We start from the raw sequence: 56,538 nt of genomic DNA on the forward strand, positions 1-56,538 counted from the left end.
CGCCGAACGCGCCGCCGGCCGCGCCGGCCCGCGTCCTGGCGGCCGCCTCCTGGTCGGACGGCGCCTGGACCAGGGCGCGCAGCGCCGCCTCCTGCTCCCCCGCGAGCCTGCCGAGCTCGGCCGCCTCCCCACCGATCTCCGCGCCCCGGCGCTGCACGAGTGCGAGCACCTGGAGAACGGAGTCGTGGATCCCCCGGGCCAGCCGCTCCCGCTCGCGCCCCGCGGCCTCCAGCTCGACGGCCCGCTGCACGCGCTCCTCGGCCTCCCGCGCGAGCTGGGCGACGTGCCCCACCACGACGCCCGCCATGAACATGAGGACGGCGCCGTTCACCGGGAGCGAGGCGAGGTCGAGCCCGCCCCTGCCGCGCAGCCACAGGTCGGCCACGGACACCAGCGCGGCGGCGACGGCGCCCGCGCGGCGGCCCCGGGCCACGCCCCAGGCCAGCACCGGGCCCGCGACCCAGGTCGCCGTCAGCGGCATCGCGCCCGACCGCGCGGCGGCGTCCGTCTGCGCGTACGGCGTGGCCAGCAGGCACGCGGACGTGACCGCGAGGTCGGCGGCGAGCAGGACCCACCCGCGGGGCCCGGGCCGGGCCGGGTAGAGGACGGCGGCGGCCGCCGTCCACGCCGCCATCACGCCCAGCACGGCCCACGACACGACGGGCACGGCGTAGCCCCCGGCCCTGACCAGAAGGACGGCCGCGTAGGCGAGCGAGGCGGCGCGGAAGACGGCGACCGCCCGCCAGAACGGCCCCTCGATCCCCATCGCGCGCCCCCGCCTCTCTCCCGCGCCGGCGCCGACCGCGCGCACGCACGGCTCCCGCACGCGCATCAGGCCCGGACGTGCTCACGGCTGTGGGCCGCGTCCGCCCCCGGACACGCGTACGGCTCCCGCGCACATGATCGCGGGAGCCGTACGGCGGGTAAAGGCCTTTAGCCGAAGAAGACCTCGGCCTCCTCGTAGCGGGAGACCGGCACGGTCTTCAGCCGCGCCGTGGCCTCGTCGAGACCGGCGCGGACGATGTCGGTGCCGCGCAGCGCCACCATCTTGCCGTAGTCGCCCTCGTGCACGGCGTCGATCGCGCCGAGGCCGAACCGGGTGGCCAGCACGCGGTCGTAGGCGGTCGGCGTGCCGCCGCGCTGGATGTGGCCGAGGACCGTCGTGCGGGCCTCCTTGCCGGTCCGCTTCTCGATCTCCTGGGCCAGCACCTCGCCGATGCCGCCGAGGCGGACGTGGCCGAAGGCGTCCAGCTCGCCGGCCTGCAGCGCCATCTGCCCCTCCATCGGGTGGGCGCCCTCCGCGACGACGATGATCGGCGCGTAGCGGGTCTTGAACCGCGACTCCACGTAGGAGCAGACGCGGTCGATGTCGAACGGCTTCTCCGGGATGAGGATGACGTTCGCCCCGGCGGCCATGCCGGCGTGCAGGGCGATCCAGCCGGCGTGGCGGCCCATGACCTCGCAGATCAGGGCGCGGTGGTGCGACTCGGCCGTGGTGTGCAGCCGGTCGATCGCCTCCATGGCGATGTTGACGGCGGTGTCGAAGCCGAAGGTGTAGTCGGTCGCGTTGAGGTCGTTGTCGATCGTCTTGGGGACGCCGACGACCTTGACGCCGCGGTCGTACAGCTGCTTGGCGACGCCGAGGGTGTCCTCGCCGCCGATGGCGATGAGGGCGTCGACGCCGTAGGAGACGAGGTTCTCCTTGATGCGCTCGACACCGTTCTCGATCTTGATCGGGTTGGTGCGCGAGGAGCCGAGGACCGTGCCGCCGCGCGGCAGGATCCCCCGGACGGCCTCGATGTCAAGCGGCATGGTGTCGCCCTCGAGCGGACCGCGCCAGCCGTCGCGGAATCCGACGAACTCGTGCCCGTACACGCCGACGCCCTTGCGGACGACGGCGCGGATCACCGCGTTGAGGCCGGGGCAGTCGCCGCCTCCGGTAAGGACTCCAATACGCATGACGGGTTCCTCCATAGGGATGCGTGCATGTGGGACGCGCGGCCGGACCGAGCGCACGCGGGCGCCTCACCGAACGGCAATTGTGCCCCAGCCGAGGGCAATGGTCTAGACCAACAGCTGAGGCTACGCGACCGAGCCGACCACGGACAACACAGTCTCCCACGCCGAGATCCCGGTGGCGCTCACGACGGTCCCGGTCGAAGTCCTTTCGCGCCGATCACCGCGAGAGTATGGTTGACGCAGTCAAACGATTCTTTGAGGTGAGCAACCGATGGACATGGTGACCGAGGTCCGGGCGTTCAACCGCTTCTACACGGAGGTGATCGGGGTCCTGGGGGCCGGGATGCACGACTCGCCCTACTCCCTCACGGAGGCCAGGGTGCTGTTCGAGCTGGGCAGCCGTCCCTCGGCCGAGGTGGCCGGCGTACGCGAGCTGCTCGGCCTCGACCCCGGCTACCTCAGCAGGATCCTGTCCAGGTTCGAGGCGGACGGGCTGGCCGCCCGCGAGCGGTCGCCCGAGGACGGCCGCCGCCAGGTCGTCACCCTCACCGACCGGGGGCGGGAGACGTACCGGATGCTCGACGAGCGCGCGGCCGAGTCGGTGGGGGCGATGCTCTCCGCGCTCTCCGCCGAGGACCGGCGCCGCCTCGTCGGCGCCATGGCCGCGATCAGGGACCTGCTCGACCCCGGCGAGCGGCGGGAGGCGTACGTCATCCGCCCGCCGCGGCCCGGCGAGCTCGGCTGGGTGGTGCACCGGCACGGCGTGCTCTACGCCGAGGAGTACGGCTGGGGCGAGGGTTTCGAGGCGCTGGTCGCCCGGATCGCCGCCGACTACGCGAGCGACCACGACCCCAAGCGGGAGGCGCTCTGGATCGCCGAGGCCGGGGGCGTCCCGGCCGGGTGCGTGTTCTGCGTGCGCAAGGACGACGAGACGGCCCAGCTCCGCCTGCTCCTCGTGGAGCCGTCCGCGCGCGGGATGGGCATCGGACGGCACCTGGTCGACGAGTGCCTGAACTTCGCGCGGCAGGCCGGCTACCGGAGGATCATCCTGTGGACCCGGGACCCGCTGACGGCCGCCCGGCGGATCTACCTGGCGGCCGGGTTCGAGCTGGTGGAGGAGCAGCCCGGGGAGGAGTCGGGCATCCCGCTCACCGACCAGGTGTACGCCCGCGACCTCTGACCGCCGGATTCCCACGCGACGACCACCAAGGTCGCGGCCGGGCGGGCGGCGTCCCGGGCTCCCTCGCTCGCGTACCTCACCCAGGTCGCCTCGGCCGCCGAGGCGGCCGGGTTCGACGCGGCGCTCACGCCGGTCGGCGCCGGCTGCCCCGACCCCCTCGTGCTCTGCGCCGCCGTGGCGGCCCGGACCGAGCGGCTGCGGCTCCTCGTCGCGTTCCGGCCCGGCTTCACGATGCCGACCCTGCTGGCGCAGCAGGCGCAGGCGTTCCAGGAGATCAGCGGCGGCCGGATGCTGCTCAACGTCGTCACCGGCGGCGACCCGCAGGAGCAGCGGGCGTACGGCGACTTCCTCGGCCACGACGAGCGGTACGCGCGGACGGCCGAGTACCTCCACGTGCTGCGGCGCGCCTGGGAGGGCGTGCCGTTCGACTTCGCGGGCGACCACTACCGGGTGGAGGGCGGCGGCCTCGCGACGCCGCCGGCCGATCCTCCCGAGATCTACTTCGGCGGCGCCTCCCCCGCCGCCGAGCGCGTCGCGGCCGGGCACGCCGACGTCCACCTGATGTGGGGAGAGCCGCCGGCCATGGTCGCCGAGCGGCTCGGCCGGATGCGCGCCCTCGCCGCGGAGACGGGCCGCACACTCAGGTACGGCATCCGGCTGCACATCATCGCCCGCGACACCTCCGAGGAGGCGTGGGCGCACGCCCGGCGGCTGCTCGACGGGATGGACCCCGAGCGGATCGCCGCCGCGCAGGCCCGGTTCGCCCGGATGGACTCGGTCGGCCAGCGGCGGATGACCGGCCTGCACGGCGGGTCGGCCGACCGGCTGGAGATCTCCCCCAACCTGTGGGCCGGCGCCGGGCTCGTCCGCGAAGGCGCGGGCACCGCGCTGGTCGGCAGCTACGACGAGGTGGCCGAGCGGATCAGGGAGTACGCCGCGCTCGGGCTGGAGGAGTTCATCGTCTCCGGGTGGCCGCACCTGGAGGAGGCACTGCGGGTCGGCGACTTCGTCCTGCCACGCCTCACGGCGTCGCCGTCCGGGACCGGCGCGTCCACGACCGCCCCGCCCGGTGGCCCCTCCCGCGCCGGCGCGGCGCCCGCGGACGAGACCACGGCGGCGGGAGCCGGGACCGGCGCCTCGGTCACCTCGGCGGCATGAGCGCCGTCTCCCCGGGCCGCGCCCCGTCACCGGGCCGCTCCCTGTCCCCGGACGGCCCCGGCGTCTCCCCGGACCGCCGCGTCGCCTCCCCCGGCGGCCGTACGCGGACGGTGCGGCCTGCCCTGCTCACGCTGGTCGGTGGCCGTGCTCGTCGGGGTCTGGCAGGTCGTCGCCATGGCCCGGATCTGGCCGCCGGTGTTCGTGCCCGAGCCGGCCGACGTGTGGCGGCAGCTCATCCGGACCTCCACGCAGGGCTACAGCGGCTACACCCTCGCCGAGCACCTGCTGGCCAGCCTGCGGCGCTCAGCGGCGCGCCCGGCCGGGTGATCTTCGACGAGCGCTCGGATCTGCCGGGCCGCCCGCACCCCAGGGCCGACCCGGGGTTCGGACGGCTCAGGGAGCGGCTCTCCGAGGTGGTGCGGGCCGCCGCGTCAGGCCGGGGCGAGGCTCCCGGAACGCCCGCGGAGGCGCTCGCCGAACGGCCCGGTGACCTCGTAGGTGACGCCGGCCTCGGCCGGACCGGCGCCGCGCTGGAACGAGAAGCGCTCGGAGGGCAGCCGCCGCGTTGAGAAGTACAGGCGGTCGCCGCCGGGCGCGAACGCCGGCCCGCTGATCAGCACGTCGTCCTGGCCCACCAGGCGCAGGAACGGCCAGACGCCGCCGGACGGCCCGATCACGCTGATCATCGGCGGGCCGGCGTCCTCCGCCAGGAAGAGGTGGGGCGCCTCGCCGCTCTCTCCCGTCCCGTACGGGTGGCCCTCGGCCGTGGTGCCGCCGTGCCTGGCTGGGCCGTCCGTCGCGGCGAGCCCGCCCTCGCGCACCACCCGGATCCGCTCGGACGCCGGATCGTACGCCCAGACGCGGCCGTCCCCTCGGGTGACGAGGTGGCAGACGCCGCCGGAGTAGTGGCAGCCGTCGCCGACGTCGAACCGCCGGGCGCCCTTCACCTGCTCGCGCGTCGGCTCCTCGAACGCCGCGGGCGTCGGCACCCGGGCCCAGGTCACGTCCTCACGGCCGGGCTCGCCGACCATGACCTCCAGGACGCCCGTGGTGAGGTCGCCCCAGTCGTCGGGGCGGAAGCGGTAGAAGCACCCGTCGGGCTCCCCCTCCGTCAGGTAGACGACCCGCCCGACCGGGTCGCAGGCGATGCCGTGGTGCCGGAACAGGCCCATGACCAGCCGGGGCATGGGGGCCCGCTCGCCGTACGGGTCGCATTCGAACACCTGGCCCTGCGGGGTCTGCTCGCACGACAGCCAGGTGTTCCAGGGGGTCGCCATACCGGCGCGGTTGAGGTCGGTGCCGGACAGGATGCGGTAGCCGCTGCGGACGCCGCCGTCGGGGGCGAAGCGCAGGGCCGTGACGCCGCCGAGCAGCGGGATGCCCGCGTTCGACGCGTAGATCCAGCCGTCGCCGTCGGCGAAGCAGGCCCCGCCGTCGGGGGCGGCGTGCCAGGCGACGCCTCCCACCCGTTCGCCGGACCTGGCCACCACCCTGCTCGCGAACCCCTCCGGCAGCGCGACGCCGTTCTCGTCGGGCAGTCCCACGTCGCCGTACGGGCCGGGTCCCTCCGGCGGCGGCCCGCCACCGGGCGCCGCGAACAGCGAGCGCCACAGCGAGCCCGAGAGCGTCGACAGAGCCCCCGACCGGACGAACGTACCGCGCACCGCGACCGCCTCCTCGACCTGCCCCTGATCAGCCTGTTCTCGCCACGCCCCCGGCCGTGCGCCGTCCGCTGTCCCCGGCGACCGGTTGCCACCGGTTCCAGCCGGATTGGGGCCGGGCCGCGCCTGGTGATCCGGACGGCTCGCCGGCGCGCCGTCCCTCGTGCCGCACTCTTACTTTGGTACGCGCTCGTTCCCGGGAGCGTTCCGCGGGGGTGCTCCCCAGGCGACCGGCGCCGCGCGTGGTCCACGTTCCGCCGCCCGCTCTCCTTACCCCGTTCCGCCGCATATGACCGGGCTTTCGAGGTTCGCGACCGGCTCCTCGTCAAGGAGAACCCGTCCGCCGCCCGCCAAGTCGACCCGAGACGCGTGAACGGCGAGGGAATCGACACGGCTCATGGGGGCGAACTTTTCGAGAACCGGGCGAGGAGCGGGATTGACACTGTCACGATGACAGTGTCATCGTGACGGTATGAGCGAGACGTGGACGATCGGCGAGCTGGCGGAGCGGGCGGCGGCCCTGCTCGGCGCCGAGCCGCCCGTCAACGGCCGCGTGCGTGAGGTGCCGAACGAGCGGCTCATCCGGTGGTACGCGACGATCGGGCTGCTCGACCCGCCCCTCGCGCGCAGGGGCCGGATCGCGCTGTACGGGCGGCGGCACCTGCTCCAGCTCGTGGCCGTGAAACGGCGCCAGGCGGAGGGACTGCCGCTCGCCGCGATCCAGGCCGAGCTGGCGGGTGCCACCGACGCCATGCTGCAACGCGTCGCCCGGCTTCCCGAGCCGCTGTCGTCCGCCGGAAGCCACCGGCCTCCCGCGGCCGATCCGCCCTCCCCCGGCACCCCAGACTTCGGCGGCGCCCCAGCTTTTCCGGGCAGCCCGGCCCCCCTGGACAGCCCGATGCCCACCGGCAGCCCGACCCCCCTGGGCGGCGCAGTTCCCGCGGCCGATCCGCCCTCCCCCGGCAGCCCAGCCGCCATGGGCACACCAGACGTCGGCGGCGACCCAGGCCCTCATGGCAGCTCTCCCGATGACAACACGGTCGCCGCGGACGGCTTCCCCAGCGGGCCGGACGCCCCCTCACCCGGCGCGGGCACGCCCGACGTCTCCTCCCGGGGACGCTTCTGGACCCGCCCGACCGGGCCCGCGCCGTCGGCCTTCGCCCGGCCGGCGAATCCGGCCCGGTTCGACGGGATCCCACCGGCCCCGGCGGCCACCGCGCCGCCGGACGTCGTGCACGGGGTGCGGCTGGCTCCCGGAGTGACCGTCCTGCTCGATCTCCCCGGCCGCGTGCCGACGGCCGGCGACGTGGCCGCGCTGCGGGCCGCGGGCGAGCCGCTGCTGGCGGCTCTCGCCACCCTCGGGCTGTCGGCGCCCGTTCCCGGCCGACCCGCACGTCCGGACCACTCCGACCACGCTGAAGGGATGACGCCATGACCGTTCCCATCACGCCACTGCGGCCGGAGGAGTACCGGCCCCTGCCGGACGCCGGGCTGGGGGCACTGGAGACGGAGAAGGGCAACCTGCCCCTGGAGAGCGTCGGCGTCACCGCCCGGATCACCGGGCTGGTCGCGGGCGTCGAGGTCGTGCAGGGCTTCCGCAACCCCTTCGACGTGTCGCTGGAGGCCACCTACGTCTTCCCGCTGCCGCCCCGGGCGGCCGTCACGGCCTTCCGCATGGAGGCGGACGACCGGGTGATCGACGGCGTCCTCAAGGAACGCGGCAGGGCCAGGGCCGACTACGAGCGGGCCCTCGCCGAGGGCAGGCGGGCGGCCATCGCGGAGGAGGACCGGCCCGACGTCTTCACGATCCGCGTGGGCAACATCGTCTCCGGAGAGAGGGTGACGGTACGGCTCACGCTGAGCCAGCCCCTCCCCTACGAGGACGACGCCGCCGAGTTCCGGTTCCCGCTCGTCGTCGCTCCGCGGTACGTCCCCGGCGTCCCGATCTCCGGCCCTCCGGCCGGCGGGGGAGTCTCGCCGGACACCGACGCCGTCCCCGACGCCTCGCGGATCACGCCGCCGGTCCTGCTGCCCGGGTTCCCCGATCCCATACGGCTGTCGCTGTCGGCCGTCGTCGACCCGGCCGGTCTCGACCTGCGGGAGATCCGGTCCAGCCTGCACGAGGTCGTGCGTGAGGGCGACACGATCAGCCTGCGGCCCGGAGAGCGGCTCGACCGCGACTTCATCCTGAGGCTCGCGTTCGCGGCCTCCAGCGGGCTCGCCCTCGTGCCCGACGCGCCCCCGTCCACGACCGGGCCGCAGACCTCGGCGGCGGACCAGGCGAGCGCCGCAGGCGAGGGCGCCGTCGACGCCGCGAGCACCGCTGACGCGGAGGGCACGTTCGTGCTGACCGTGGTCCCTCCGTCCGGCGTGGAGGCCCTCCCCGCTCCCCGTGACGTGGTCCTCGTGCTCGACAGGTCGGGCAGCATGACCGGCTGGAAGATGGTGGCGGCCCGCCGGGCGGCGGCGCGGATCGTCGACACGCTGACCGCCCGAGACCGCTTCGCCGTCCTCTCGTTCGACTCGGTCGTGGAGCGCGCCTTCCCCGACGGGCTGGTGGAGGCGACCGACCGCAACCGCTACCGCGCGGTCGAGCACCTGTCCAGGCTGGAGGCCCGCGGCGGCACCGAGATGCTGGCGCCCCTGGAGGAGGCGCTGCGTCTGCTGGCTGCCGACGCCTCGCCGGGCCGGGTGGACCAGCCGGTGGAACACGAGGCCCGGGCCGACCGCGTGCTCGTCCTCGTCACGGACGGCCAGGTGGGCAACGAGGACGAGATCCTCGAACGGGCGGGCTCCCGGCTCGGCGACGTCCGCGTGCACACCGTCGGCATCGACCGGGCCGTGAACGCCGGGTTCCTCGGCCGGCTGGCCCTGCTCGGCACGGGCCGCTGCGAGCTCGTCGAGTCGGAGGACCGGCTCGACGAGGCGATGGAGCACATCCACCGAAGGATCGGCTCCCCACTCGTGACCGACCTCTCCCTCGCGCCGGAGGGGCTCGATCTCGTCCCCGACACCACGACGCACGTCGGGTCGCTCTACCCCGGTGTGCCGCTCACCGTGACCGGACGCTACCGAGGACGGCCCTCCGGCGCCCTGACCGTGCGAGGGCAGACCGTCGACGGTCGGCCCTGGGAGACCCGGCTCGACGGGCACCCGGCGGCCGACACGGCCGCGCGGGCCGTCTGGGCGCGCGCCCACCTGCGCCACCTGGAGGATCGGTACGCCGTGGGCGACCGCTCGCTTGAGCAGCGCATCGTGGACACCTCGCTCAGGTTCGGAGTGCTGTGCCGGTTCACGGCCTTCGTCGCGGTCGACACCCGCATGACGGGAGACGGCGCTCCGCGGCACCACGTGATCCAGCCGGTCGAGATCCCGAGCGGCTGGGAGATGCCGGCCGCCGTGCCGATGATGGTCGCGGGCGCGCCGATGATGGCCAAGATGGCCTCGTTCAGCCGGGCCGAGACGAGCGGCGACGCCACCGCGGGCGCCGAGCCGTACGGCACGTCTCCTGACGCGCCGCTGCAGGTTCCGCCGGGCGCCGGTGGGCCCTTCGCCGCCCCTCCCCCGTCCGCGCCGGCCGCTCCGGCTCCGGGCAGGCGCGGGGTGGGCAGGGGGTTCTCGGTCGACGCGCTCCTGCCCCATCCGGGCCGGGACCGGGCTAGTGAGACCGACCTCGCCGGAGTCCGGCCGCTGCTGGCGGAGGAGCTCACCCGCCTCCGGGCTGCCGGGTCCCTTCCCGAGCGCGACAGGCGGCGATACCTGGCCGACCTGGCGAGCCGGCTGCGGGTCGTCGTCCAGATGCTCGGCGACCACGCGGACCTGGCCGCCCTCGCCGCCGACCTGGAGACGGCGGAGCGGGCCGACCGGTCACTCGACGACCTGTGGCGGCGTGCCGTGGACCTGCTCGAACGGCTCACCGGCGGCTCCGGGGGCGCCGGTCCCTCCGGCTCGGGCGAGCGCGACAAGGGCCGTCGGGCCTTCTGGAAGCGCTCCTGACCACCCCGCACCGCGTTAGGGCCGGCGCTGGATGCCGCCGGCCGGTGCCGAGGGCGAATGCCCGCGGCGGGTACCGGCCGTGAGGCCCACGCTGGTGCCGGCCCTCAGGTGCCGGCGCTCAGCTGCCGGCGCTCAGCTGCCGGCGCTGAGGCGCCACGGTGGTGCCAGGGCTGCGGTGCCAGCGGTGGATGCCGGTGACGGGTACCGGCTATGGGAGCCCATGCTGGGGTGCCCACGCTCGGGGTGTCGGTGTCGGTGCCGGTGCCGGTGCCGGTGGCGGATGCCGGGTCAGGGTGCCGGTTGTGGAGACCCAACAGGGGTGCCGGCGCTGGGCGGCCGGCGGCGGGGTGCCGGTGGCCGGTGCCGGACGTGGAGGCCCACGCTGGGGGTCCACGCTGGGGGCCGGTGGTGGAGCCCGGGCCGGGGCGAGGTGCGCCCCGGGCCGGGCGGATCAGGCCGACTGCCGTCCTGGGACAGGCCGGGCGGGCCTTACGAGGGTTCCGGTAGGCGAATGACATCGGACGGCGGGGTGGGCGTGGGACGCCGAGGCTCCCGTACCCCTCCCGTGTCAGGCCGGTCGTCGCGTCCACCTGCGGGGACGGGAGAACGGCGGCGTAGCAACCGTGTGACGAGCCTCTTAAGCCCCATAGGCCGACAACGCATAGGGTTGCGGGGTGAGTTCCATTGTCCTGGACGGCGGTCTCGCCACCCATCTCGAAACCCTCGGCTGCGACCTGAGCGACGAGCTGTGGTCGGCGAAGCTGCTGGTGGAGGATCCGGCGGTCATCCGGCAGGCCCATCTCGACTACTTCGCCGCCGGCGCCGACGTGGCCACGACCGCGAGCTACCAGGCGAGCGTCCCCGGTTTCGTCAGGCGCGGCCTCACGCCACGGGAAGCCCATGAGCTCATCCGCTCGTCGGTGACGCTCGCCCTGCAGGCGAGGGACGAGGCGGGCCACGGCATGGTGGCCGCGAGCGTCGGGCCGTACGGCGCCTACCTGGCGAACGGGGCGGAGTACACCGGCGACTACGACCTCGACGAGGACGGCCTCGTCGACTGGCACCGCGAGCGGTTCGAGACCCTCGCCGGGTCCGGGGCCGACCTGCTGGCCTGCGAGACCATCCCGTCGCTCGCCGAAGGCAGGGCCCTGGCCGCGCTCCTGAGCGAGGCGCCCGACGTGCGGGCCTGGGTGAGCTTCTCCTGCCGCGACGGCGAGCATGTCAACGACGGCACCCCGTTCGAGAAGTGCGCCGCCCTGTTCGACGACCTGCCGCAGGTGGTCGCCGTGGGCGTCAACTGCACGGCGCCCCGGCACGTCCCGAGCCTGATCGGGCGCGGCGCGACGCTCGCCTACCCCAACTCCGGGGAGAGCTGGGACGCGGCGGGCCGCAGATGGCTCGGCCTCGCCGACCCCGTCGAGTACGGTAAGGCCGCGGCCGAGTGGAACGCCCTCGGCGCCCGCTACATCGGCGGCTGCTGCCGGACCACCCCCGAGCACATCCGGCAGATCCGCGCGCACCTCGACGCGACCACTCCGCCGCCCTCCGCCGCCACCCCGGCCTGACCGCCGCCCGACCCACCGAACCACCGCCCCTGCCGGGTCCCAGGAGATCCGCCGCCCGCGGGACATCCACGCCAGCCGCCATCGCCGGCCGGGCGACCCAGGTGAACGGGTGACCCCGCCTGGCCACTTATTCCAGCCGCGGAACCGCCGTCCCCGGCGACGGCGACGGCGACGGCGACGGCGACGGCGGCAGCAAGACGCCCGGGCCTTCCCCTCAGGGAGACCCGGGCGTCCGAGGCGGGACCGGTCAGCCCATGGCGGGCTCGCTGCTCGCGCGGGTGGCGAGCGGGATCTCCTTGAGGAAGAACGCCACCACGATCGCCAGCACCACGAACGGGAGGCTGGCGAGGAACACATCGTCGATGGCGCTGGTGAACGCCACCAGCACGTGCTCCTTCACCTGCGGCGGCAGCTGCTGGATGGCCTGGACGTTGTTGGCGTCGACCCGCCCGGTGGGCGCCCGGCCGCCGAACTCCACCGACAGGTAGTGGGCGAGGCGGTTGGTGAGGACGGCGCCCATGATGGCCGTGCCGATCGCGGCGCCCATCATGCGGAAGAACGTCGCCGAGCTCGTGGCCACGCCCATGTCACGCCGGTCCACGGCGTTCTGGATGGCCGTGACGACGGTCTGCATGGTGAAGCCGAGGCCCGCGCCGAAGAGGTAGGCGTAGATCGCTACCTGCCAGTACGGCGTGTCCACCTTGATCGTCGACAGCAGCCAGAGGGCCAGCAGCAGGATGGCCGCCCCGACGATCGGGAAGATCTTGTAGCGGCCGGTGCGGCTGATGAGCTGGCCCGAGGAGATGGACGTGGAGAAGATGCCGAGGACGGCGGGCAGCAGGGCAAGGCCCGACACGGTCGGCGACATCCCCTGGACGGCCTGGAGGTACACCGGCAGGAAGATCATGCCGCCGAACATCGCGAGACCGGCCAGGAAGTTGTACGCGTTGCCCACGCTGAAGATCGTGTTGCGGAACAGCCGCATCGGCAGGATGGGCTCGGCCGCCCGCAGCTCCACCAGAACGAACAGGGCCGCCAGCGCGACGAACCCGGCCAGCAGCGCCAGCGCCCCCGGGGCGGTCCAGCCGAGCTCGTTGCCGGCCCAGTCGAGGTAGAGCAGGAAGCACGTCACGCCCGCGATGATCAGCGCGGCGCCGAGGTAGTCGACGCGGTGCTGCCGGCGGACCACCGGGATCCGCAGCGCGACCGAGGTGACGATCAGCGAGACCACCCCGATGGGCAGGTTGATCCAGAAGATCCACCGCCAGCCGGGGCCGTCGGTGAAGAAGCCGCCCAGCAGCGGGCCCGCGACGCTGGAGACGCCCCAGACGGCGCCGAAGTAGCCCTGGTAACGGCCGCGCTCACGTGGCGGGATGACGTCGCCGATGATGCTGAACGCCAGCGCCATGAGACCGCCGCCGCCGAGCCCCTGCAGAGCCCGGAACGCGATCAGCTCGCCGATGTTCTGGCTCAGCCCGGCCAGCGTCGAACCGAGCAGGAAGATCGCGATGGCGGTCTGGAAGATGAGCCGCCGGCCGTACAGGTCGGAGATCTTGCCCCACAGCGGGGTGGCGGCCGTGGAGGTGAGCAGGTAGGCCGTGACGACCCACGACAGCTTGTCGAGGCCGCCCAGCTCGCTGACGATGCGCGGCAGGGCCGTGCCGACGATGCTCTGGTCGAGGGCGGCCAGCAGCATGCCGGCCGCCACGCCCGAGAGCACGATGAGGATCTGGCGGTGGGGGAGGTATCCGGAGGTCTCGACCTCCTGCTCCTGGCTGACGCTCATCGGCGCGCCTCCGGCGCCTGCGCCCGAAGGACGCCTCGGCCCCGGACGCGGTCACCGAGGGACGCGCCCCGCCCGCGATCGCGGCCACCGGGCCGCTCGCCGGCGGCGGCCCGGCTTCGTACGCTCCGCTCGCTCATATGCCTTCCGTTCTGGGTTACGCGCGACCGACCTTCGCAACGCTACCCTTCCGGTCCGACAGTATTTGCGGCCCTCTCAGGACTTGTCGCGGGCGGCCTTGCTGAGCTCGGCCTTCGCCGCCGCGGCGTACTTGTCGACGTACTCCTGGCCGGACAGCTCCATGAGCGCGTACATGATCTCGTCGGTGACCGCACGCAGGACGAGGCGGTCGTTCTCCATGCCGTAGTAGCGGGAGAAGTCGAGCGGCTTGCCGTACCGGACGCCGGGTCGGATGCCGAGCTTCGGGAACGGCCGGCCGGGCGGCATCATCTCGAACGTGTTGACCATCGCCCACGGGATGACGGGGGCGCGGGACTCCAGCGCGAGGCGGGCGACGCCGGTCTTGCCCTTGTAGAGGCGGCCGTCCGGGGAGCGGGTGCCCTCCGGGTAGATGCCGAGCACACTGTTCTCGCGCAGGATGCGCAGGCCGGTGCGGAGCGCGGCCTCGCTCGCCTTGCCGCCGGAGCGGTCGATGGGAACGGTGCCGACGCCCGAGAAGAAGGCACGGCTGAACAGGCCCTTCAGCCCCTGGCCCGTGAAGTACTCCGCCTTGCCGAGCGAGATGACCTTGCGCGGCAGGAACAGGGCGCCGAAGAAGTGGTCGGCGAACGAGAGGTGGTTGCCCGCCAGGATGACCGGCCCCTCCTTCGGCACGTTGTCCACGCCCTCGGCCCACGGGCGGAACACGAAGTGGAGGAACGGCCAGAGGATGGCCTTGACCACCCAGTAGAACACGCAGGCACCCCCTCGATGCGGACGTGAAGTCATCTTCGCACGCGCAGCCCTCTCGCACTAACGATGACTTACGTGCGAGTATCGGGCGGAATAATCCACTGGTTCGCCCTCGTGTCGCGGAGGTTTCCCATGCCAGTGCTGCCGGGCGCGGAGCCCTTCCACCACGAGGGCGGGGAGATCGGGGTCCTGCTGTGCCACGGGTTCACCGGGTCGCCGCAGTCCCTGCGCCCGTGGGGTGAGCACCTGGCCCGGGCCGGGCTGACCGTCTCCCTCCCCCGCCTCCCCGGGCACGGCACGACCTGGCAGGAGATGAGCCGCACCCGGTGGGAGGACTGGTACGCCGAGCTCGACAAGGCCCTCGCGGACCTGCGCGCGCGGTGCTCCGAGGCGTTCGTGATGGGGCTGTCGCTGGGCGGCTGCATGGCGCTGCGGCTGGCCGAGGTGCACGGGGACGCCGTCCAGGGGGTCGTGGTCGTCAACCCCTCGGTGGTGAACGACACCCCGATCCTGACGCTGGCGCCCGCCCTCAAGTGGGTGGTGTCCTCGGCCCCCGGCCTCGCGGGCGACATCAAGAAGGAGGGGGCGAGCGAGCTGGGCTACACCCGGACCCCGGTGCGGGCGGCCGCCACCCTGCCCCGGCTGTGGAAGCTCGTCCAGTCCGACATCGGCAAGGTCACCCAGCCGGTGCTCGTCTTCCACAGCCGCGACGACCATGTCGTCAAACCCGCCAGTGTCACGTTCCTCAAGTCGCGGATGGGGGACAATCTGGAGGTCAGGGAGCTGACCGACAGCTATCACGTCGCGACCCTCGACAACGACGCACCCCGGATCTTCGAGGGGAGCCTGGAGTTCATCCGCTCGCACGCCTCGGTACCCTTGGCGAAGGACTTGTGACCTGGGATCGCCGTGACGCCGCAAAGTGACGAGGACGAGGTCTGGCGCCAGATCGTCGCCTCGTTCAATGAGACAGCCGAGGACGCCTCGGCCGAACAGCCATGGCCCGACCGCGAGAACGTCTCGGACGAGGCCACCGAGGAGGGCGACGGGGAGTCCGGGGGCGGCGCCCCCGAGCCGGCCTCCGAACAGGCGGGGACGGCGTCCGAGGACGACGACCACTACGTCCCGCCGCCTCCTCCGCCGCTGCCGAAGGGCGACGCCATCACCCGGGCCTCGTGGGTCGCGCTGTTCGGCGGCCCCGCCTACCTCTTACTGGCCGCGCTGCTGACCTGGCCGATGGAGGGGTGGATCGTCTTCACCGCCGTGGCCGCCTTCATCGCGGGCTTCGTCACGCTCGTCGTCCGGATGGGCGACGGCCCGCCGCCCGACTCCGGGTGGGACGACGGCGCCGTGATCTGAGCGGCCCCGCTCCCCGGCGAAGACCGCGCACCGACCACGCACCGACCACGCACGATCACGCACGATGCTCACGGAGCGGGCGGCGGCCCGAAGCGCTCCACGAGGTCGGTGTAGTGGTCCTTGTCGTCCAGCGCGTGCCCGACCCCGATGGTCAGGTCGCCGGCGTGAGCGACCCCTTGCAGCCGCACGGTCCGGTCCTGGGTGGACGCCTCGCCGCGCAGCGTCGTCCAGTGCGATCCGTCGTAGCGGAGGACGAAGCTCTCGGACGCGTGCGACGGGTCGTACCCGGAGATCCAGTAGGTGCCGTCCCCGTCGCCGGTCACGCCGTACAGCTCGGCCTTGCGCACCGGAGGCCGGTCCCGCTTCCAGTGCCTGCCGTCCCAGGTGAGCACGAGCGGCACGATCGAGCCATCCGCGTCGTAGACGCCGCCGATGGCGATCGCCCGCTTGCGCCCGTCGGCGTAGACGTCCCGCAGGAAGCCGTCGTCGATCTTCGGCACGCCGGGGGCCGGCTTCCATCCGCTGTCCGACAGACGCAGGACCAGGGGCTCGGTCCCGGAGTCGCCGACCGCCCAGCCGTCGGCCTTGCCCACGAGGGCCACGCCGTACAGGGCGCCGCCGGGCCCGTCGGTCGTCGTCCAGGTGGCGCCCTTGCCCGGCCCGGCGCTCGCGGCCATCAGCGCGTGACCGTCCCGGCTGCCGACCGCGACGACGCGGCCGGCGGTCGCCGCCACCCCGCCGAGCCAGTCCCCCGGACGGAACTGCGGCACGCCGATCCGGTCGAACCCGTTGCGCGACCCCTTCGCCACGTACGGCAGCCCGTCGTGGCCGTCGCCGACCGCCCAGATCTCGTCGGCGGAGGGCGCGGAAACCGAACGGAGGTGGCCGGCGCCGGTGGTGTCCCCCCGCATGGGGACCTCGGTCCAGGCGGAGCCGTCCCAGTGTGTGATGACGCCGCGGTTGCGCCACAGGTCCCAGGCGTTCTGCTGGCCGACGGCCCACACGTCCGACTCCGACAGGGCCGCCACGTCGGAGAGCGAGCCGTCCGCCGCCAGCCGTCCGGTCGGCCCGGCCGGGGCGACCTCGTCGCCCGGGTCCGCGGGGGCCGACGGCTCCGCCGCCGGAGGCCGCACGACCGCGGCGGGGGCGGAGGCTGCGTGCGCGTGCGCGACCGATGTGACGCGCAGGAAATGCCCGGCGAGCAGGCCGGCGACGAGCACACACAACGGCACCGCACGCCGTATCGGACGGCGGGTCATGAACCGATCGTACGGGGGACTGATCCACCCCCGTCGCCAAGGTGGGGATTCCGAGCCCGAAGCGATGCTCGGATGTGACCGTAAGGTCCTATACGTACCAACCGGAACCTGGCCGTGAGAATCGGCCGTCCGCGCAGGTCAGAGGGCATGCGACGGCCGCAGCTCGGCGACCACGGGGCGGTGGTCGCTCGCGGCGGCGAGGTCGGCCGGACCGGCGCCCGCGTCGCCGCAGGACAGCACCTCGAGGCCGCGGCCCGCGAAGACGGCGTCGATGCGCGCCCCGGGGCGGGCCGAGGGGAACGTCCTGCCGTCGCCGCGGGGTGCGGCGGTGAAGCAGTCGGCGTACCGGCGGGCCAGATGGCCCCACGCCGGGCCGTCCGGCCGCTCGTTGACGTCGCACCCGAGCACCGGCCAGGCGCGGGAGCCGCGGGCCGCCTCCTCCAGGAACGCCACCGCCTCGACCGCGTGCCGGAGCCGGGCCCCGGCCACCAGGTCGAGGTGGGCCGAGGCCACGGCGTACCGGTCGCCGTCCTTCTCGACCACGGCCAGGGCGACGGCGCGCCACTCCAGGCCGGCGTACCAGCGCAGCCGGAGGGAGCGCGCCCGCAGGACCCGTACGGCGGACCCGGCGAGGACCGCGACGCCGCCGACGCGGCCGCCCGCCGCCACCGTCATGCCGAGCCGTGCCGCCAGATCGCGCCGCCGGCGCCGCCAGCCGGCGAAGCGGGGGGCCTCCTGCAGGCACAGCACGTCGGGGCGCATCGCGGCGACCACCCTGACCAGCGCCTCCCGGTCGTCCCTCAGCGACCGGACGTTGTAGGTCGCGACCCTCAGCACCCGTTCAGCGGAGGCGGGCGAGGTCGGCGGCGCCGACGACCCCCGCGGCCGGGCCGAGCTCGGCGACGCGGATCTCCGCCAGCGGGCGGTGCCCCCGGCCGGTCAGCCGCGCGGCGAACTCGTCGCGCACGCCGTCGAGGAACAGGTCGGCCGCCCCGGAGACGCCGCCGCCGAGGATGAAGCAGCCGGGGTCGAGGATCGCCGCGATGTCGGCGAGGCCCTGGCCGAGCCAGCCCGCGAGGCTGGCGAACGCCGCCAGCGACGCGGCGTCGCCCCGCCGGGCCGCCTCCGTGACGTGCTCGCCCTTGATGCCCTCGACCGAGCCCGCCAGCTCCAGGAGATGGACGGCGGACGAGGGGTCGGCCTGGGCGTTCTCCTTCGCGTCGACCAGCAGCGCGCTCCCACTGGCGTACTTCTCCCAGCAGCCCTGGTTGCCGCAGCCGCAGGCCCGGCCGCCCGGCACCGCCTGCGTGTGGCCCAGTTCGGCGCCCATCCCCCACCGGCCGCGGTACAGGTCGCCGGCCAGGACGATGCCGCCGCCGATGCCGGTGCCGACCGTCACACAGACCACGTGGCTCTCGCCGCGGCCGGCGCCGAACCGGTACTCGCCCCAGGCCATGGCGTTGGCGTCGTTCTCCACCACGACGGGCAGGTCGACGAGCTCGCTCACCTTCTTGCGCAGCGGCTCCTCCCGCCAGGCCAGGTTGGGGGCGAAGCGGACGACGGACCGCGTCTCGTCGATGAACCCGGCGGCGCCGATGCCCACCGCCTCGACCTCGTGCCGCCCGGCCAGGTCGGTCACCGCCTCGGCGATCGTGAGGGCCATCTTCTCCGGGCTCCCGGCGGGGCTGTGGCGCACGCCGCTCTCGAGGATGCGCCCCTCCTCGTCGACGACACCCGACGCGATCTTGGTACCGCCCACGTCGACGCCGATGGTCAGCCCCATGCTGTCTCCCTCTCCGTCCGCCCGGCCCCGAGTCCGGAGCCCGGGCCGATTGAAGCGGATCAAAGCGGTATAGGCAACGCGACCGGGATGAGTCTCGACTTATCCCACCAGATCAGCCCAAATCAATGTGCTCCACCCCGGGTCCGTCCGGCGGCCGGTGCCCGGACGGACGCGACGGCCGCTGCAGGGCGTCCACCGCCTGGCGGAACGCCGCGAACAGCTCGCCGCCCGCCGCGATCAGGTGGTCGGCGACGTCCCCGCCGGCATCCCTCCGCGCCGCGATCACCCGGCACACCGGGCAGGCCCGGCAGATGTACTCGTCGCCGTGGCCCTCCGCGACGGCCTCACCCCAGACGTCCACGGTACGGCCGCCGCCGGTCCCGCCGAACGCCGAGCCGATCCCGCTCATGCCGCCTTTGACCAGGCCCTTGCCGAACTCGCGGCCCACCCGCTGCTGCAGCGCGTCGAGCAGCTTCATCGCCTCTTCGGCCGCCGACCCGAGCGGGTCGGGACGCCGCTGGCCGGAGCCCTGACGGTCCGCGCCGGCAGGGCCGCTTCCGTTGGTTTCCATAGGTTCGGTCATTTCGCCCCTCCTGCCTCGAACCGTACCCGGAGGCGGCCGTCGCGGAGCGCCGCCGCCGAGATCGTCCTGCGGGCGAGGGCGGCGGGCAGGGCGATCACCCGGCGGTACGGCCCGGCGGTGACGATCAGTTCGTCGCCCTTGCGGGCCAGGTCGACGTCGTCGCGGTCGGCGAGCGGCAGGGCGAGGGTGAGCTCGTCGGCGGTGATCCGCATCGGCGGCTCGACGGTGGGAGAGGCGAAGGGGTCGACGCCGGCGTAGACGCGCTCGGCGACCTCGGCGAGCGCCTCGGGGCCGACCGGCTCCGCCGGCAGGTAGGGGATCGTGAGGACCGGCAGCGGGGCGAACGAGGCGTGGACCTCCTCCATCCTCCGCGCCTGGGCCTCCACCCAGCCGCGGCGCCACTCGTCGGCGCCCCCGGCGGGGAAGACCCGGTTGGCGACGACCGCGTCGACGCGGTAGCCGTACAGGCTGAGGGAGGTGAGCGTGCGGCGGGCCTCGGCCACGACCACGGCCTCGGGGGTGAGCACGAGCCGTACGGAGGCCTGGTCGCCGGTGAGGAGCCGGCGCACGTCCATGAGACCGCGGTGCAGCCGCTCCCCCGCGGAGATCACCTGACCCTCGGGCGCGCTCACCCTGGCGACGTGCCGGATCACCGGGGACAGCGCCCCGAGCAGCCGCCTGCCGACGGGGAGGAGGCGGTTGACGTGCCAGTCGAGGGCCTCGGGGAGAGCCAGCAGCCGCAGCGTCTCCGCGGTGGGGGCGCAGTCGACGACGATGACGTCCCAGCGGCCGGTGCGCGCCTGCTCGCGTAACTCGAGCAGGGCGATGACCTCCTCGGCCCCCGGGAGGACCGTCACCTCCTCGGACGTGATCTCGTCGAGGCCGAGCTCGGCGAACACGCCGGCGGCGTAGTCGCGCAGCTCGCCCCAGTGCCGTTCGAGGGACCTCTGGGTGTCAACCTGCTGGAGATAGAGGCCGGGCGCCGCCTCGACCGGCTCGTCGGAGTGCGGCACGGCCAGGGCGTCGGCCAGCGAGTGGGCCGTGTCGGTGGACACGACCAGCGTCTTCAGGCTCCTGCGCGCGGCGAGCGTGGCGGTCGCGGCGGCGGCCGTGGTCTTGCCGACCCCGCCCTTCCCGGTGAAGAGGAGGACCCTCATCGGCCCTCGACGCGCCGTTTGAGCCCCCTCAGCGCGGTGTCGATGATGACCTTCTCGGCCTTGCGCTTGATCATGCCGATCATCGGGACCTTGAGGTCCACGGCCAGCTCGTAGGTCACCTCGGTGCCGCCGGGGGCCCCGTCGAGGCGGTAGCTGCCGGTCAGCCCGGAGACCATCCGCCCGGCGTCGGCCAGGCGCCAGCTCACCGCGTCGTCGCCGTCCCACTCGTAGCCGAGGACGTAGTCGTCGCTGATCACGCCGGCGTCGAGGACGAAGCGGACGCGTGACGGACGGCCGTCCTCCCCCGTCTCCAGGACGTCGGCAGCCTTCACCTGGCCGGCCCACTCGGGATAGGAGGGGAAGTCGGCGATGACGGCCATGATTGTCGACCGGTCGGCGCCGATCGTGATGCTCGACGAGGTGCGATCAGCCATGCGCTAACCGTACTTCACCATTCCAGGGCGAAAGGCGTGCCGCGGCCGCGGAAATGGCCGACGTTGACGCACTCCGTACGGCCGACGCGCGTCCTGTTCACCAGTGGTTGGTGGACGTGGCCGAACAGGGCGAACCGCGGCTGGGTCCGCCGGATGGCCTCCAGCGTGGCCTCGCTCCCCCGCTCGAAGCGCCGGGCCACCGTGTCGTACAGCAGGTCGGGGATGGCGGGCGGGATGTGGCAGCACAGCACGTCGACCTGGCCGACCGCCTCGACCTTGCGGGCGAACTCCTCGTCGTCGATCTCGTTGGGGGTGCGGTAGCGGGTGCGCAGCCCGCCGCCGACGAAGCCGAACGTGAGGCCGCCGATCTCCACGGTCGCCCCGTCCAGCACCCGCTGGCCCGGTCGCAGATAGTCCTCCCAGTAGCGGGGCACGTCCACGTTGCCGTACGTGAGGTAGGCGGGCGTGGGCATCGCCGCGAAGATCTGCTCGTACTGCCGGCGGACGGCGGCCTCGAGGTGCTCGCGCGGGTCGCCTCCGAGCCCGGCCCACAGCTCGGCCGACATGGCCCGCGCCTCGTCGAACCGCCCGGCGGTGCGCAGTCCGATGAACCGCGTGGCCCGCTCCGCGCCGAACAGCTCGGCGAAGATCCCCTGGGAGTGGTCGGCGTAGTCGACGAAGAGGATGAGGTCGCCGAGGCACACCAGCGCGTCGGCGCCGTCGCCGGCTCGGGCCAGGGCGTCCACCCGGCCGTGGACGTCGCTGACGACGTGGATTCGCATGGCGACATCGTAAGCTCGGCTTGACGGTTGCCAACCAAACGCTTGTGCGAATCCGCGTGTCGGGACGGCCCCGGGAGGGGAGACTGATAGCGTGCGGGATGGCCCGGATAACGCCTGGGTGACGGACCTACCCACGCGTAACATCGCACGGTAGCGTCCGGTGAGACACAAAGAGTGATGCTCCGCAGATGTGGCTCCGGCCCCCTCGTCCCGGAGCCCGACGGGGCTGGGCGAAGGAGTGACCGTGCGCGAGTTCAGCGTTCCCGTGCTGGTGGACGTCCCCCTGTCGGCGAACTGCACCGACGTGGTGTTCCAGCGCGGCGTGGACGAGCCGGCCGCCGTGGTGATCCGCCGCAAGGAGGGCGAGGCCCCCGGCGCCCCCTGGACGCCGGTGACCGCGGCCGAGTTCCGCGACCAGGTGGCGGGGGTCGCCAAGGGGCTCATCGCCGCCGGGGTCGAGCCGGGCGACCGGGTCGCGCTGATGTCGCGCACACGGTACGAGTGGACGGTCGCCGACTACGCCATCTGGGCGGCCGGCGGGGTCGGCGTGCCCATCTACGAGACCTCCTCCGCCGACCAGGTGAAGTGGATCCTGTCCGACAGCGGGGCCAAGGCCGCCGTCGTCGAGCTCGCCTCCCACGAGGACGCGGTCCGCGAGGCGATGCCCGACCTCGGGCTGGTGTGGCGCATCGAGGGCGGGGGGCTCGACGAGCTCACCCGGCTGGGCGCCGAGGTGACCGGCGACACGCTGGCCGAGCGCCGTTCCAGCCGGGGCGGCCGCGACCTCGCCACGATCATCTACACCTCCGGCACGACCGGCATGCCGAAGGGGTGCCGCCTCACCCACGACAACCTGCTGTTCACCGCGCGCAACGTCTCCCGGGGCCCGCTGGAGACGCTCTTCGACGTCGACGGCAGGGCCGCGCTGCTGTTCCTGCCGCTCGCGCACAGCTTCGCCAGGCTCATCCAGATCGTGCTGATCGAGACGGGGACGGTCCTCGCGCACACCCCGAACATGAAGAACGTGGCCCCCGACCTGCAGGCGTTCAAGCCCACGTTCCTGCTCGGCGTGCCGCGGGTCTTCGAGAAGGTGTACAACGCGGCCGAGCAGAAGGCGACGTCCGAGGGCAAGGGCAAGATCTTCCACGCCGCCGTGGACGCGGCGATCGCCTGGAGCAGGGCGGAGAGCACGGGCGGCGCCGGCCTCGGCGTCCGGCTCAAGCACGCGGCGTTCGACAAGCTCGTGTACGGCAAGCTGCGGGCCGCGACCGGGGGCGCGCTGAGCGCCGCCGTCTCGGGCGGCTCGGCCCTGGGCGAGCGGCTCGGCCACTTCTTCCGCGGCGTCGGGATCGAGGTGTTCGAGGGCTGGGGGCTCACCGAGACCAGCGCGCCCTCCACCGTGAACATCCCGGGCGCCAACAAGATCGGCACGGTCGGCAAGCCGTTCCCCGGCGTGGGCGTCCGCATCGCCGACGACGGGGAGGTCCTGGTGCGGGGCCGGCACGTCTTCGACGGCTACTGGAACAACGAGCGCGCCACCAAGGAGGCGATCGATCCCGAGGGCTGGTTCCACACGGGGGACGTCGGGCAGCTCGACGACGACGGCTACCTGCGCATCACCGGCCGCAAGAAGGAGATCCTGGTCACCGCGGGCGGCAAGAACGTCGCGCCGGCGCCCCTGGAGGACGCCATCCGCGCCCACCGCCTGGTCAGCCAGGTGATGGTGGTCGGCGACGACCGGCCGTTCATCGGGGCGCTGGTCACGCTCGACCCCGAGGCACTGGAGCAGTGGAAGCAGGCCAACGGCAAGGCCGAGGTCTCCACGAGCGACCCGGCGATCGTGGCCGAGGTGCAGAGCGCGGTGGACGACGCCAACCGGACGGTCTCCAAGGCCGAGCAGATCAAGAAGTTCCTCATCCTGGAGGGCGACCTCACCGAGGAGAGCGGCCACCTCACGCCGTCGCTGAAGGTGAAGCGCAACATCGTGATGCGCGACTTCGCCAAGCAGATCGACGAGCTGTACGGCTGACGCCACCCCCGCCGGGCCGACCGGCCCGGCGGTCAGGCCCGGCGGTCAGCCGAGGTCGGCCTGGGTGCGCAGCCAGTCCTCGACGGCCGCGACGTGGATCGCGGCCGCCGTGCGCGCGCTCTCGGGGTCGCGCTCGACGAGCGACCGGTAGATGCGGTCGTGCTCGGCGAAGGTGCGCTCGAACACGCCCTCCACCCGGTAGCCGCGCCAGACCCGCGCGCGGAAGGTGCGGCTGGACAGGCCGTCGAGGATCGCGGACAGCACGGGGTTGCCGGCCGCCTCGATGATCAGCCGGTGGAACTCCAGGTCGTGGCTGACGATCTCCTCGGCCGTCCCGCCCTGCTCCATGGCCGTCATCTCGGCGCGCAGGCGGGTCAGGACCTCGTCGTCGATGCGGGCCGCCGCCGTGGCCGTGGCGGCCGGCTCCAGGATCTTCCTGACCTGCACGAGGTGGAGCAGCGTGTCGCCGCGGGAGATCTCGGCCACCACCCCGAACGTGTCGAGGAGGTCGCGCGGCTCCAGCGCGGTGACGTAGACCCCCGCGCCGTGCCGGGACTCCAGCACGCCGAGCACGGTCAGCGCCCGGATGGCCTCCCGCATCGAGCTCCGGGACAGGCCGAGGTCGGCGGCGAACTCCCGCTCGGTCGGCAGCCGCTGGCCCGGCAGCAGCGCCCCGCCGGAGATCATGTCCATGATCCTGCGCATGGCCCGCTCGGTGACCGTGGTGCGGGCGCCGGACGTCCCGCGCTCCTCGGTGATTGGCCGCTTCACTCCGCGCTCTTCCTCGGCTGGGCATGTGGTCCTACCAATTCTGCCATCCCGCCCGCACCGGTCCGGGAATCGCGCCACTCGCACCCACCAGTGGTCGGACCTTCGAGACGGAGGTCGCCAGGGCGCGCCGGACGTCCGCCGAGAGGCCGCCGCCACGTCACACCTCGGTATCGGCCGGGGTGCCGGGGCTCCGCCGTCTTGACATGGTACGGAGCTCGTAGGTAAGCACTGGTCGTACCAATCAGCTACAACAGGCGGGCCTCTCCCGGAAATATCCGCTATTTCGGCGTGGAGTGGTCCGATGAGTAGGGTCGTCGACTCGCTGCGGTACCGGCGAGGAAGGTGGCAGTATGAGAAGGATCCTGGTGCTCGGCACGGCTCTCACGGTCGCCGGCGGCCTGAGCGCCTGCTCGGTCGGCGACCAGACCGGGGGCGGCGGCCAGAGCGGCGGCTCCGGCGCCTCGGGGAGCAAGGAGATCACGTTCCTGGTCTTCGAGACCGACAACCTCACTCCCAAGTTCTGGGACGACAACATCGCGAGGGTCAGCAAGAAGGTCGGGGTGACGGTCAAGAAGATCGTCGCTCCCGGCGACCGCACGGCGTACGCCAAGCAGCTCCTCGCATCGGGCCAGTTCCCCGACGTGCAGATCGGCCTGCAGGACCTGCCCTCGTTCGACAACGGCGGCAACCTCGCCACGTTCAGCGACAGCGAGCTGTCCCAGTTCCTGTGCCCGAAGTGCAGCGCCATCAAGGGCAGGACGGTCCAGCTCCCGGCCAACACGCAGACCTGGCAGGTCTTCTACCGCAAGAGCCTGTTCCAGAAGGCGGGCATCTCCGCGCCGCCGAAGACGTACGCGGAGCTGCTCGCCGACGCGGCCGCGCTGAAGGGCAAGGGAGTCCAGCCGTTCGTGATCGGCGGCAACCCGAGCTGGGGCTCCTCACTGCCCTGGACCGGCACGCTGACCACCGACCTGTACGCGGCCGACCCCGAGTGGATGCACCAGCGCCGCGAGGGGTCGACGAAGTTCGACTCGCCCGAGTTCCTCAAGGCCACCCGGAAGTTCGCGGACCTCGCGGCCAAGGGCTACCTCAACAAGAAGGACCTCGGCCAGAGCTACGACGCCTCGCAGGCCGCCTTCCTGGACGGCAAGGGCGCGATGTACCCGATGGGCAGCTGGTTCGCGGCGGCGAGCGACGCCTCCAAGGTGAAGGACGACATCGGCATCTTCGCCTGGCCGGCGGACGACGGGTCGTTCCACCTCCCCTCGTTCACCGGCGGCGGCCTGTCGGTCAACGCGAAGTCCCCCAACGTCGACCTCGCCAAGAAGTTCGCCCTGGCGTGGCAGACCGACAAGGACTACCTCGACACCTCGGCGGTGGCCGACGCCCTGTTCCCCGCGATCAAGGGCTACACGCTCCCCGCCAAGGACGGCACGGTGTTCAAGGCGGTGTACGACCTGTACCGCGAGGCCGTGGACCAGAAGGCCACCGTCCCCGCCTTCGGGTGGGAGCAGGGCGACGACGGGATGATCGCCGGCATGCCGGACAAGTGGAACCTCACCGCTCAGGACATCATCACCGGCAAGAAGACGCCCGAGCAGGCGGCGGGCTACCTCGACACCGAGTGGGATAAATCATCCTGATCGAAAAGTGCGGTCCGTGAGCGCTCACGGGACTCACGGACCGCCATCCGGGCAGGTCAGCGGACCGGCCCGGAGAACGGCACCCCCACGAGTGATCCGCGCCGGGCCACCGCCCGGCGCGGACCTCACCCCCAAGGCAAGGACTGAAGGAATCCATGGTCTCCGACGTGGCCACCCGGCCTCGTGCGCCCCGGGCCGCCGGCCGGACGCGCCGTCGACGATCCCACGGCGTCTGGCCCCGGGTCTGGCACTTCCTGAGCTTCGGCGCCCCCGGCGTGCTCATCTACGTCTGCTTCGTGCTCGTGCCGATCGCGGTGAGCTTCGGCTACAGCCTCACCAACTACAACCCGTTCAACCCGCCGACCAGGTTCGTCGGCCTGCGCAACTACCAGCTCATGCTGCAGGACGACGCGTTCCTGACCTCGCTGCGCATCACCACGATCCTGACCGCGATCGTGGTGATCGTCCCGAACGTGCTGGGTCTCGGCATCGCCGTGCTGCTCGACCGCAGGGGGTGGCTCTACAACGCCCTGCGCGGGGTCTTCTTCACGCCGATGGTGCTCAGCTCGGTGGTCATCAGCGTGATCTGGACCCGGATGCTGCAGGACGACGGCCCGGTCAACCAGGTGCTGCGCGCCCTCGGCGTGCAGGACCCGCCGGGCTGGCTGTCGGACCCCGACATCGCGCTCTACTCCCTGGCCACCGTGCTGTGCTGGCAGATGCTCGGCTTCTGCGTGGTCATCTACCTCGCCGGCCTGTCCGGCGTGCCGAAGGAGCTGATGGAGGCGGCCGCCATCGACGGCGCCGGCCCGGTCCGCCGGTTCTGGCGGGTCACCTGGCCGCTGCTGGCCCCGGCCCTGACCGTCAACACCGTGGTGCTGCTGATCTCGGCCTTCAAGATCTTCGACCACGTGCAGGTCATGACGCAGGGCGGCCCGGGCACCGGCTCGACCGCCACGATCGCCTTCCTCGCCATCCAGACCGCCTTCGTGGACAACCACCAGGGATACGCCTCGGCCGAGGCCGTCGCGATGCTCGTCGTGATCGCCGTGCTCACCGCGGTCTCGCTCGCGGTGCTGCGCAGAAGGGAGATCGACCAGTGAGGGACACCGCTCCCCCGTGGGCGCGCCCGCTCGCCGCCCTCGCCGTCGGCGCCTTCTTCTTCGTGCCGCTGTACGTCGGCGTGATCAACACGTTCAAGAGCCCCGACCAGATCCGGACGGACCCGATCGGCGCGCCCCACCCGTTCACCCTGCGCAACCTGAGCACGCTGCTGACCCGGCCGGACAACCTCTACTGGGCGAGCGTGACCAACAGCATCCTGGTCACCGGGCTGTCCGTCATGGTGCTGACCGTGCTGTCGGCCACCCTCGGCCACTACCTCGCCCGTTCGCCGAGCCGATGGGGCCGCGGCCTGATGCTGCTGCTCCTGTGCGGGCTCATGATCCCGCCGCAGGTGATCCTCGCGCCGGTGACGTACGTGCTGCGCGCGGTGGGGCTGATGGGCACCCTGCCCGGCCTCGTGCTGTTCAACGTGGGCTACTACGTCCCGTTCGGGGTGTTCGTGTTCACCGGGTTCATGCGGTCGGTGCCGAGGGACCTGGAGGAGGCGGCCGCCATCGACGGCGCCACCCGCGGCCAGATCTTCTGGCGGATCGTGTTCCCGCTGCTGCGGCCGGCCACCGCGAGCGTGCTGATCTTCCTCGGGGTCTGGATCTGGAACGACTTCATCGATCCGCTGATCATCCTCGGGCCGAGCCAGGGCACCACGATCACCACCGGCATCTTCCGCTCGGTCGGGGTCTGGCGGACCGACTACGGAACGATCTTCTCCCTCATGTTCATGGGGACCATCCCGGTCCTCGTCTTCTACCTGTTCCTGCAGAAGCACTTCGTGAAGGGCCTCACCGGCGGCGCCACCAAGGGCTGACCCCTCACCACCACATCCGATCCCCAGGAGGGGTGCATGTACGAACTGATCGAGGTCCTTCGCGTCGACCCGGCCGCGGCTCGCGTGTACGAGCACGGCTGGCAGTCGTGGAGCCCCTCGACCGACCACCCGGCGACGGCCACCGGAGCCCGCCCGGTGCGGCCCGTGACCCAGATCATGAGCTACCGGCCCGGCCGGCCGGGACCCTCGCGCGGCTTCCAGGGCGAGGGCGTGCTCGCGGTCGAGCCCGGCGACGGCACCACCGTGGTCTACGGCTGCGCCGACGGCCTCACCGGCGTGGCGTCGATCCGGGCCGAGCCCGACGGCGACCGCCTCGTCATCAGCGCCGAGGGCCCCGTGACGGCGCGGACCCACCCGGGACCGCTGTACGACGCGCTGTCCGCCTGGGCCGACGGCTTCGCCCTGCGCGCCGGGGCCGGACCCATCAGGCCCGCCCCGACCGCCTGGTGCTCCTGGTACCACTACTTCGAGCACGTGACCGAGGCCGACGTCGACGAGAACCTGCGGGCCGTGGTGGACGCGGCGCTCCCCGTGGACGTGCTGCAGATCGACGACGGCTGGGAGGCCGAGATCGGCGACTGGCTCGACCTGTCGGACCGGTTCGCCTCGCTGGAGGGGCTGGCCAAGCGCATCCGCGACGCGGGGATGCGGCCCGGCATCTGGGTGGCGCCGTTCCTCGCCGGCGCCCGCAGCCGGGTGGTTCGTGAGCACCCCGAGTGGCTCATCGGGGCGGACGGCGGGCACGCCGACGCCGGGCACAACTGGGACCAGGACCTCGCCGGGCTCGACGTCACCCACCCGGGCGCCGCGGCGTACCTGCGGGAGACCTTCGGGACCCTGCGGGCCGCCGGATTCGACTACTTCAAGATCGATTTCCTCTACGCGGGGGCGCTCGACGGACCGCGGCATTCGGGAGCCGGCCCGCTCGAGGCGTACCGCGAGGGGCTGCGCCTGATCAGGCAGACCATCGGGCCGGAGGCGTACCTGCTGGGCTGCGGCGCGCCGATCCTGCCCAGCGTCGGGCTGTTCGACGCGATGCGGGTCTCCGCCGACACCGCCCCGCAGTACGAGCCCTGGTACGGCGACCCGGCGCTGCCCGGCCAGCGGGGCGCGGTCCTGTCCACGGTCGGGCGGGCCTGGCAGCACGGCAGGTTCTGGGTGAACGACCCCGACTGCCTGATCGTGCGTCCCGAGGTCGAGCGGCGCGAGGAGTGGGCCGAGGTCGTCGAGCGGTACGGCGGCCTGCGGGCGTCGTCGGACCGCATCGCGGCGCTCGACGCGTGGGGCCTGGAGACGACCCGCAGGCTCCTCAGCGACGTTCCGCCGCCGGTCCCGTTCCCCGCGCCGGCGAGCTGAGCAGGCCGGCGAAACGGGCCGCGACCCGGTCCCACCGCCACTCCTCCTCGATCCAGGCCCGGCCCCGCTCGCCCATCGCGCGGGCCCGGGCCGGGTCGGCCAGCAGCCCGGCGAGCGCGGCGGCGACGTCGTCCCGGGAGGCGCCGTCGACGACCAGGCCCGTCTCACCGGGCCGTACGGCGTCGGGGGCGCCCCCCGAGGAGCCCGCGACGACCGGCAGCCCGGTGGCCGACGCCTCCAGGTAGACGATCCCGAGCCCCTCCACGTCGATCCCGGCGAGCCTGCTGCGGCACGGCATGGCGAACACGTCGCCCGCGTCGTAGTGGGCCGGGAGGGCGGCCCACGGGACCGACCCGGTGAACACGACCGAGCGCGCGACGCCGTGCCGGGCGGCGGCGCGCTCCAGCGCGCGGCGGGACGGGCCGCCGCCGACCAGCAGCAGGACCGCGTCCGGGACGCGGCGCAGCACCAGCGGCCACGCCCGGATCAGCACGTCCTGCCCCTTGCGCGGCACGAGGCGGGACACGCAGACCGCCACCGGCCGGTCGCCGAGGCCGAGCGAGGCCCGTATGCGCTCCCCGCCCGCCCCGGGGCGGAACGTCGCGGTGTCCACCCCCGGCGCGAGCCTGACCAGCTTCCGCGCGGGGACGACCGGGGCGAGGCGGCGGCGGGTGTACTCACCCAGGTAGGTGACGACGTCCGCGCCCTCGCCGATGCGGCGCAGCAGGCGGCGCGCGCCGGGCAGGCGGGCCCACGACGCCTCGTGGCCGTGCGTGAGCATGACCACTCGTGTCGCACCGGCCCTGCGCAGCGCGGGCGCGAGCAGGCCAAGCGGCGCCGCCGCGCCGAAGACCACGGTCGCGCCGTCCTCGACCAGCCCGGCGGCCGTCCGGGCGACCGACCGCGTCGGGAGCATGAGCGAGGAGTGGTGCCGCACCACCTCGTACGGCTGCCGCGTGTCGAAGTCCTCGCAGCCCCGCCACCTCGGGGCGTACACCACCACCGAGCCGGGCGGGCGGCGCGAGGCGAGCCCGTGCACGAACGCCTGGATGCCTCCGGGGCGGGGCGGGAAGTCGTTCGTGACGATCAGCGTCCTCTTCCCCATGCCCGCCCCTTCGATCCCCTGCGCGCGGCGCCGGCCCTCCGAGTACCCGTGAGGCGCCGCGTCATGACCGGCATTCTCGCAGCACGGCCTCACGGCGGGCCCGGCGCCAGCTCCGCCCGCACGTACGCCCGCCACCGCAGGGTCAGCTCGGGGACCGTGAGGCCGAGCGTGTCGCGCAGGGCCGGGTCGAGCCCCTCCCGGAGGGCGGCCCGGTAGAGGGCGACCAGGGCCGGCTCGCCGAAGCGCTCGGCGACGTACCGGCAGGCAAGCCACGCCCCCTCGTACGCCTCGGGCGGCCGGACCGCGAAGTCGTCCGGTCCGGGCAGCGCGGCGGGCGCCCGTCCGGAGGCGCGGACGGCGGCGGCCAGCTCGGCGGCGACCGCCGCGACCGGCAGTCCGCTGTCCTTGTAGCCCACGTAGTCGGCGAACCCCTCGACCAGCCAGGCCGGCACGCCGGCGTGGACGGCCGCCCCGGTGGCCACATGGGTGAGCTCGTGGGTGAGGACGATCTGACGGCCGGCCCGCGACAGCCGGGCGAAGCCGGACGGCTCCACGATCACACGGTCCGCCCCGGCGAGCGCCGCCAGCCCCTCGACCCGGGCAGGCGCGGCCAGCGCGGCCGCCTCCGCGTCGGTGGCCGGGACCAGGACCACCGCGTCGACCGGCCGCCCCCACACCCGGGCGACCGCGCGGCTCCCCCGGTCGGCCAGCACGGCGAGGCCGGCGACGAGGGCCGCCGGGCGGCCGACGACGACCGCGTGCTCGCCGCGGGCGACCGAGGCGCCGGTCCACATGGCGGGGTGTTCCCGGGCGATCGAACGGGCCAGCGGAAGCAGCCGGTCCGCGGGCGCGGCCGCGGCCGTGAGCCCGGCCAGCGCGACGGCGGCAGTCCCGGCGAGCAGCGCCCGGACCCCGCCCCGCCGCGCACCCGCCCGTACGGGCGGTCGCGGGCGGTGGTCGGGCGGGCGCATGGCGAGCATCGTAGTGAGCCGGCCCGGCGACCCCCGGCCCGGCGACGCCCCGATATGCCATGGCCCCGGCGTGGCGAGCCGGCCCGGCGACGCCCGGACATGCCGCGGCCCCGCCCACCGGAAGGTGGACGGGGCCGGGGCATGGACGCCTGAGGTCAGGCGCCCGGACGGACGGCGCCCGCGAAGGTGCGCCTGCGGTAGGAATCGAGCTTGTCGATCCTGACCCGCGCTCCGGTGTGCGGCGCGTGGATCATCTTGCCGTGCCCGACGTACATGCCCACGTGCCCGCCGCCGCTGCTGAAGATGAGGTCGCCGGGCTTGAAGTGCCCCCAGGAGACCTTCTTCCTCACGGCGCCGCGGATGGACCACGTCGTGCGCGGCAGCCGTACGCCCGCCTTGCGCCAGGCGTACTGGACGAGGCCGGAGCAGTCGAACGCGCGCGGGCCGGTGGCTCCCCACCGGTACGGCGCGCCGATGTGGCTCTCGGCCGCACTCACCGCTCGCCGAGCCTTGGTCCGCTGGAGGGCGGCCCTGCTCAGCTTCACCTTCCTCTTCGAGACGGCCTTCGCGGCCGAGGCCGTCTTCGTCGAGGCCGTTCTGGAGACGGCCGTGGCGGACGTCTCCGTGGCCACCTTGGTGACCGTCACTGTCACCGAGTCCGCCGCCGCCGGCTGGGTGCCGACGGCCCCCATGGACGCCGTCAAGGCGACGCCTCCAAGGGTGATGCGGGCAAGACGGGACAGACTAGCGGGGGTGGTAGACAGGATCTCTCCTCGGTTCTTCCGCTTGCGCCTACCGGGTTAGCTGACGGATTCGGGCGGGGAAGTCGCCCTACGGCGCTGGAACGCGCCGATTCACCCCGTGACCCTCCACACCGGAAGGTCGAGTGGTTCCCCGGCTCCGTGCCTCCTGACTGCACGGACTCGGCAGGTCACCGCGCCCAGGGGCCCCTGCACGGGGTTGTAGGCGTTGGCGGCGGTGACGGATCGATTCGGCGGAGATCAGCTGGACGGCCGATGCCCGCCGTGGCGGCGTTTCGTGCTCGCCGCGGCCCAGAAGCTACCGAGGGGTTCCGGCGTTCGGCAAAGCCCGGACGCCGAATGAAGATCGAAATAACAGAACGGCAAAGAGAAAACCGCAGGATACCCACGTCACATTTACATAAATGTGACTCTGCTCACATTTGCCGAATCAGACCCTGAAAACGGTCACAGGAGTCACTGCCGTACCACTGATATGTGATCTTCCGGCCCGCCTACGGGCGGACGGCACCGATCGGGTGGTACTCGGCGAGTGTGACAATCTTCACAACGTCGCCGGTCTGCGGGGCGTGGACGACCTTCCCGTCCCCCGCGTACATGCCCACGTGGCCGAAGCCCGCGTGGAAGAGGAGATCGCCCGGCTGGAGGTCGTCGAGCGGCACCCGCCGGCTCGCGCCCCACGCCCACTGCTCGTAGCTGGTCCTGGGCAGGCTCACCCCGGCGGCGGCCCAGGACGCCTGGACGAGGCCGGAGCAGTCCCAGGAGCCCGGGCCGGTGCCCCCGTAGCGGTAGGGCTTGCCGACCTGCTTGTAGGCGAACTGCAGGGCCGCGAGCGCGTCGCCGGAGGCGGGCCCCCGGTAGGAGACGCCGGCGCTGTTCGGGTCGCCCACGTTGTACGCGCCCAGCGAGCGCAGCAGCTTGGTCTGCTCGCTGACGAGCCGCTCGACCTTGTCCTTCTGGTCGCGCAGGTCGGTCTTCACCTGGGCGGCCTGGTCGTACAGCGTCTTCTTCCTGTCGCGCTGCTGCTTGAGGCCCTTGATCGCGTCCTCGTACTCCTCGAGCCGCTTGGCCCTCTCCTGGGAGATCTGGTCGAGGGCGGCCAGGCTGCTGAGCATCGACTCCGGGTCGGGGCTGTACAGCACGTTGCCCCACGAGCCCATGTCGCCGACCTGGTAGGTGTTGACCGCCAGGGAGACCAGGCCGCTGCGCAGGGCCTCGACCCGGCTGTTCTGCTTCTTGTAGTCGTCGTTCAGCGCGGCGTACTGCTTCCTGGCCTTCTTCCACTTCTCGTCGGCCGCGTTGTACCGGTCCACGAGCTGGTCGGCCTGGTCGTTCAGCTTCTTCAGCTTCGCCTTCGCCTGCGCGACGGTGGGCTTGGGATCCGCCTGCGCGCCCGTCACCGGCAGCAGCAGAACCACGGCGGCCAGGCCCGCGGCCACCGGTACACGCCCTCGCACTCAGGCCCCCTGGGGAATAGACCTAAACCTGCGGCGCGACTCTATCCAGGCGATCTTGTAGCTTCAACCTATTCGCAGGTATTCGCGGCAATCATCACGTTCGGCGAGCGGAACGTCACGATCCGCCGGTACGGGATCAGCCGCGGCCGAGGCGGCGCAGCAACAGCAGCGACGGAACCGGTCGCGCGCCCATGCGGCGGACCGAGTCGGCGACCTCACGGTCGGAGGACACGACCGCGATGGCGCGGCCGGTCGGCTCGGCCCGCACGAGGGTCCGGATCAGGTCGTCGGCGATCTCGCCGGGGGCGCTGAACATCACCCGGACGCCGCGCGGGGCCGACGCCTGCACCGGTCCGTTCAGCTCGGCGCCGTCGAAGACGCAGGTGACCTCCACCCGTGCCTGGACGGCGAGACCGCCGAGCCCGGTGAGCAGCCGGGCGCGCTGGTCGGCCAGCGTGAGGGTGGGGTAGCCGGTCTTGGTGACGTTGTACCCGTCGATGATCAGATGGAGGTTGGGGATCGCCAGGAGCTGGTCGAGCAACTGGGGGTCGTCGTTGGCGAGGGCCCGCGCTGGCACGGCGGACACGCTCGGCTCCCCCGGCGCGACGGCGGTGACGTAGTCGGCCGGCCTGCTGATCGTCGTGGGCAGGGCGAGCTCCTTGCGCAGCCCGGCCGCGGCGTCCTGCAGCGCGTCCATGAGCACCCGGATGCGGGCGTCCTCGACGCTGCGCCCCTCGCGGGCGGCCCGGCGGCTCGCCTCCAGCTGGCGCTCGGCGTCGGCCAGCCGCTCCTTGAGCCGGCGCAGCTCGGTCTCGGCCGCGCCGTTCGCGCTCGCGGCCCGGGACCTCGCCTCGGCCGTCTCGGTCTCCAGCGCGGCCGCCCGCTCCTCGGCGGCCTTCACCCGCTCGCGCACGTCGTGCAGCTTGCGGCGCAGGTCGGCGTTCTCCGCGCGGGCCGCCCGCAGCTGCTCGCGTACCCGGTCGACCTCCTCCTTCGCGGAGGCGCGCTGGGCCGCGAGCTGCTCGCGCAGCCGCGACTCCGCCTGCTCGCGCTGGGTGTCGACCGACGCCGACCGCTCCAGGTCCGCCCGCGCCTGCTCGACCAGGTCCGGCCAGCCGGGGGGCCGGGTGAGGTAGGCGGCCGCCGCGACCAGCACGGGATCGGCCGCCGGGGGGACCGTGCCCTCCGCGAGGCTCGCCACCAGCTCGGGCCAGGCCGTCTCCAGCGACTCGGCCACCAGCTCACGGAACTTCTTGTCGGTCTCCAGCTGGGCCGCGATCGGCGTACCCCCGAGACGGGCCCGCTTGCGCGGGTCGAACTTGGCGATGCCGCGCAACGGCGGCGGCACCGCGGCCGCCGCCATGGAGCCCAGGACCTGGGCCGCGACCTCCACGACATGTAACCGGACCTGCTCGGGCAACGGACGAGACAGACCCTCTCCGGCTGAACTCATCTCGTCGCTCCTCGTAGGTGTCCTTAATCAAGAGTACGGCTGTCGTACCCGTGTCCGAGTCGGCTCCGCGATCTCCCGCCTTTGCCCTCACATGAATCCCGCATGAACGGAACCTGGACAGCGGATGGCCTGGGATATACGAAAAGTCCGGGGGCTACGCGATGGAGGCGCCATGAGCGGGCTCGACGAGGAGAGCCGGGAGGCCGCCCGGATGCGGACCTCGACCCGGGACACGGCGGAGCTGCGCGGGCGGATCGAGGCCTGGCTGCGGGACAGGGTCGACGCCCGGGCCGCGGTCTCCGGCCTGTCCACCCCGGAGACGAACGGCCTTTCGAGCGAGACGCTGCTGTTCGACGCGTCCTGGGACGGCCGGACGGTCGCCTGCGTCGCCCGGATGGCCCCCTCCGCCGACGCGGTCCCGGTCTTCCCCGACTACGACCTCGGCCGGCAGGTCGAGGTGATGCGGGTGGCCCGCGAGCGGGCGGGCGTCCCCGCGCCCCGCGTGCTCTGGTTCGAGCCCGACCCCGGTCCGCTCGGGACGCCGTTCTTCGTGATGGAGCGCGCGAGCGGGCTCGTGCCGCCGGACGTCATGCCGTACACGTTCGAGGGGTGGCTCCTCGACGCCGCGCCCTCGGACCGGGCGCGGCTGCGGGACCGGACCGTGGAGATCCTCGCGCGGCTGCACAGGGTGGGGCCGGCGCAGGTGCCGTCCGTCGCCGCGGCCGGGTGCGGGCTGCGCCGCCATGTGGACGGGCAGCGGGCCTACTACGAGTGGGCCCACGCCGACCTGCGGATCCCTCTCCTGGAGCGGGCCTTCGCGTGGCTGGAGGACCACTGGCCCGCCGACCCCGGCCCGGACGTGCTCAACTGGGGCGACGCCCGCATCGGCAACGTGATGTACGCCGGCTTCGAGCCGGTCGCCGTGCTCGACTGGGAGATGGCCGCCGTCGCACCTCCCGAGGTCGACCTCGGGTGGATGATCTTCCTGCACCGCTTCTTCCAGGACGTCACCGAGGTCATGGGCCTGCCGGGGCTGCCGGACTTCATGGCCCGCGCCGACGTCTGCCGGGTCTACCGGGAGCTGAGCGGCCACGAGCCCCGCGACATGGACTTCTACGAGACGTACGCGGCCCTGCGGCACGGCGTGATCATGGCGAGGGTGTGGCGGCGGCGCATCCACTTCGGCGAGCAGCCGATGCCCGCCGACCCGGACGACCTCGTGATGCACCGCGCCCGGCTGGAGCAGATGATCTCGGGATAGGACGCGGGTCAGCCGAGGTGCCCGGCGTCGTGGACGAGCAGGGCGATCTGCACGCGATTGTTCAGGCCGAGCTTGGTGAGCATCCGCGACACGTGCGCCTTGACGGTCGCGACGCTCATGTGCAGCTCCCCGGCGATCTCCGCGTTGGATCTGCCCCGGCCGACGGCCACGGCGACCTCGCGCTCGCGCTCGCTCAGCAGGGCCAGCCGCTCCCGGGCGCGGTCGCGCCCGCCGTCGCCGTCCGCGGCGGCGACGTGCGCGATGAGCTGCCGCGTCACCGCGGGCGACAGGATCGGCTCGCCCCGCGCGGCCATGCGGACCGCGGCCACGATCTCGCCCGGTGGCGTGTCCTTGAGCAGGAACCCCGCCGCCCCCGCGCGCAGCGCCCGCAGCACCTGGGCGTCGGCGTGGAACGTGGTCAGCATCACCACCTCGGGCGGCGAGGAGGCGGCGCGCAGCCGCTCGGTCGCGGTCAGGCCGTCGACCCCGGGCATGCGGATGTCCATCAGGACCAGGTCGGGACGGTGCTCGGCGACCAGGGGCGGCACGCGCGACCCGTCGCCCGCCTCGGCGACGATCCGGATGTCCCCGGCCCCGCCGAGAATCATGGCGAGCCCGGCGCGCACGAGCGGGTCGTCGTCCACGACCAGCACGCGGATCTCGCCGTCCGCCCGGGGCACGCCGTTCATGCCGGCCAGGGTAGCCAGGCGCGCAGCCGGAACCCGCCGCCGTCCGCCGGGCCGTGGTCGAGCCGGCCGCCCGCCAGGCTCGCCCGCTCGGCCAGTCCGATCAGCCCGGTGCCGCTGCCCGGCAGCCCGGCCACGGCCGGCACGGCGACGGCCGGCACGGGCACCGCAGCGGAGCGGCCCGGCCCCGGAGACGTACCCCCGGGCGGGCCCGCAGCCCGGGCGACGCCGCCGCCGATCCCGGGAGCCGGGGCCGCCTCACCGCACGAGCCGGCGGTCGCCGTGTGCCTGAACCCCTTGGTGGCCGCCCGGGCGCCCGCCGACACCGGACGAGCGGGCCCGGCGTTCACGACGCCCACGACCAGGCCCTCCCCCGGCCCTCCCGACACCGTCACCCGGACCGCCGATCCCGGCGCGTGCTTGCGGGCATTGGTCAGGCCCTCCTGGATGATCCGGTACGCGTTGCGCCCGAGGCCGCCCGGGGGCTCGGCCGCCGGCGCCGGCATGGCGAGCTCGATCTCCATGCCGGCCCGCCGGCACTCCGCGACGAGCTCGGGCACGTCGGCGAGGGTCGGCTGGGGACGCTCGGGGACCGCCTCCTCCGCGCTCCCGCGCAGCACGCCGATCACCTCACGCAGGTCCTCCAGGGCCTGGTGAGCGCTGGAACGGATGGCTCCGGCCGCCCGGCTGATGTCCTCGGCGGGTGCGTCCGGGCGGAACTCCAGCCCTCCGGCGTACAGGCTGAGCAGCGAGATGCGGTGGGCGAGCACGTCGTGCATCTCCCTGGCGATACGCTCCCGCTCGGCGCCGCGCGCCCGCTCCTCCCGCAGCGCGGCCTCGACCTCCGCCCGCCGCACCCGCTCCCGGAGCGAGAGCACGAGTTGCCGCCTCGCCCGCACGAACAGCCCCCACGCCACCACCAGGGCGTACACCAGCACCGACACCAGCACGCTCGCCCAGAACGACAGGTCCGGGTCGGGGCGCAGCATCGTGTACGGCAGGATCGCCAGCAGGTGGAGCCCCACCACGGGCGCGGCGATCGGGAACCGCCGGTGCACCACGACCGTGAAGACCGCGACCAGGCCCGCGGCCGCCACCAGCATGCTGAACGTCGAGAGCGCGGCCAGCGCGATCGCGAGGCCGACCGGCCACCTGCGCCGCAGCCACAGCGCCGCGCAGGCCAGGCCGCCGAGGACCTGGTCCAGCATCGCCATCGGCGGCGACAGGGCCGGATCGGTCCACACCAGCATCGACAGCAGCAGCGTGACGACCGCCGCCAGCAGGAACAGCAGCGTGTCCACGACCCAGTCGCGCATGGACCGCCGGACCCGGCCACGTTCGGCGAACGGGTCCGCGAGAGGCGGCGGGCGCTCCGTCATGGCTCCCGAGCGTAGATCGCGCGGGGGGCCGCTCGACAGCGACCAAAGTAGACATACTCCTGCACTTCCGGCGGACGCGCCCGGGTGGGACGGGCAGCCAGGCTGATGCCCGTGCGGAAACTGGTCTCGATCGCCGGCGTGCTGCTGGCGATCCAGGGGATTCACGGCCTCGCCGCGCTCGTGCTCACCGGGCACGCGCGGTCGTTCCTGACCCGGCGGGTGCCGGCCTTCGCGGGCGACGAGGTGTTCGTCAGCATCATCGCCCTCGTCCTCGGCGTCGCCCTGGTCGTGGCCGCCGAGGCGGTCGCCGCGGCGGGACGCGAGGCGCCGGAGGACACGCGGGACGACGACGAGAAGGGGCACGGATGACGCACGGAACAGGCGGGCGCCTCCCGGGCGGATACGGAGGACGCTCGGCACGAGGTGGGCGCCTCTCGGTGGGCGCGGGCGACGCGGGCGCCCCCGGTGGGCGGGAATAAGCCTTGGCACCGGGGCGCGGGGCACTCCTAAGCTGGCCGCGTGCTCGCCCCCTCGTACCCCATCACCACGCCCCGGCTGACGCTGCGCGCCTTCACCGAGGACGACCTCGACGACCTGTATGCCTTCCACTCGCTGCCCGAGGTCGCGCGGTACCTCTACTGGGAGGCCCGCACCCGTGAGGAGACCGAGGCGGCGCTGGAGGAGAAGATCGGGCGGGCGGAGATCCGCCGTGACGGCGACGTCCTCTCCGTGGCCGTCGAGCTGCGGGAGACCGGCAGGGTCATCGGGGACCTCACGCTGTTCTGGCGCAGCGAGGAGAACCGGCAGGGCGAGATCGGGTTCGTGTTCAACCCCGCCTGCCACGGCCGCGGCCTGGCCACCGAGGCCGCGCGCGAGCTGCTGCGCCTCGGCTTCGACGGGCTCGGCCTGCACCGCCTGTACGGCCGCTGCGACGCCCGCAACATCCCGTCGTACCGGCTGATGGAGCGGCTGGGCATGCGCAGGGAGGCCCACCTGGTGGAGAACGAGTTCTTCGAGGGCGAGTGGAGCGACGAGCTCGTCTACGCGATCCTCGCCCGCGAGTGGCGGGCCCGGGCCTGACCGGCTCTCGTCCCGGCCGTTCATGTCGTCTCCGGGCTCGCGCGACGGGTCCGCCTCCGATACGCCGGACGGGCGAAGCGGGCGGTGGCCGGCCGGGGGCGCGTCTCATTTGTCGGTGGGGATCTCTATGGTCGTGGCGTGGACGCGGTACAGGGCACCCTCGACGAGCTCGGCACCCCCCTCCGCGAGGTGACGTTCGTCGTCTTCGACCTGGAGACGACCGGCGGGTCGGCCGCGGAGCACGCCATCACCGAGATCGGCGCGGTCAAGGTGCGCGGCGGCGAGATCCTCGGCGAGTTCGCCACGCTGGTCGACCCCGGAAGCCCCATCCCGCCGTTCATCTCCGTGCTCACCGGCATCACCGACGCGATGGTGGTGGCCGCCCCGAAGTTCTCCGAGGTGCTGCCCAGCTTCCTGGAGTTCGTCCAGGGGGCGGCGCTGGTGGCGCACAACGCGCCGTTCGACCTGTCGTTCATCCGGGCGGCCTGCGCGGCGAACGGCTACCCGCCGCCGGTCAATCCCGTCGTCGACACGGCCGACCTCGCGCGGCGGGTCCTCACCCGCGACGAGACGCCCAACTGCAAGCTGGGCACGCTCGCCCGGCTGTTCCGCAGCGCCACCGAGCCGTGCCACCGGGCGCTGGCCGATGCCCGGGCGACCGTCGACGTGCTCCACGGCCTCATCGGGCGGGTCGGCTCGCTCGGCGTCCACACCCTGGAGGACCTGCGCGGCTTCGTCCGCGCCCCCACGCCGGAGCAGCAGCGCAAGCGCCACCTGGCCGAGGGCGTGCCCGGCGCGCCGGGCGTCTACGTCTTCGAGGACGCCAAGGGCGAGGCGCTCTACATCGGTAAGAGCACCAACCTGCGCAACCGGGTGCGCAGCTATTTCACGGCGAGCGAGACCCGCTCGCGAATCCGGGAGATGGTCGGCATCGCCGAGCGGGTGCGCACGATCGTCTGCGCGACCGCGCTGGAGGCGGAGATCCGCGAGCTCCGGATGATCGGGGCGGCCAAGCCCCGCTACAACCGCCGGTCGCGCTTCCCCGAGCGGGTGGTGTGGCTGAAGCTGACCGACGAGCCGTTCCCCAGGCTCAGCATCGTGCGGGAGGTGAAGGACGACGGCGGCGCCTACCTCGGGCCGTTCGGCAGCAGCCGGACCGCCGACGACGCCCGCACCGCCATGCACGAGGCGCTGCCGCTGCGCCAGTGCACCGAGCGGCTGTCCCCGCGCGTCCGGCGGGCGGCCTGCGCGCTCGCCGAGATCGGCCGCTGCGGCGCGCCCTGCGAGGGACGGGAGAGCCAGGAGGCCTACGACCGGCACGTGCGCGGCGCCCGGCACGCGATGGAGCACGACGCCGAGATCGTCTTCTCCGCCATGGAGGCGCGGATGCGCCGCCTGTCGGCCGAGCAGCGCTACGAGGAGGCCGCCGTCGACCGCGACCGGCTCGCCGCCTACGTCCGCACCGCCGCCCGGATGCAGCGGCTGCGCTCCCTCACCCGCATCCCGCAGATGGTCGCCGCCAGCCCCGCCTTCGACGGCGGCTGGGACATCCACGTCGTCCGGTACGGCAGGCTCGCGGCGGCCGGTGTGATGCCCCGCGGCGCCCACCCCGTGCCGTACGTGGACGCGCTGGTGGCGACGGCCGAGACGGTCGTCCCCGGGCCGGGGCCCACCCCGGCCGCCAGCGCCGAGGAGACCGAGTGCGTGCTGCGCTGGCTCGACTCCCCCGGCGTCCGCCTCGTCCGCGTCGAGGGCGACTGGGCGCTGCCCGCCCGCGGCGCGGGCCGCCTGACCGCGCGGATCGAGCGGGCCTACCAGGGCCTGCGGAGCGACCGCCGTGAAGGGCGGCCGCTGCGGTGACGCTAATGTCTGGGACAGCAAGTAAAGGGGCCGAACGAGCCGAAACCACGACCGAGCAGGAGAGCCCGAATGGTCACCGCGATCGTGCACATCAAGGCGGATGTCGACCGGATCCCGGAGGTCGCCCAGGCGATCGCGGAGATCGACGGCGTCAGCGAGGTGTACTCGATCACCGGGGAGTTCGACCTGCTGGCCATGATCCGCGTCCAGAGGTACGAGGAGGTCGCCGAGGTCGTCCCGGGGCGGCTCAACAAGGTCGCCGGGGTGCGTCACACCGAGACGCACATCGCCTTCCGCACCTACTCGCGCCACGACCTGGAGGCCGCCTTCTCCCTCGGCCTTCCCGACGCCGACTGACCCCGGCTGACCCCGGCTGACCCCGGCTGACGCGGCCCGCCGGCAACTCACGCCCGTTCACGCCGCCGGCCTGCGCCGGCTGACGCTACCCGCCGTCGGACCAGGCCGCGGCACTCCGCCGGACAGGTCCTTCCTTATGTGGCGTCGGTCCTCAGGCCGGGCGGAGGAGGCGGACGCGGACCTCGTAGCCGCCGGGTACGGCGTGCGCCGCCACCGACCCGCCGAACAGCGAGGCCCGTTCCCACACGCCGACCAGGCGGTCGTGCCCGGGGCCCCGGTCGCGCGGCAGCCCGTCGTCGCGCACGGCGATCTCCAGCAGCGCGGGCAGCCAGCGCAGCGTGACCTCGGCGGAGCGGGCCCGGCCGTGGCGTGCCGCGTCGGTGAGGGCCTCCTCCACGATCCGGTAGGACGACAGCTCCAGGGCCGCACCGGCGTCCCGGGGTCCGAGCTCGCGCAGCACGACCCGCAGCCCGGCCGCGCGGAACTCCTCCATCAGGGCCGGAAGCTCATCGAGGCAGGGCTGCGGCCCACGCGCGGCGCCGTCCGTGCGGAACAGGCCCACCATCCGCCGCAGATCGGTCAGCACCCGGCGGCCGGACTCCTCGGCGTCGCGGAACGTCTGCCGCGCCCGCTCCGGGTCCTTGTCCATGATCACCCGGCCCGCTCCGACGCCCAGCGTCATCACGCTCAGGTCGTGCGCCACCACGTCGTGGAGCTCCCAGGCGATCCGCAGGCGCTCCCGCGCCACCCGGTCGTCCTCGGGAGCGGGCGGGCCCGTACGACGCCCCGACGGCCCGTACGGCCCTCGCCGTCCCTGCGACCGGGGCGCGGCCGTGCGACGCGGCGGCACCCTGCGACGCGGTGGCACAGTGCGACGCGGTGGCACCGTGCGACGCGGCGGGAACACGAGCAGGGCGGCCCACCGGCGGGCGAGCACGACCCATCGGGCGAACAGGCACGTCATGCTGGGAACGGTACGGGCGGCGGAGCGGCCGGCGCGTCCCCACGAAGGCGGATCCGCACTCCGTCCCGGGGCGGACGGCCCCCGGCGGGCGCGGCTCAGCCCTGCCGCGCGCAGCCGCTGTGGGCGCCGCGCCTCAGCGGGCGGCGTGTGCCGGACACAGCCCTGCAGCATGCGACCGGCGCGGCGCCGCGCCAAGGCGCGCGGCGACCCGGCGTGGCGCCGGCGTGTGGCGGGGTCAGCCCTGCAGGGAGCGGCTGACCGCGACCCAGCGTTCCAGCGTGGCGGCGGCGCGGCCGGTGTCGACCGCCTCGGCGGCCCGGGCGAGGGCGGAGCCGAGATCGCCGATCAGGTCGTCCCCCGGTCCGTCCAGGGCGACGAGCGCGGCCGCGGCGTTCAGCAGCACGGCGTCGCGTACCGGGCCGGTCTTGCCGCGCAGCAGGTCGTGCACGGCGCCGGCGTTGAACTGCACGTCGCCGCCGCGCAGGTCGCCCGGCTGGGAGCGCGGGATGCCGATGTCGGTGGGGTCGAAGTGCTGCTGGGTGGCGGTGCCGTCCCTGACCACGAAGACGGTGGAGGGCGCGGCAGTGGACAGCTCGTCGAGGCCGTCGTCGCCGCGGAACACCAGCGCCCGCACGCCGCGCTCCGCGAACACCCCGGCGACCACGGGCAGCATGCGCGCGTCGTACACGCCGATGGCCTGCGCCGCGGGACGGGCGGGGTTGGTGAGCGGGCCGAGGAAGTTGAAGATCGTCGGAACGCCGATCTCCTTGCGGGTCGGCCCGGCGAACCGCAGCGCCGGGTGGTAGACCGGCGCGAAGCAGAACGCGATGCCGGCCTCCTCCGCGACCCGGGCCGTGGCCTCCGGCGACAGGTCGAGGACGACGCCGAGGTGCTCCAGGACGTCGGCGGCGCCGCACAGCGACGACGCCGCCCGGTTGCCGTGCTTGACGACCCGGGCCCCGGCGGCCGCGGCGACGACGGCCGCCATGGTCGAGACGTTCACGGTGTGGGCCCGGTCGCCGCCGGTGCCGACGATGTCGACCACCGGACCCTCGACGCTGAGCGGGGTCGCGATGTCGAGCATGGTCCGGGCCAGGCCCGTGACCTCGGCGACCGTCTCGCCCTTGGCGCGCAGAGCCACGACGAACGCGGTGATCTGCGACGGCGTCGCGGCGCCCGACATGATCTCCGCCATGGCCCAGGCCGCCTCGTCGGTCGTCAGGTTCTCACCCGAGAGCAGGGCGTTCAGCAGCGAGGGCCATGTGGTGCGCGTGTCCATGAGGGCTCCGCGGAGGTCGATGTCGGAAGGCGAACGGAAAGGACGGCAGGGTCGGAAGGTGCGGTCAGGCGGTCGGGGCGACGCTGAGCCGGCGGCGCATCAGGCCGGCGACGGTCTCGGCCAGGACGACCGGGTCGAGCGGGTACGCGACGACGGCGTCGGCGCGGGACCAGTTGGCGAGCCAGCGGTCGTCGCGGCGGCCGATCAGCAGCAGGATCGGCGGGCAGTTGTGGACCTCGTCCTTGGCCTGCCTGCTGATCCCCATGCCCCCGGCGGGCACGGCCTCGCCGTCGAGGATCGCCACGTCGATGTCGCCGGCGTCGAGCCGCTTCACCACGGCCGGCTGGGTCGCGCACTCGACGATCTCGACAAGGGGCACGTCCGCGGCGGGACGCCGCCCGATGGCCAGTCGCACCTTCTCCCGGGTGCCTGCGTCGTCGCTGTAGACGAGAACCCTCATGTCACGCTCACTGTCGAATCGCGGGGTATGGTCATCGTGATGCTACCGGCGCTGACGCCGGACGCGCAGCCCGGGGCGATTGCCATGTCGTGCCGCATTCATGGACGATGCGGGGCGCTAGCGGGGGGTCGTGGGGCGACCCGACCTGGAGAGCCGCAATAATGCTGGGCGTGGCGACAGCATCCGCAATTACTACGACGACGAGACCGCATGGGTCCAGCCGCCCGAACCTGGTTCAGGTGGGGACCATTGTGTGGTTGTCCTCTGAGCTCATGTTCTTCGCGGCGCTGTTCGCGATGTACTTCACCATCCGGTCGGTCAGCCTCGGCCAGCACCAGCCCTGGCCCGAGGCGGACCTCAACGTCCCGTTCGCGACCTTCAACACGACCGTTCTGGTCCTGTCGAGTGTCACGTGCCAGCTGGGCGTGTGGGCCGTGGAGAAGGGCCAGGTCAGGAGGCTGCGCTTCTGGTATGTCATAAGCTTCCTGATGGGCGCCTTTTTCGTGGGCGGACAGCTCTGGGAGTACGGGAACCTCGCGAAGGAGGGTCATGTCCTCTCGCACTCCCCGTACGACTCGGTGTTCTATCTGACCACGGGCTTCCACGGCATGCACGTGACGGGTGGTCTGATCGCGTTCCTCTTCATCCTGGGACGCACGTACGCCGCGAAGCGCTTGACGTATGAGCAGCAGACCAGCGCGATCGTCGTGTCCTACTACTGGCACTTCGTCGACGTGGTCTGGATCGGCCTTTTCGCGACCATCTACATCATCAAATGATCGGAACGGGGATTTCGGTGAACTCCATCACCGCCCGTCGGCGCCATCCCCTCGCGCGAGTCGCCGTCGTGGCGCTCGCGCTGGGCCTGCTCGGCGGCGGATACGCACTCGCCGCGCCCAACGGCAGCACGGCGGACGCCGCGATCGCGTCCGGCAAGGCCGACGACGTGGCGCAGGGCAAGAGCCTCTTCGTTGCCCACTGCGCGAGCTGCCACGGCATGAACGCCGAGGGCACGAGCAAGGCTCCCACCTTGGTGGGCGTGGGCGCGGCGGCCGTGGACTTCCAGGTCAGCAGCGGCCGCATGCCGGCCTCCGAGGCGGGCCCGCAGGCCCCGCGCAAGCCGCGCGCCGAGTGGGTGACCGACGACGCTGTGCGCGACCTCGCCGCGTACGTGCAGTCGCTGGGCGGCGGCCCGACCGTCCCGTCGGCCGAGCAGGTGGACGCCGCGAAGGGCGACCCGGCCAAGGGCGGCGAGCTGTTCCGCGCCAACTGCATCCAGTGCCACAACTTCGTCGGCGCCGGCGGCGCGCTCACCTACGGCAAGTACGCCCCGCCGCTCAACCCGGCGACTCCGACGCAGATCTATGAGGCGATGGTCACCGGCCCGCAGGCGATGCCGGTCTTCAACGACTCCACGATCACGCCGGAGCAGAAGCGCGACATGATCGCCTACATCACCCACGTGCGGTCGCAGGTCGACCCGGGCGGCTCCGGCCTCGGCCGGATCGGACCCGTCACCGAGGGCCTTGTAGGGTGGATCGTGGGTCTCAGCCTCCTGATCCTGGCCTCCATCTGGATCACTGCGAAGAAGCGACGGGCGCAGGCATGACAGAGCACAACGAGAACCCCGAGAGCCGCGTGCCGACGCGTGTCATCGGCACGCCGCCCACCGACGGCCCGATCGTCGACAACGACCCGATCCACGTCCCCGCCGACGTTCCCGGCATCGTCCCGCAGGACCCGGTCAAGGTCCGCAAGGCCGAGCGGCTGGTGGCGTTCCTGTTCCTGATCACCTTCCTGGCCGGCGTGGCGTTCATCGCCTCGTACGTGATCTTCCAGGTGGGCACGCTCGACAAGACCGCCGCCTCCAACTACGCGCTGGGCGGCTCGCTCGCCGTCGCGCTGCTCTCGCTGGCCGTCGGCATCACGGTCTGGGTCCGCCAGATCATGCCGAAGTACAACCTCGTCCAGGAGCGCCACACGATGGCCTCCGACGAGGGCACCCGCGAGTACGTCAAGGAGACGTTCCTCCAGGGCGCCGACGAGAGCGGCTTCGTCAAGCACCGCCTGCTGCGCCGCACGCTCCTACTGGCCGCCGCGCCGCTCGGCCTGGCCCCGCTGTTCCTGCTCAAGGACCTCGGCCCGCTGCCCGGCACCTCGCTGCGGCACACGGTCTGGGGCGAGCCCACCAAGAACGGCAAGCCGCGCCGGCTCGTCGTGGAGGGCACCGGCCAGCCGATCAGGGCCGCCGACTTCAACTCGCCCGGCGGCATCCTCTCCGTGGTCCCCCAGGGCTACGAGGAGGACCTGGACGCCCTGGCCAAGGCCACGCTGATCCTGCTCAAGTTCCGCCCGGAGGAGCTCAAGTCCGGCACGAACCTGAACTGGACGCACGACGGCATCGTGGCGTACTCGAAGATCTGCACCCACGTCGGCTGTCCCGCAGCGCTGTACGAGCAGACGACGCACCACATCCTCTGCCCGTGCCACCAGTCGACCTTCGACGCCGCCGACGGCGCGAGGGTCGTCTTCGGCCCCGCCGCACGGCCGCTGCCGCAGCTCCCCATCGGCATCGACGAGGAGGGCTACCTCGTCGCCAAGTCCGACTTCAAGGTCCCCGTCGGTCCCAGCTTCTGGGAGCGCGGCGACGCCGAAGCCCAAGTAAGGGAGAACGCGTGATGGACGCTCCTCCGAAGGCCATCGTGGGTCCGTCGACCTTCGTGGACGACCGGCTCGGCGCGGGCACCTTCCTCAAGCGCAACCTGAGGAAGATCTTCCCCGACCACTGGTCGTTCCTCCTGGGGGAGATCGCGCTCTACTCGTTCGTCATCCTGCTGCTGACCGGCACGTTCCTGACGTTCTGGTTCAAGCCGAGCATGGGCGAGGTGACGTACACCGGCACCTACGCGCCGCTGTACGGCGTGAAGATGTCGGAGGCCTACCAGTCGGCGCTGCACATCAGCTTCGACGTCCGCGGCGGCCTGCTGATCCGGCAGATCCACCACTGGGCGGCGCTGCTGTTCGTCGGCGGAATGATGGCGCACGCGCTGCGCATCTTCTTCACCGGCGCCTACCGCAAGCCGCGCGAGATCAACTGGCTCATCGGCATCATCCTGCTGACGCTGGCGCTGCTCGAGGGCCTCACCGGCTACTCGCTCCCCGACGACCTGCTGTCGGGCGCGGGCCTGCGGATCACCGAGGGCGTCATGCTGTCGATCCCGGTGATCGGCACCTACCTCGCGTTCTTCCTGTTCGGCGGGGAGTACCCGGGGCATGACGTCATCTCGCGGTTCTACACGATCCACATCCTGCTGATCCCGGGCATCCTGCTCGCGCTCATCACCGCCCACATGATCATCATGTGGGTGCAGAAGCACACGCAGATGGCGGGCAAGGGCCGCACCGAGCACAACGTGGTGGGCGCGCCGTTCTACCCGGCCTTCATGGCCAAGTCGGGCGCGTTCTTCCTGTTCACGTTCGCGGTCATCGCGCTGCTGGGAACGTTCGCGCAGATCAACCCGATCTGGCTGTTCGGTCCGTACAACCCGGCGAACATCTCGGCGGCCTCGCAGCCCGACTGGTACATGGGCTTCCTCGAGGGCGCGCTGCGCATCATGCCGTCGTGGGAGATCAACCTCTTCGACCACACGATCCCGCTCAGCGTGCTGATCCCGGCCCTGGTGCCGCTGGGTCTCGTGATGACCGGCATGGCGCTGTACCCGTTCATCGAGCAGTGGGTGACCGGCGACCGGAGCGAGCACCACATCGCCGAGCGGCCGCGCAACAACCCGCACCGCACGGCGATCGGCATCTCGGCCATCACGTTCTACGGCATCCTGTGGCTGCTGGGCGCGAACGACGTGATCTCGGCCAACTTCAAGATCGACCTGTACACGACCACCTGGATCGGGCGGTTCGCCATCTTCATCGGCCCGGCGATCGCGTACTTCATCACCTATCGGATGTGCATCGGCCTGCAGCGCAAGGACGCCGAGGTGCTGTCCCACGGCGTCGAGTCCGGCGTCATCAAGCGGATGCCGAACGGCCAGTACATCGAGGTCCACACGCCCGCGGCGGAGGACATCGCCGAGCACCTCCGCGGCAAGCAGGAGATCCCGGTCCTCACCGGCGCGCCGGACGGCGAGGGCATCCCGCCCAAGAGCGCCCGCACGGCGCTCGGCCGCCTGCGCACCCGGATGAGCGAGGCGTACGGCACCGACCGCGTCCCGCTGGGGAACGGCCACGCGCACGACGAGGAGCACGAGGAGGAGCACGCCGCAGTGGGCGCGGGAGACCGCAAGCAGCTCCACTGAGGGTGCACCGAGGCACTGTCGCCACGAGAACGGCCCGGGAGGGGATTCCCCTCCCGGGCCGTTCCGCTTCCTACGGCCAGCGCCTCACCCGGACGGCGGCTGTACGGCCTGAGGCGGGCCAAAGGCCTGGTGCCGGCGCCTCGGGGCCCTGCGGCGGCCTAAGGCGCGCGAAAGGCCCGGTCAGTGCCCCCAAGCCCGCCTGCGCGGCCGCAGGCGCCCTGAGGCGCGCGAAAGGCCCGGTCCACCCCCTCCGGCGATTGAGCGGCCTCGCGGCGGCTACAGCGGGTCGGAGGGGGCGTCCCGCAGGCGGCTCCACTTGAGCCACTGCGGCCAGGACTCCTGCCAGTGCCCCCAGCCGTTCGTGGGCTCCAGCTCCCGCTTTGTGCCGGTGACGACGATGGGGTCGCCGATGAGCGTGTTGTTCTTGAACCACTTCGCGCGCTCCGGGCTGAGGTTCACGCAGCCGTGGCTGACGTTGGAGTTGCCCTGGTCCCCCACCGACCACGGAGCCCCGTGCACGTACTCGCCGCTGTTGGAGATGCGGACGGTGTCGTAGACGGTGGTCTGGTAGTAGCCGGCCTGTCCGGGCCCCGCGTCCGGCGACGTCATGACCGTGACGTCCTCCCGCGACATGGCCAGGTGGATGCCGCTGGTGGTGGTGTGGCGGTACACGTCGGCCATCCCGGCGCTGATCGGCCAGTTGTGGATCTGCTTGCCGTCCTGCTCGATCGTCATGTAGTGGGTCTGCGTGTTGGCCACGCTGATCTGCGAGCGGCCGATCTCGAACTCGCGGACGTAGTCCTGCTTGCCGTACACGCCGTCGGCCCCGCGGATGCCGGCCAGGCGGGCGATGAACTTCACCTTGGTGTACGCCGGCCAGTACTGCTTGGGGCGGAAGACGACGTTCTTGGCGTCGTACCAGTGCCAGGCCCCGTCGATGGGCTTGGAGGCCTCCACGATGAGGTTGCGCTCCACGGAGACCCGGTCGGTGATCGGCTGGCTGAACGTGATCATGATGGGCATGCCCACGCCCACCTTGAGACCCGTGTCCTGCTTGTTCGGCAGCAGCGTGTCGATGGCGAAGGTCTTCGCGGCCGCCTTGGTGGTGAAGCGCACGGTGCGGTCCGCGGCGCCGCCGGGGCCGGTGGCGTGCGCCACGACCTCGTACGACAGCCCGGGGGCCATGCACCGCTGGCTGCGCCACTGGGTGTGGTCGGGGCTGAAGAGGCCGGGAACGGGCTGTCCTCCGGCCCGCACGGTGACGCTCGTCAGCTTCCCGTCGACGGCCCCTACTGTGATGGGCAGCTCGGGAGGCATGTCGCGGGCGCCGTCGAGCGGGGTGACGGTGATCGCCGTCCGCCGTGACGCCTCGCCGTCGTCGGACCCGCCCGACAGGGCGGCACATCCGGTGGTCAGCACCAGGAGGGCCAGCGCCCCCGCACCAGCTCGCACGTCGCTCTCCCTCTGCCGGATCGGTTTCCGGGGGTTATTCCCCGATCACGCTCCGTCCTGGCACTCGACGGGCCGAATGAAGGCAAAGAAGCGGGGGCTCCCGGAACGCGCGACGGCCGGCCGGCGAGGATCGCCGACCGGCCGCGGGGCGCCGGATGCCGGGGTCAGTGCGAGAAGTTGCCCCGGTAGTACTGGAACACGAAGCCGATGGCGCTCATGATCGTGCAGAACAGGCCGATGAAGAACAGCCACCAGCCGATCGTGAAGCCGAAGAACGTCAGCGCGGCCGACAGGCAGACGAACAGCGGCCACCAGCTGTGCGGGCTGAAGAAGCCGATCTCGCCCGCGCCGTCGCTGATGTCGGCCTCCTTGTTGTCCTCCGGCTGGTCGCCGATGCGGCGGGCCGTGAACAGCAGGTAGTAGCCGATCATGAAGGCGAGGCCGACGGAGATGGCCATGGCCGTGGTGCCGGTCGGCTCCTTGGACCAGAACCAGTACACGACGTCGGCCGCGGCGAAGAAGACGCCGCAGAGCAGGAACATCCAGCCCTGAATCTTCATGAGCCCTCCTCCAGGGCGGGCTTGGCCGCGAGGTGCGGGTACTTGAGGTCGAACGCGGGACGCTCGGAGCGGATGCGCGGCAGCGAGACGAAGTTGTGCCGCGGCGGCGGGCAGGAGGTCGCCCACTCGAGCGAACCGCCGTACCCCCAGGGGTCGTCGACCGTGACCTTGGGCGCGTGCCGCCAGGTCTGCCACACGTTGTACAGGAACGGCAGCGTGGAGGCGCCCAGCAGGAACGCGCCGACCGACGAGATCATGTTGAGGTCCGTGAAGCCGTCGGCGGCCGAGTAGTCGGCGTACCGGCGGGGGAAGCCGATGACCCCGAGCCAGTGCTGCACCAGGAAGGTGAGGTGGAACCCGAAGAACAGCATCCAGAAGTGGACCTTGCCGAGCTTGTCGTTCAGCATCCGCCCGGTGAACTTGGGCCACCAGAAGTAGAAGCCGGCGAACATCGCGAACACCACGGTGCCGAACACCACGTAGTGGAAGTGGGCGACGACGAAGTAGGTGTCGCTGATGTGGAAGTCGAGGGGCGGCGAGGCCAGGATGATGCCGGTCAGCCCGCCGAACAGGAAGGTCACCAGGAAGCCGACGGCGAACAGCATCGGAGTCTCGAACGACAGGTGCCCTCGCCACATCGTGCCGATCCAGTTGAAGAACTTCACCCCGGTCGGCACCGCGATGAGGAACGTCATGAAGGAGAAGAACGGCAGCAGCACCTGGCCGGTGACGAACATGTGGTGCGCCCACACCGTCACCGAAAGGCCGGCGATGGCGATCGTCGCGCCGACGAGGCCGATGTAGCCGAAGATCGGCTTACGGCTGAAGACCGGCAGGACCTCGGTGATGATGCCGAAGAACGGCAGGGCGATGATGTACACCTCGGGATGGCCGAAGAACCAGAACAGGTGCTGCCACAGCATCGGGCCGCCCGTGGGCGAGTCGAAGATGTGGGCGCCGAGTTTCCGGTCGGCCTCCAGGGCGAGCAGCGCCGCCGCCAGCACCGGGAAGGCCAGCAGCACCAGGATGCTGGTGAGCAGGATGTTCCAGGTGAAGATCGGCATGCGGAACATCGTCATGCCGGGGGCGCGCATCGTGATGATCGTGGTGATGAAGTTGACGGCGCCGAGGATGGTGCCGAGACCCGACATCGCCAGGCCCATCACCCACATGTCGCTGCCGACGCCCGGCGAGGTCACCGCGTTCGACAGCGGCGCGTAGGCGGTCCAGCCGAACGAGGCGGACCCGCCCGGGGTGAGGAAGCCGGCGACGGCGATCGTGCTGCCGAACAGGTAGAGCCAGTAGCTCACCATGTTCAGCCGCGGGAAGGCCACGTCGGGGGCACCGATCTGCAGCGGCATCAGCTCGTTGGCGAAGCCCGCGAACAGCGGCGTCGCGAACATCAGCAGCATGATCGTGCCGTGCATCGTGAACAGCTGGTTGAACTGGTCGTTCGACACGAACTGCAGGCCCGGACGGGCCAGCTCGGCACGCATGACCAGCGCCATGACGCCGCCGATCATGAAGAAGACGAACGACGTGATCAGGTAGAGGTGCCCGATCACCTTGTGGTCGGTCGAGGACAGCCACTTGGCGATGACCGTGCCCTTGGTGTACGGCCGCGCTGCGATGCCGGCCGGCTCCTGGATGGCGGTCACTGCGCACTCCCCGCCTGGCTCTTGATGTACTGGTCGAACTCGGCCTGCGGCACGAGCTTCACGGAGAACAGCATCTTGCTGTGGTCGGTACCGCAGAGCTCGGCGCATCGGCCGAAGAAGACGCCCGTCCGGTCGAGCGTCGTGATCTGGAAGTGGTTGCGGACGTTGCCCGGGAACACGTCCTGCTTGAACAGGAACGCGGGGACCCAGAACGAGTGGATCACGTCATCGGAGTGCAGCTCGAACTGCACCTGCGTGTTGACCGGCAGCACCAGCTGCGGCCCCTGAGGGGTCTGCAGGCTCTGCTTGCTCAGGTCCACCGGCACGCCCGCCGTGACGACCTTCTCGCCCTGGTACTCGGTGCTGAAACGCCAGCTCCACTGGTACCCCTCGACCGCCACCTTGATCGGCGCGGACTGGGTGATCCGGGTGATCTCGGTCTCGTCCCGGGCCGTGAAGTAGAAGAAGACCGCCACCATGATGACCGGGATCACCGTGTAGAGGATCTCGATCGGCAGGTTGTAGCGCACCTGCGGAGGCAGCTGATCGGGCGCGTTCTTCTTCTTGCGGTGGAAGATGCACGCCCACAGGATCAGTCCCCAGACGACCACGCCCGTGGCGAGAGCCGCGATCCAGCTCCCGTTCCAGAGCGTCTGGACGATGCCGGCCTGCTTGGTGACACCTTCCGGCATGCCCCCACGGGACCACTGATCGATCGCCTGGTTGCTACACGCCGTTCCGGACGCCACCAGCAGCACCACGGCGGCGGCGCCGGGCAACCGGCGGCGTGCCCACGGTCGCCGTGTCGTACGGCGGGTCGGACTCACGGATCGCCTACCCCACAGATGAAGCCCAAGGGTTCCTCCCTTGGGCGGTTTTTCCAATTTGACGCTTGGGAGCAACCGGCACGAAGTTCTCGCCGGTGCACCCTTTACTTGGTTGATTTCACGCTGGGGGACACATTAGCGCGGACCGGCCCCGCCCCCCTGAGCAGCCCCCGTTAATGTCCTAACTGTGGCCTACCTGGACGCGGCGTCGACCGAACCTCTCCATCCCGCGGCCCGTGACGCTCTGCTGGCGGCGATCGACGCCGGTTGGGCCGATCCCGCCCGCCTCTACGGCACGGCGCGACGCGCCCAGATGTTACTGGAGCATTCGCGCGGGGAGGTAGCCGAGCTGCTGGGCGCCCGCCCCGACGAGGTGTCCTTCACCTCTTCCGGCACGCAGGCCGTCCACCTGGGCGTTCTCGGCACGCTGCGGGGGCGCCGGCGGGCCGGGCGGCACCTGGTGACGAGCGCCGTGGAGCACTCCGCGGTCCTGCACGCCGCCGAGACCCACGAGGCCGACGGCGGCACGGCCGAGGTCGTGGGGGTCGACATCCTGGGACGCGTCGACGCCGCGGCGTTCGCCGAGGCCGTCGCCCGCCCCGGCACGGCCCTGGCCTGCCTGCAGACGGCCAACCACGAGGTGGGCACGCTGCAGCCGGTCGAGGAGGCCGCCGAGGCGTGCGCGGCGGCCGGGGTGCCGCTGCTGGTGGACGCGGCCCAGTCCGCGGGCCGCCTGCCGATCCCCGCCGGCTGGTCGGTGCTGACGGCGAGCGCGCACAAGTGGGGCGGCCCGGCCGGGGTCGGCGTGCTCGCGATCCGCAAGGGCACCCGCTGGCGGTCGCCGTACCCGGAGGACGAGCGGGAGCGCCGCCGGGTGCCGGGGTTCGAGAACGTGCCGGCCGTCGCGGCGGCCGCCGCCGCGCTGCGCGCCCGCGCGGCCGAGGAGGCCGCCGAGGGGGCCCGGCTGTCCGCCCTGGTCGACCGCATCCGCACCGAGGTGCCCCGGCTCGTCCCGGACGTCGAGGTCATCGGCGACCCGGTCCGCCGGCTGCCGCACATCGTGACGTTCTCGTGCCTGTACGTCGAGGGCGAGGCGCTGCTGACCGAGCTCGACAAGGCCGGTTTCGCCATCTCGTCCGGGAGCTCCTGTACGGCGAGTACGCTTCGGCCATCACATGTTCTGGAGGCCATGGGCGTGCTTACGCACGGGAATGTCCGGGTATCGCTGCCCCGTGGCGTGTCCGAGGGGGACGTCGATCGCTTCCTCGCGGTGCTCCCGGACATCGTGCGTCGGATCCGGGCGAGCTTGGGGGTTCACTGATGTGGCGCAGACGGACGGGCGGCGGCGACGCTCCGGAGGCCGCGCCGCCGGCCGAGCCCGCCGGGCCCCGGGAGCGGCCGGCCCTGACGATCGACGCGCTGGGGCGCAAGTGCCCGATCCCGATCATCATGCTGGCCGAGCGCATCAACGAGGTGCCGATGCGCGACGTGGTCGCCGTCCTCGCCGACGACCCCGCCGCGTTCACCGACATCCCGGCCTGGTGCCGGCTCAAGTCGCACGAGCACGTGGCCAGCTACGAGCTGCCCCAGGGCGGCTGGTCGATCCACGTGCGCCGCAACTACTGACGTCCCCCGGGGGCCCCGCCCTCAGGCGTAGTGGCACTTCGCGTGCGCGGCCACCTCGTCGGCCGCCGGCCGGCCGTACGCCGCCGCGAAGCGCTCGACGAAGGCCCGCTGGCCGAGCTCGTACTCCTGGCCGCCGACGCGCTCCAGCACGTGGGTCGCGGTGAGGTTGCCGATCTGCCCGCACCGCTCCGGCGACAGGCCCCAGGCGAGCCCGGCCAGGAATCCGGCGCGGAAGGCGTCGCCGACGCCGGTCGGGTCGGCCTTGCCCAGCTCGGGCGCCGGGGAGATGTGCAGCGACGGCTCGCCCTTGCGGTCGATCCTCGCGCCCTTGGGGCCGAGCGTGGTGACGCGGACGCCGACCCGGTCCAGGATCTCCTCGTCCGACCAGCCGGTCTTCTGCTCGATCAGCCCGAGCTCGTAGTCGTTGCTGAACAGGTACGCGGCGCCCTCGACGAGCATGCGGATCTCATGGTCGGGCATCCGGGCCAGTTGCTGCGACGGGTCGGCGGCGAAGGGGATGCCGCGGGTGCGGGCCTCGTCGGTGTGGCGGAGCATGGCGGCCGGGTCGTTCGGGCTGATCAGGACGAGGTCGAGGCCGCCCACGCGATCGGCGACCGGGCCGAGCTCGATCTCGCGGGCCTCGGCCATGGCACCCGTGTAGAACGAGGCGATCTGGTTGTGGTCCTCGTCGGTGGTGCACAGGAACCGGGCCGTGTGGTGCAGCTGGGAGACGTACACGGAGTCGCAGTCGACGCCGTGCCGCTCCAGCCACGACCGGTAGTCGGCGAAGTCGGTGCCGACGGCGCCGACGAGGACCGGGGTGAGGCCGAGGCAGGCCATCCCGAACGCGATGTTGGCCGCGCAGCCCCCGCGGCGGATCTGCAGGTCGTCGACCAGGAACGACAGCGACACCCGGTCGAGCTGCTCGGCGATCAGCTGGTCGCCGAAGCGGCCGGGGAAGGTCATGAGGTGGTCGGTGGCGATGGAGCCGGTGACGGCGATGCGCACGGGGTTCTTCTCCTCGTTGTCAGCATCAGGGGTGATGGGGATCCGGCCGGCCCTCATCCCGTGGGGCGCCCATGCGGTGGCCTCGTGCGGCGCCCCTCATGAGACGGCCTACGCGACGCGCCTTGCGAATCCTGGCGAACCTGTCGAGCGTACCGTCTCGGACATCACGACGCCCCGCGCGGCGGGATCCGCGCGGGGCGTCCGCGGCTCCGCTGAGCCGCTCATGCGTCAGGGCCGGCCCTCGAGGCCGGTCGGGCGAGCCGTCCTAGTTGAACGAGTCGCCGCAGGCGCACGACCCCGTGGCGTTGGGGTTGTCGATCGTGAAGCCCTGCTTCTCGATCGTGTCCACGAAGTCGACCGTCGCGCCGACCAGGTAGGGGGCGCTCATCCGGTCGGTGACCACGTTCACGCCGCCGAAGGTGGACACGACGTCGCCGTCCATGGAACGGTCGTCGAAGAAGAGCTGGTAGCGCAGTCCGGAACAGCCACCCGGCTGCACGGCCACGCGCAACTGCAGCCCCTCCTCGCCCTGCTGCTCGAGCAGGCTCTTGACCTTGGCGGCGGCCGCGTCAGTCAGGATCAGGCCCTGCTGCGTGGTCTCGCTGCTCTCAACCGTCATGTGCTGACTCCCGCGTCTGCGCCAACCGCTCACCCGGAGCGGTCGATTGGTTCTGACGTCCTACTAGACGCTACCAACACC

The 56,538-nt window shown here is 72.6% G+C and carries 52 protein-coding genes, 1 pseudogene and 1 riboswitch; of the genes and pseudogenes, 24 read left to right on the forward strand and 29 right to left on the reverse strand.

All coding sequences use genetic code 11. The annotated features are described in order from the left end of the window. Together MPTA5024_RS41985 and MPTA5024_RS09410 are read right to left on the reverse strand one after the other, a co-directional pair. Positions 1-811, reverse strand: an 811-nt coding sequence (locus tag MPTA5024_RS41985) for a DUF5931 domain-containing protein (RefSeq protein WP_232326329.1), incomplete at its 3' end; no start/stop codon positions are given. Between the two features lie 122 nt (positions 812-933). After that, positions 934-1,959, reverse strand: coding sequence for a 6-phosphofructokinase (locus MPTA5024_RS09410; RefSeq protein WP_036321619.1), 1,026 nt, complete (start codon positions 1,957-1,959; stop codon positions 934-936). A 271-nt stretch (positions 1,960-2,230) separates the two neighbouring features. Here MPTA5024_RS09410 and MPTA5024_RS09415 point away from each other — a divergent pair, with 271 nt between their 5' ends. From MPTA5024_RS09415 to MPTA5024_RS09425, 3 genes and pseudogenes are all read left to right on the forward strand, one after another. After that, positions 2,231-3,139: a bifunctional helix-turn-helix transcriptional regulator/GNAT family N-acetyltransferase gene (locus MPTA5024_RS09415; RefSeq protein ID WP_036321621.1), complete on the forward strand. Its 909-nt coding sequence runs from the start codon at positions 2,231-2,233 to the stop codon at positions 3,137-3,139. 36 nt (positions 3,140-3,175) lie between these two features. Beyond that, positions 3,176-4,297: pseudogene (locus tag MPTA5024_RS09420) on the forward strand (LLM class flavin-dependent oxidoreductase); the annotation flags it as partial. 138 nt (positions 4,298-4,435) lie between these two features. After that, positions 4,436-4,624 (forward strand): hypothetical protein, encoded by a 189-nt coding sequence (locus MPTA5024_RS09425; RefSeq protein WP_036321624.1) that lies wholly within the window; start codon positions 4,436-4,438, stop codon positions 4,622-4,624. A 104-nt stretch (positions 4,625-4,728) separates the two neighbouring features. On the opposite strand, the gene MPTA5024_RS09430 is transcribed toward MPTA5024_RS09425, so the two are convergent. Next, entirely contained in the window at positions 4,729-5,961 is a 1,233-nt protein-coding gene (locus MPTA5024_RS09430; protein WP_063794640.1) for an alkaline phosphatase PhoX, read from the reverse strand. A gap of 469 nt (positions 5,962-6,430) precedes the next feature. On the opposite strand from MPTA5024_RS09430, the gene MPTA5024_RS40725 reads away from it, so the two are divergent. The 3 genes from MPTA5024_RS40725 to mmuM all read left to right on the forward strand — a co-directional run bounded on the left by MPTA5024_RS40725 (position 6,431) and on the right by mmuM (position 11,519). Next, positions 6,431-7,393: a MerR family transcriptional regulator gene (locus MPTA5024_RS40725; protein ID WP_157099339.1), complete on the forward strand. Its 963-nt coding sequence runs from the start codon at positions 6,431-6,433 to the stop codon at positions 7,391-7,393. Next, positions 7,390-9,954 (forward strand): VIT domain-containing protein, encoded by a 2,565-nt coding sequence (locus MPTA5024_RS09440; RefSeq protein ID WP_063794641.1) that lies wholly within the window; start codon positions 7,390-7,392, stop codon positions 9,952-9,954. The genes MPTA5024_RS40725 and MPTA5024_RS09440 overlap by 4 nt, the downstream gene beginning before the upstream one ends. Positions 9,955-10,628: 674 nt before the next feature. Beyond that, positions 10,629-11,519, forward strand: a complete 891-nt coding sequence (gene mmuM / locus MPTA5024_RS09445) for a homocysteine S-methyltransferase (RefSeq protein WP_036321627.1) — start codon at positions 10,629-10,631, stop codon at positions 11,517-11,519. 247 nt (positions 11,520-11,766) lie between these two features. Here the strand turns inward: mmuM and MPTA5024_RS09450 are convergent, their stop codons facing one another. Both MPTA5024_RS09450 and MPTA5024_RS09455 read right to left on the reverse strand, forming a co-directional pair. Then, entirely contained in the window at positions 11,767-13,305 is a 1,539-nt protein-coding gene (locus MPTA5024_RS09450) for an MDR family MFS transporter (RefSeq protein ID WP_036321629.1), read from the reverse strand. A 213-nt stretch (positions 13,306-13,518) separates the two neighbouring features. Next, the gene (locus tag MPTA5024_RS09455; RefSeq protein WP_036321631.1) at positions 13,519-14,217 is read right to left on the reverse strand and encodes a lysophospholipid acyltransferase family protein; all 699 of its coding nucleotides are present in this window, start codon (positions 14,215-14,217) and stop codon (positions 13,519-13,521) included. A gap of 129 nt (positions 14,218-14,346) precedes the next feature. Here MPTA5024_RS09455 and MPTA5024_RS09460 point away from each other — a divergent pair, with 129 nt between their 5' ends. Together MPTA5024_RS09460 and MPTA5024_RS09465 are read left to right on the forward strand one after the other, a co-directional pair. Then, complete coding sequence (locus MPTA5024_RS09460; RefSeq protein ID WP_036321633.1) at positions 14,347-15,111, forward strand: alpha/beta hydrolase; 765 nt, start codon at positions 14,347-14,349, stop codon at positions 15,109-15,111. Positions 15,112-15,123: 12 nt separating this feature from the next. Next, positions 15,124-15,573 carry a hypothetical protein gene (locus MPTA5024_RS09465; RefSeq protein WP_036321634.1) on the forward strand — a complete coding sequence of 150 codons (450 nt, stop codon included), beginning with the start codon at positions 15,124-15,126 and terminating at the stop codon, positions 15,571-15,573. A gap of 68 nt (positions 15,574-15,641) precedes the next feature. Here MPTA5024_RS09465 and MPTA5024_RS09470 read toward each other — a convergent pair whose 3' ends face one another. From MPTA5024_RS09470 to MPTA5024_RS09500, 7 genes are all read right to left on the reverse strand, one after another. After that, positions 15,642-16,832 carry a hypothetical protein gene (locus MPTA5024_RS09470; RefSeq protein ID WP_036321636.1) on the reverse strand — a complete coding sequence of 397 codons (1,191 nt, stop codon included), beginning with the start codon at positions 16,830-16,832 and terminating at the stop codon, positions 15,642-15,644. Between the two features lie 138 nt (positions 16,833-16,970). Next, positions 16,971-17,669, reverse strand: coding sequence for an endonuclease/exonuclease/phosphatase family protein (locus tag MPTA5024_RS09475; protein WP_036321638.1), 699 nt, complete (start codon positions 17,667-17,669; stop codon positions 16,971-16,973). Positions 17,670-17,673: 4 nt separating this feature from the next. Then, complete coding sequence (locus MPTA5024_RS09480) at positions 17,674-18,615, reverse strand: ROK family glucokinase (protein WP_036321639.1); 942 nt, start codon at positions 18,613-18,615, stop codon at positions 17,674-17,676. A 112-nt stretch (positions 18,616-18,727) separates the two neighbouring features. Then, positions 18,728-19,198: a hypothetical protein gene (locus tag MPTA5024_RS09485; protein WP_157099340.1), complete on the reverse strand. Its 471-nt coding sequence runs from the start codon at positions 19,196-19,198 to the stop codon at positions 18,728-18,730. Beyond that, positions 19,195-20,355, reverse strand: coding sequence for an ArsA family ATPase (locus MPTA5024_RS09490; protein ID WP_036321643.1), 1,161 nt, complete (start codon positions 20,353-20,355; stop codon positions 19,195-19,197). Before MPTA5024_RS09490 ends, MPTA5024_RS09485 begins: the two co-directional genes overlap by 4 nt. Further along, the gene (locus MPTA5024_RS09495) at positions 20,352-20,789 is read right to left on the reverse strand and encodes an SRPBCC family protein (protein WP_036321644.1); all 438 of its coding nucleotides are present in this window, start codon (positions 20,787-20,789) and stop codon (positions 20,352-20,354) included. Before MPTA5024_RS09495 ends, MPTA5024_RS09490 begins: the two co-directional genes overlap by 4 nt. 14 nt (positions 20,790-20,803) lie before the next feature. Continuing rightward, the gene (locus tag MPTA5024_RS09500) at positions 20,804-21,571 is read right to left on the reverse strand and encodes a metallophosphoesterase family protein (protein ID WP_036321646.1); all 768 of its coding nucleotides are present in this window, start codon (positions 21,569-21,571) and stop codon (positions 20,804-20,806) included. Between the two features lie 244 nt (positions 21,572-21,815). On the opposite strand from MPTA5024_RS09500, the gene MPTA5024_RS09505 reads away from it, so the two are divergent. Beyond that, the gene (locus tag MPTA5024_RS09505) at positions 21,816-23,600 is read left to right on the forward strand and encodes an AMP-dependent synthetase/ligase (protein WP_036321648.1); all 1,785 of its coding nucleotides are present in this window, start codon (positions 21,816-21,818) and stop codon (positions 23,598-23,600) included. 45 nt (positions 23,601-23,645) lie between these two features. Here MPTA5024_RS09505 and MPTA5024_RS09510 read toward each other — a convergent pair whose 3' ends face one another. Continuing rightward, on the reverse strand, positions 23,646-24,371 hold the full coding sequence (locus tag MPTA5024_RS09510; protein ID WP_232326330.1) for a FadR/GntR family transcriptional regulator: 726 nt from the start codon (positions 24,369-24,371) through the stop codon (positions 23,646-23,648). Positions 24,372-24,721: 350 nt separating this feature from the next. Between MPTA5024_RS09510 and MPTA5024_RS09515 the strand changes: the two genes are divergently transcribed. The 4 genes from MPTA5024_RS09515 (at position 24,722) to MPTA5024_RS09530 (ending at position 29,321) form a co-directional block, all read left to right on the forward strand. Next, positions 24,722-26,014, forward strand: coding sequence for an ABC transporter substrate-binding protein (locus tag MPTA5024_RS09515; RefSeq protein WP_036321649.1), 1,293 nt, complete (start codon positions 24,722-24,724; stop codon positions 26,012-26,014). A gap of 155 nt (positions 26,015-26,169) precedes the next feature. Next, the gene (locus tag MPTA5024_RS09520) at positions 26,170-27,117 is read left to right on the forward strand and encodes a carbohydrate ABC transporter permease (protein ID WP_036321651.1); all 948 of its coding nucleotides are present in this window, start codon (positions 26,170-26,172) and stop codon (positions 27,115-27,117) included. Beyond that, on the forward strand, positions 27,114-27,944 hold the full coding sequence (locus MPTA5024_RS09525) for a carbohydrate ABC transporter permease (protein ID WP_036321653.1): 831 nt from the start codon (positions 27,114-27,116) through the stop codon (positions 27,942-27,944). The genes MPTA5024_RS09520 and MPTA5024_RS09525 overlap by 4 nt, the downstream gene beginning before the upstream one ends. Before the next feature lie 36 nt (positions 27,945-27,980). Further along, positions 27,981-29,321 (forward strand): glycoside hydrolase family 36 protein, encoded by a 1,341-nt coding sequence (locus MPTA5024_RS09530; protein WP_051457870.1) that lies wholly within the window; start codon positions 27,981-27,983, stop codon positions 29,319-29,321. On the opposite strand, the gene MPTA5024_RS09535 is transcribed toward MPTA5024_RS09530, so the two are convergent. The 5 genes from MPTA5024_RS09535 to MPTA5024_RS09555 form a co-directional block, all read right to left on the reverse strand. Further along, positions 29,275-30,426 (reverse strand): glycosyltransferase family 4 protein, encoded by a 1,152-nt coding sequence (locus MPTA5024_RS09535; protein WP_036321655.1) that lies wholly within the window; start codon positions 30,424-30,426, stop codon positions 29,275-29,277. The two genes, MPTA5024_RS09530 and MPTA5024_RS09535, sit on opposite strands and share 47 nt — an antisense overlap. Positions 30,427-30,515: 89 nt before the next feature. Next, a complete protein-coding gene (locus tag MPTA5024_RS09540; protein ID WP_051457871.1) occupies positions 30,516-31,397 on the reverse strand; it encodes a hypothetical protein in 882 nt (293 codons plus the stop codon). A gap of 155 nt (positions 31,398-31,552) precedes the next feature. Next, positions 31,553-32,101 (reverse strand): C40 family peptidase, encoded by a 549-nt coding sequence (locus tag MPTA5024_RS09545; RefSeq protein ID WP_232326331.1) that lies wholly within the window; start codon positions 32,099-32,101, stop codon positions 31,553-31,555. Between the two features lie 70 nt (positions 32,102-32,171). Beyond that, a riboswitch (cyclic di-AMP (ydaO/yuaA leader) is annotated at positions 32,172-32,336 on the reverse strand. A 316-nt stretch (positions 32,337-32,652) separates the two neighbouring features. Further along, positions 32,653-33,615: a C40 family peptidase gene (locus MPTA5024_RS09550; RefSeq protein ID WP_036321659.1), complete on the reverse strand. Its 963-nt coding sequence runs from the start codon at positions 33,613-33,615 to the stop codon at positions 32,653-32,655. 136 nt (positions 33,616-33,751) lie between these two features. Further along, positions 33,752-35,068, reverse strand: a complete 1,317-nt coding sequence (locus MPTA5024_RS09555; protein ID WP_036321662.1) for an NYN domain-containing protein — start codon at positions 35,066-35,068, stop codon at positions 33,752-33,754. A 172-nt stretch (positions 35,069-35,240) separates the two neighbouring features. Between MPTA5024_RS09555 and MPTA5024_RS09560 the strand changes: the two genes are divergently transcribed. Continuing rightward, positions 35,241-36,329, forward strand: coding sequence for a phosphotransferase family protein (locus MPTA5024_RS09560; RefSeq protein ID WP_036321664.1), 1,089 nt, complete (start codon positions 35,241-35,243; stop codon positions 36,327-36,329). Between the two features lie 8 nt (positions 36,330-36,337). Here MPTA5024_RS09560 and MPTA5024_RS09565 read toward each other — a convergent pair whose 3' ends face one another. Together MPTA5024_RS09565 and MPTA5024_RS09570 are read right to left on the reverse strand one after the other, a co-directional pair. Continuing rightward, positions 36,338-37,018: a response regulator gene (locus MPTA5024_RS09565; protein WP_036321669.1), complete on the reverse strand. Its 681-nt coding sequence runs from the start codon at positions 37,016-37,018 to the stop codon at positions 36,338-36,340. Next, positions 37,015-38,394, reverse strand: a complete 1,380-nt coding sequence (locus MPTA5024_RS09570; RefSeq protein WP_051457872.1) for a sensor histidine kinase — start codon at positions 38,392-38,394, stop codon at positions 37,015-37,017. The genes MPTA5024_RS09565 and MPTA5024_RS09570 overlap by 4 nt, the downstream gene beginning before the upstream one ends. 111 nt (positions 38,395-38,505) lie before the next feature. Between MPTA5024_RS09570 and MPTA5024_RS09575 the strand changes: the two genes are divergently transcribed. From MPTA5024_RS09575 to MPTA5024_RS09590, 4 genes are all read left to right on the forward strand, one after another. Continuing rightward, positions 38,506-38,763, forward strand: a complete 258-nt coding sequence (locus MPTA5024_RS09575; protein ID WP_157099341.1) for a hypothetical protein — start codon at positions 38,506-38,508, stop codon at positions 38,761-38,763. A 150-nt stretch (positions 38,764-38,913) separates the two neighbouring features. Then, positions 38,914-39,474, forward strand: coding sequence for a GNAT family N-acetyltransferase (locus MPTA5024_RS09580; RefSeq protein ID WP_036321671.1), 561 nt, complete (start codon positions 38,914-38,916; stop codon positions 39,472-39,474). 138 nt (positions 39,475-39,612) lie between these two features. Beyond that, entirely contained in the window at positions 39,613-41,334 is a 1,722-nt protein-coding gene (locus tag MPTA5024_RS09585) for a DEDD exonuclease domain-containing protein (protein ID WP_036321672.1), read from the forward strand. A 69-nt stretch (positions 41,335-41,403) separates the two neighbouring features. Continuing rightward, complete coding sequence (locus MPTA5024_RS09590) at positions 41,404-41,691, forward strand: Lrp/AsnC family transcriptional regulator (protein WP_036321673.1); 288 nt, start codon at positions 41,404-41,406, stop codon at positions 41,689-41,691. A gap of 151 nt (positions 41,692-41,842) precedes the next feature. Here the strand turns inward: MPTA5024_RS09590 and MPTA5024_RS41990 are convergent, their stop codons facing one another. The 3 genes from MPTA5024_RS41990 to MPTA5024_RS09605 form a co-directional block, all read right to left on the reverse strand. Then, positions 41,843-42,439: a sensor histidine kinase gene (locus MPTA5024_RS41990; RefSeq protein ID WP_051457874.1), complete on the reverse strand. Its 597-nt coding sequence runs from the start codon at positions 42,437-42,439 to the stop codon at positions 41,843-41,845. A gap of 451 nt (positions 42,440-42,890) precedes the next feature. Beyond that, the gene (gene trpD, locus MPTA5024_RS09600) at positions 42,891-43,934 is read right to left on the reverse strand and encodes an anthranilate phosphoribosyltransferase (protein WP_036321675.1); all 1,044 of its coding nucleotides are present in this window, start codon (positions 43,932-43,934) and stop codon (positions 42,891-42,893) included. Between the two features lie 64 nt (positions 43,935-43,998). Next, a complete protein-coding gene (locus MPTA5024_RS09605; protein WP_036321676.1) occupies positions 43,999-44,394 on the reverse strand; it encodes a hypothetical protein in 396 nt (131 codons plus the stop codon). A gap of 161 nt (positions 44,395-44,555) precedes the next feature. Between MPTA5024_RS09605 and ctaE the strand changes: the two genes are divergently transcribed. Genes ctaE through qcrB form a run of 4 tightly spaced genes read left to right on the forward strand, consistent with a single transcriptional unit; the run spans position 44,556 to position 48,707 of the window. Continuing rightward, positions 44,556-45,173 carry an aa3-type cytochrome oxidase subunit III gene (gene ctaE, locus MPTA5024_RS09610; RefSeq protein ID WP_036321677.1) on the forward strand — a complete coding sequence of 206 codons (618 nt, stop codon included), beginning with the start codon at positions 44,556-44,558 and terminating at the stop codon, positions 45,171-45,173. 17 nt (positions 45,174-45,190) lie between these two features. Beyond that, a complete protein-coding gene (gene qcrC, locus MPTA5024_RS09615; RefSeq protein ID WP_036321678.1) occupies positions 45,191-46,003 on the forward strand; it encodes a cytochrome bc1 complex diheme cytochrome c subunit in 813 nt (270 codons plus the stop codon). Continuing rightward, positions 46,000-47,073, forward strand: a complete 1,074-nt coding sequence (gene qcrA, locus MPTA5024_RS09620) for a cytochrome bc1 complex Rieske iron-sulfur subunit (RefSeq protein ID WP_036321691.1) — start codon at positions 46,000-46,002, stop codon at positions 47,071-47,073. Before qcrC ends, qcrA begins: the two co-directional genes overlap by 4 nt. Then, entirely contained in the window at positions 47,073-48,707 is a 1,635-nt protein-coding gene (gene qcrB / locus MPTA5024_RS09625; protein WP_036321693.1) for a cytochrome bc1 complex cytochrome b subunit, read from the forward strand. Before qcrA ends, qcrB begins: the two co-directional genes overlap by 1 nt. A gap of 276 nt (positions 48,708-48,983) precedes the next feature. Here qcrB and MPTA5024_RS09630 read toward each other — a convergent pair whose 3' ends face one another. From MPTA5024_RS09630 to ctaC, 4 genes are all read right to left on the reverse strand, one after another. Further along, positions 48,984-50,159, reverse strand: coding sequence for a L,D-transpeptidase (locus MPTA5024_RS09630; protein WP_036321694.1), 1,176 nt, complete (start codon positions 50,157-50,159; stop codon positions 48,984-48,986). Positions 50,160-50,323: 164 nt separating this feature from the next. Then, entirely contained in the window at positions 50,324-50,719 is a 396-nt protein-coding gene (locus MPTA5024_RS09635) for a cytochrome c oxidase subunit 4 (protein WP_036321697.1), read from the reverse strand. After that, positions 50,716-52,377 (reverse strand): aa3-type cytochrome oxidase subunit I, encoded by a 1,662-nt coding sequence (gene ctaD / locus MPTA5024_RS09640; RefSeq protein WP_036321704.1) that lies wholly within the window; start codon positions 52,375-52,377, stop codon positions 50,716-50,718. Before ctaD ends, MPTA5024_RS09635 begins: the two co-directional genes overlap by 4 nt. Continuing rightward, on the reverse strand, positions 52,374-53,204 hold the full coding sequence (ctaC, locus tag MPTA5024_RS09645; RefSeq protein ID WP_036321714.1) for an aa3-type cytochrome oxidase subunit II: 831 nt from the start codon (positions 53,202-53,204) through the stop codon (positions 52,374-52,376). The genes ctaD and ctaC overlap by 4 nt, the downstream gene beginning before the upstream one ends. 187 nt (positions 53,205-53,391) lie before the next feature. Between ctaC and MPTA5024_RS09650 the strand changes: the two genes are divergently transcribed. Beyond that, complete coding sequence (locus MPTA5024_RS09650) at positions 53,392-54,525, forward strand: cysteine desulfurase family protein (RefSeq protein WP_036321716.1); 1,134 nt, start codon at positions 53,392-53,394, stop codon at positions 54,523-54,525. Positions 54,526-54,608: 83 nt separating this feature from the next. After that, positions 54,609-54,830, forward strand: a complete 222-nt coding sequence (locus MPTA5024_RS43320) for a sulfurtransferase TusA family protein (RefSeq protein ID WP_036323821.1) — start codon at positions 54,609-54,611, stop codon at positions 54,828-54,830. Positions 54,831-54,851: 21 nt separating this feature from the next. Here the strand turns inward: MPTA5024_RS43320 and MPTA5024_RS09660 are convergent, their stop codons facing one another. After that, positions 54,852-55,838, reverse strand: a complete 987-nt coding sequence (locus MPTA5024_RS09660) for a carbohydrate kinase family protein (protein ID WP_036323822.1) — start codon at positions 55,836-55,838, stop codon at positions 54,852-54,854. Between the two features lie 265 nt (positions 55,839-56,103). Then, on the reverse strand, positions 56,104-56,457 hold the full coding sequence (gene erpA / locus MPTA5024_RS09665) for an iron-sulfur cluster insertion protein ErpA (RefSeq protein WP_036321717.1): 354 nt from the start codon (positions 56,455-56,457) through the stop codon (positions 56,104-56,106). Positions 56,458-56,538: the final 81 nt, after the last annotated feature.

The organism is Microbispora sp. ATCC PTA-5024 (assembly GCF_000511135.2).
Lineage (GTDB): Bacteria > Actinomycetota > Actinomycetes > Streptosporangiales > Streptosporangiaceae > Microbispora > Microbispora corallina.

Bases quoted from the DNA above. Each gene is read 5' to 3' on its own strand.
- MPTA5024_RS09410 (WP_036321619.1), bottom strand. From the start codon at position 1,959: ATGCGTATTGGAGTCCTTACCGGAGGCGGCGACTGCCCCGGCCTCAAC.
- MPTA5024_RS09415 (WP_036321621.1), top strand. From the start codon at position 2,231: ATGGACATGGTGACCGAGGTCCGGGCGTTCAACCGCTTCTACACGGAG.
- MPTA5024_RS09540 (WP_051457871.1), bottom strand. From the start codon at position 31,397: ATGCGCCCGCCCGACCACCGCCCGCGACCGCCCGTACGGGCGGGTGCG.
- MPTA5024_RS09450 (WP_036321629.1), bottom strand. From the start codon at position 13,305: ATGAGCGTCAGCCAGGAGCAGGAGGTCGAGACCTCCGGATACCTCCCC.
- MPTA5024_RS09570 (WP_051457872.1), bottom strand. From the start codon at position 38,394: ATGACGGAGCGCCCGCCGCCTCTCGCGGACCCGTTCGCCGAACGTGGC.
- MPTA5024_RS09530 (WP_051457870.1), top strand. From the start codon at position 27,981: ATGTACGAACTGATCGAGGTCCTTCGCGTCGACCCGGCCGCGGCTCGC.
- MPTA5024_RS09565 (WP_036321669.1), bottom strand. From the start codon at position 37,018: ATGAACGGCGTGCCCCGGGCGGACGGCGAGATCCGCGTGCTGGTCGTG.
- MPTA5024_RS09560 (WP_036321664.1), top strand. From the start codon at position 35,241: ATGAGCGGGCTCGACGAGGAGAGCCGGGAGGCCGCCCGGATGCGGACC.
- MPTA5024_RS09590 (WP_036321673.1), top strand. From the start codon at position 41,404: ATGGTCACCGCGATCGTGCACATCAAGGCGGATGTCGACCGGATCCCG.
- MPTA5024_RS09520 (WP_036321651.1), top strand. From the start codon at position 26,170: ATGGTCTCCGACGTGGCCACCCGGCCTCGTGCGCCCCGGGCCGCCGGC.
- MPTA5024_RS40725 (WP_157099339.1), top strand. From the start codon at position 6,431: ATGAGCGAGACGTGGACGATCGGCGAGCTGGCGGAGCGGGCGGCGGCC.
- MPTA5024_RS09485 (WP_157099340.1), bottom strand. From the start codon at position 19,198: ATGACCGAACCTATGGAAACCAACGGAAGCGGCCCTGCCGGCGCGGAC.
- erpA (WP_036321717.1), bottom strand. From the start codon at position 56,457: ATGACGGTTGAGAGCAGCGAGACCACGCAGCAGGGCCTGATCCTGACT.
- MPTA5024_RS09470 (WP_036321636.1), bottom strand. From the start codon at position 16,832: ATGACCCGCCGTCCGATACGGCGTGCGGTGCCGTTGTGTGTGCTCGTC.
- MPTA5024_RS09490 (WP_036321643.1), bottom strand. From the start codon at position 20,355: ATGAGGGTCCTCCTCTTCACCGGGAAGGGCGGGGTCGGCAAGACCACG.
- MPTA5024_RS09440 (WP_063794641.1), top strand. From the start codon at position 7,390: ATGACCGTTCCCATCACGCCACTGCGGCCGGAGGAGTACCGGCCCCTG.
- MPTA5024_RS09635 (WP_036321697.1), bottom strand. From the start codon at position 50,719: ATGAAGATTCAGGGCTGGATGTTCCTGCTCTGCGGCGTCTTCTTCGCC.
- qcrB (WP_036321693.1), top strand. From the start codon at position 47,073: ATGGACGCTCCTCCGAAGGCCATCGTGGGTCCGTCGACCTTCGTGGAC.
- MPTA5024_RS09460 (WP_036321633.1), top strand. From the start codon at position 14,347: ATGCCAGTGCTGCCGGGCGCGGAGCCCTTCCACCACGAGGGCGGGGAG.
- MPTA5024_RS09535 (WP_036321655.1), bottom strand. From the start codon at position 30,426: ATGGGGAAGAGGACGCTGATCGTCACGAACGACTTCCCGCCCCGCCCC.
- MPTA5024_RS09500 (WP_036321646.1), bottom strand. From the start codon at position 21,571: ATGCGAATCCACGTCGTCAGCGACGTCCACGGCCGGGTGGACGCCCTG.
- trpD (WP_036321675.1), bottom strand. From the start codon at position 43,934: ATGGACACGCGCACCACATGGCCCTCGCTGCTGAACGCCCTGCTCTCG.
- MPTA5024_RS09515 (WP_036321649.1), top strand. From the start codon at position 24,722: ATGAGAAGGATCCTGGTGCTCGGCACGGCTCTCACGGTCGCCGGCGGC.
- MPTA5024_RS09555 (WP_036321662.1), bottom strand. From the start codon at position 35,068: ATGAGTTCAGCCGGAGAGGGTCTGTCTCGTCCGTTGCCCGAGCAGGTC.
- MPTA5024_RS09480 (WP_036321639.1), bottom strand. From the start codon at position 18,615: ATGGGGCTGACCATCGGCGTCGACGTGGGCGGTACCAAGATCGCGTCG.
- MPTA5024_RS09495 (WP_036321644.1), bottom strand. From the start codon at position 20,789: ATGGCTGATCGCACCTCGTCGAGCATCACGATCGGCGCCGACCGGTCG.
- MPTA5024_RS09605 (WP_036321676.1), bottom strand. From the start codon at position 44,394: ATGAGGGTTCTCGTCTACAGCGACGACGCAGGCACCCGGGAGAAGGTG.
- ctaE (WP_036321677.1), top strand. From the start codon at position 44,556: ATGCTGGGCGTGGCGACAGCATCCGCAATTACTACGACGACGAGACCG.
- qcrA (WP_036321691.1), top strand. From the start codon at position 46,000: ATGACAGAGCACAACGAGAACCCCGAGAGCCGCGTGCCGACGCGTGTC.